This window comes from Sporichthyaceae bacterium, from assembly GCA_036269075.1.
GTDB lineage: Bacteria > Actinomycetota > Actinomycetes > Sporichthyales > Sporichthyaceae > DASQPJ01.
Genome location: DATASX010000103.1, coordinates 1 through 57,671, shown reverse-complemented (window position 1 = coordinate 57,671; position 57,671 = coordinate 1). Strand labels below are relative to the sequence as shown.

The following is a 57,671-nucleotide window of genomic DNA, read 5'->3' as shown; positions in this document are numbered from 1 at the left end:
CCTCCTGCCAGATCGACAGCAACCCGTTGCCGCCGCCGTGCGAGATCGCGTTCGTGACCAGTTCGTTCACGGCCATGACCAGGTCGTAGCAGCGCTCCGGCGGCAGCCCGGCCAGTCGGGCGCGGACCAGAACCTGACGGCGGGCCCAGGCCAGGCTGCGCGCCCCGGCGAACGGCTCGCGGTGCGCGCGCGGCGGGGGGGTGGGCAGTCCGGCGGTGAACAGGTCCGGGCCGACCCGCGCCTCGGCGTAGCCGTTGCGCAGTTCGCCGCCGATGACCGCGTGGGTGGCGCGGGCGTCGGCGAGTTCGCGGGGGCCGAAGGTGTCGACGTCGTACAGGCACCGCAACAACAGACCTTGGCCGGTGCCGGAGAAGGCGTCGCCGATCAGCCGCTCGTGGAACTGCGCCTCCGCGGTCTCGGCCGCCCGGGCACCGGCCCGCAGCGGTTCGTCGATGCCCCGGACCCACGGCTGCGGGTGCTCGGCCAGGAACGCCTGCCAGATCTGGATCAGACTGCCCGGCTGGTGGTGCGCGGTCTTGTCGAGGAAGGTGATGCGATCGGCGTCGGCACCCAAAGCGGCCCGGACGGCGGCGGCCCGCTCCGGGTGCAGCATGACCAGGGCGGGTTCGCCGCCGGCGACGGCCTCGTACAGGAACGGCACGGTTCGGGTCAGCATGTCGGCGGTGCCGTTGAAGAAGTCCGCCTCGTGAATCAGGGCCGGGCTGCTCGACCGCGGGCGTGGAATCCGGACGGTTGCGCCGGCCGGCGGAGGTCGGTGTGAGGTTCCGGGCATCGAGTACTCCTCCAGGCGGCGGCCCCAACTCGGTGACAGGCCGTCAGTTCGCATGTGGTGCGTCGTTTCCGTGACTGGAACGTCGGGTAAAGGGGACGCCAACTTGAGTCGCGCGGGGTAATTTCCACAGCCATCGGTCGACGTCGCGTCGATGGTGTGGAGCGCCGTAGGGTGGCCACGCGGCGAATCCTTCAGTTGCCCCGGGAGATCTCATGCCAGACCGGTCGTCGGCGGTGCGGCGGGTCGGGACCGTGCTGGCCCTGGTAGCCCTTTTCGTTCTCGGGCTGCCGGTCGGCGCGCAGTCGTCCACCTACTCCGTAGGGGTCACGCTCGGTTCACCGACGGCGCGGGTGCACCACGCGGTCTCGGTGTCGGGAACGGTCTCCGGCAAACCATCGGGGAAGACGGTTTATCTGCAGCGGAAATCGTCCGGGAAATGGCAGAACGTCGCTAACACCAAGCTCAGCAAGTCCGGCGGCTACACGACTCCCGTCGCAGTCACCGGCCTGACCTCCGGGGTGGTCTCGATCGGCGCGGGTCTGGGCTTCACCTGTGCGGTTACCTCCGACGGCGCGGTGCACTGCTGGGGCCGAAATGACTACGGCGGTCTCGGCAACGGGACCACGACTGCCTCGACGACCCCGGTAACCGTGTGCGGGCTGACGAAAATGGCGACCGTGAGCGTCGGCACGTCGACCGCGTGTGCGGTGAGCACAGCCGGTGCAGTCTCCTGCTGGGGCGACGACGGTTCCGGCGAAATCGGCGACGGTGGCAGCGAATCGCAGGCGCCTACACCGGTGGCGGTCTCCGGGCTGAGCTCCGGGGTCAAGAAGGTCAGCGTCGACAGCCTGGCCACGTGCGCACTGTTGAGCAGTGGGGGCCTGAAGTGCTCGGGCGACGGGTTCTACGGAGAGCTGGCCACGGGCCTGCAAGCCGCGTCGTCGAACGTGCCAGTCGACATCGCCGGCTTCACCTCCGGGGTGGCCGACGTGGTCGTGGGCTACGAACACGTGTGTGCCGTTCGCACGGTCGGGACCGTGGCCTGCTGGGGGCAGAACGACCAGGGCGAGGACAGCGGCCCCAACTCGATCAACTACAGCCCGGTCGACGTTCCGGGGTTGTCGAACGTCGCGGCGATCAGCGGCACTGGGCGGACCTCGTGCGCCTTGACGAGCGCGGGTGGAGTGTTCTGTTGGGGCGCGGAGCCGCTCGGCGACGATGGGCAAGGGGCGCAGAACGTACCGCAACCGGCGTACGACCTGAGCTCCGGCGCGACGAGCTTGGCCTCGGGTGGTAGCCAGCGTTGTGTGGTGATGAAGGACGGGAGTGTCAGCTATTGGGGCGCACTGGTGCCGTCGAGCCCGGGGCTGTCGGCCCAAGTGCCGCAGCCGCTGTGACAAGTGGCCTGCCGCGCCGAGCGGTGTTGGGGGGTTTGGCCCTGGGGCTGGCCTCCACGTCGGTCGGCTGCGGTACCAGGCCCGGCGGCGCACCGCCCACGCCGGCCGGCGCCGGTTCGCCAACCCCCACCCCGAGCCCGACACCGACGGCGCAACTACCGCAATTGACCGCGTGGGCCGCCCGGCCCGGCGAGGTGAACCCGGCGGTCAAGGCGCGGGCGACTGGGCTGTTGCAGGCGGTCGGGTCGTGGACCTCGGGTGGTGCCGCGGCAGCGCGCGACCGCGCCTCGGCGTCCGGCTACGACCCGGAGTTGGTCGACTCGCTCGCCTTCCTGACGCCGACCGCCGACGCCGCGGTGACCAACTTCGTCGACGTCCAGTACGGCGGGATCCTCGACGACAGCGCGAGTGTGATGGCGATGGCGGTGCAGTGGTACCGGGCCACCGACGGGCAGATTCAGCGCCACGGCAGCACTTTCGACGTCCGACTGGAGCAGGCCGATCCGCACTGGAAGGTCACCGCGATCCACCCGGCCGACCCAGGCGTGTCCGCGGCTAGCCTGTCGACGCTCGCCCAGGCCGCGCTGTCCGACAGCCGGATCCACTTCACCGACAGTGCGCGCGCGGATGTGACGGCTGCTCAGATCCATGACAGCGTGTTGCAGGCGCTGGACACGTTGTCGAAGCAGCACGTGCTTGACGTCAGCGTGCTGCGTTCCGGGCATCCGCTGCTGGTGTTCGGCACCGATCGGCAGAGCGACCACCCGCACGGGCGCGCCGCGGACGTCTGGGCGATCGACGGCAAGGCCGTCGTCGACCCGGCCAACCTGGATCTGGTAGAGGCGTTCATGCGCGAGGCCGCAGCCGTCGGGCCGTGGCAGGTGGGCGGACCGGTCGACCTGGACGGCCCGGACAAACACATGTTCTTCAGCGACAACACCCACCACGACCACGTGCACCTGGGGTTCCACACCTGATCGGTTCATCCGGTCGGCCCAGCGCCCTGCCGCCGCGCGCAGGAGCCGATAAATGCTCGATCAATGCAGGTGCGCCGGCCGAGTTGCGCGATCGGGTTGCTGACGATCGCGCTCGCGATGACCCCTACGGGCAGCACTGCGGCGTGGGCGGACACCCGCCTGTGCAGCGGTTACGACGAATGCCGTGCCGGCGGCTACTCCGACGCCGACTACGGCAGCAACTCGATGAATCCGTACTGGAACATGGTCGCCGGCCACAACTGCACCAATTACGTCGCTTACCGGCTCGTCCGCGCCGGTCTGCCCAACGTTCGCCCGCCGGCCGACCCGGGCCAACAGAACAACCACCTCGACGCCTGGCAGTGGGGCGAGGTCTACGCCAGCCGGACCGACACCACCCCGGAGCCGGGGTCGGTCGCCTGGTGGGCCACCGATGCCGGCAAGGGCGCGATCGGCCACGTCGCTTGGGTCGAGTCGGTGAACCCGGATGGCTCGGTGACGATCTCCGAGGACAGCTCGAGCGGCCACGACTTCGACTGGAAGACGATCCCGCCCGGTCGCGGCTGGCCCACCGGGTTCATCCACTTCGGCGCCGCCGCCCCGTCCGACGCCCCGGCCGCGGTCCCGCCGCCGGCCGTCGCGCCGATGCCGCGGGCCGAACCGATGCCGCGGGCCGAACCGGCCGCGCCTCCGGTCGCCGTGCCCCGTCGACCCGCTCGGCCGGCCCGATCCGCCGCGACGCGTCACCGAGCGCGGCGGCAGCATGCGGCGCGGCCGCTCGGGGAATGTTCCGGCGCCATGGCGGGTGCGGTGTGCCCAAGATCTGGTGCCGAGTTCGGGGAGCGTGGCAGCCTGCCCTCGTGAACGTCGCGCCGCCGAACAGGCCACTGCCCCGCCACCCAGGGGGGTGGTGGCGGGGCAGCAGCGCTGACGCGAGCGCGAGGACGGCCGCGTCAGTCACCGATCGGCGAGGCGGTGTGGGACGCCCCGCTTTCGGTCTGTCCTGTGGTGCCGATCGGTCGGTGGCAAGTCGACTGCTGATTCGACGCAGCCGGGCGCTTAGGGGTTATCCCGAACAGTTGATGGTTGAGTCAACCTTTCGGCTCAGATCCCGGAAAATGCTGACTGTCTGTCAGTTTCCTTTGCAGATAGGCGATCCGATGTCCTAAACCCGACTGCCCCTCCGCCGTACGGCGGAGGGGCAGTCATTGGGGGGTGTCGTCACTTGGTCGTTATGGATTGGTACCCGGTGTTGGCGACCCAGCCCTGGGCGGTGTGGAACCACACCCGGACGCGGTACTTGGTCTTCCGTTTCAAGGATCCCTTCGTTGCCGTGCGGATCGAGGTGTTGACGTCGCGCCACGACTCGTTCCACTGGCTGTCGTAGGCCTTCGTGCTCGGGTGGTACGCACCGACCTCGATGCGGACGTTGTCGGCGCCGGCCGGCAGCGACCCGGTCCAGGTCGCCTGCACGGCGTGCGGCATCGCGGTCAGGTGCAGCCCGGGCGCGCCGGGCAACGACGCCGCGGTGTAGCGCGGGAGGCAGTCGTTCGAGGACGCCGGCACGTCGGTCTTCTCCGGCATCGCCTCGATCGTCGTGATCCCGACCGAGAGGTTGAGCGGCCACAACTGCAACGACTCGGTCGAGCACCCCAGCAGGTCACCGTCCGGCGAGCCGGTGCCCTTGGTGCTGAACGGCACCGAGGGCCCGTGGTACCCGTTGCGCAGCACCTGGAAGTCCAGGTAGTTCTCGTCGCAGTAGAGCGTGCTGCTGTCGCCGGTGTTTCCGACGACGCCGAGTAGGGCACCGGCCGCGACATGCTGACCCTCGGCGATGTCGATCTTCGACAGGTGGCCGTAGCGGGAGACCACGCCGCCGCCGTGGTCGACCCAGACCCAGGTCCCGAAATCGGTGGCCGTGCCGGTACCGCAGGCCGCTCCCTTCGCATCGCCGATGTGGGCGATGCCCGCGCCCATCGAGTAGACGCCGGCCTGCGACAACGGGGCACCGCTGCGCTGGCCTGTCGGGATGACGTCCACGCCGTAGAAATCATGGTGGTTGGAGCAGCCGGGATTGGTCATCGTGCAGTCGACGTAGGACTGCACGTGCAGCGGCCAGTAGACCGGGTCGGAGTACAGGGCGGAAGTGGCGGCTTCCGCATAGTTTGGCGCCAAGGTCACGGATGCGCCGACGGCAAACATCGTCACCGCCGAGCGGACTAGGAATTTACGCACGATCTCCCCCAGATCGGGTCGGAAGCCCGGTCCCTTCGTCGCCGGGCAGTCAACCAAACGTAGGATCCAGTCGCGGCCGCGGCACCCGATAATCCGAGCAGTTGGCCCATGGTTGACCGCCGTGAACCGGTAAACCGGACGTCCCGGTCGGTTCTGCGCAAGCCGTCGCGGCGTGGACTTTCCCGGATTCCAATGGCTATCGAATCTGACGCTTCGTCAGTTCAAGGAGTGCGGTCCCGTTGCGGTCGCCGCCACCATCGGGTGACCCTGCGTCACTTCGTGGTGACGGAGGTGAATCCGGTGTTGGCGCGCCACCCGGCGGCCGTGTGGTACCAGATGCGGACCCGGTACTTGATCTTGTGCTTGAGTCCGCCGAACGAGGCACTCTTCGTCGCGGACGAGACGTCGCGCCAGGTCTCGTTCCACTGGCTGTCGTAGGCCCCGGTGGTCGGGTGGTACATGCCGACCTCGATCCGGACGGCGTTCGTACCGCTGGGCCCGGAGCCCCAGCTGACCGACACCGAGCCCTTGCCCGCGCTGACCTTCTCGGTCGGGGAGTTGGTCACCGACGCGGCCAGGAAGCCCGGCAGACAACTGTTGGAGGAGGCCGGGACAATCGTCTTCTCCCACATGTCGTTGATGCGGGTGAACCCGTCGGCCAGCGCGTTGGGCCAGGACTGGGTGGTCGACCCGCTGCACCCGAGCAGGTCGCCGTCCGGAGTCCCGAGGCCGGTGGTGCTGAACTCCACCGAGGGCCCGTGGTACCCGTCGTGCAGCACCTGGAAGTCGACGTAGTTCAGCCAGCAGTCCTTCAGCGCGGCATTTCCGGTGTTGCCGACGGTGCCCAGCAGGGCACCGGACGCGACGTGTTGGCCTTCCTTGATGGCGATCGAGCCCAGATGGCCGTAGCGGGAGACGACGCCGCCGCCGTGGTCCACCCAGACCCAGGTGCCGAAGTCGGTGGCCGTTCCGGTCCCGCACGCCGAGCCGTGGGCGTTGCCGATGTGCGCGATCCCCGCGCCCATCGAGTACACGCCCGCGGTGGAGCCCGCCGTGTTCGGTGCCTGGCCGCTCGGGATCACGTCCACACCCCAGAACGTGTGCGGCGTGGGGCACCCAGGGAGGACCTTGTCCGTGCAGTCGACGTAGGACTGCACGTGCAGCGGCCAGTAGACCGGGTCGGAGTACAGGGCCGAGGTTGCCGCGTCGGCCGAGGCCGGCTGCCACACCATCGTCAGACCCACTGCCAGGACGCCCGCAGCACCCCGGGCGAAGTACTTGAGCACGATCCCCCCAGACCGAGTTGCCTGCGCCCGACCCCCCAGCCGGACACTCAGCCAAACGTAGGATTGAGTTGCCTGCGCAGCGGCCGACAATCCGATGAGTTGAGCCGGCGTTGACCGCCGCTCGTCGGCAAACCGGACGGTGTGGGCTGATCTCCACTTCCGGGTAGACGCGAACTTGCCCGTGGCGCCGTAACCGCAGCTAGATCGAATGCGTCAGGGCCGGGCCGGATCAGTAATCTGAGAGGGCTTCGAAACCGCCGCACTCCGGGCGCCCGCGCCCGATCCACCCCGACGAGGTGCGAGTTGAGCCAGTCCGCCCCCGCTCTGCCGATCGCGGCCGAACCCACGGTGTCCTTCGAGGGCGACTTTGCGGTGCTCTCGCTGGGGGCCGGCGAGGGCCGGTTCAGCGGCGAGTCGATCGCCGCCCTGAACTCCTGCCTCGACGAGGTGGAGTCCTCCGCCGCGCTCGCCCTGATCACCACGGCCGACAGCAAGATCTGGAGCAACGGCTTCGACACCGGCTGGCTGGCCGCCCACCCGGACGCCGCGGCCGCCACGATGGTGGCGACCGAGAAGCTGTTCGCCCGCGTGCTGACCTTCCCGATGCCCACCGTCGCCGCGCTCGGCGGCCACGTGTTCGCCGGCGGCGTGATGCTCGCGCTGTCCCACGACCTGCGGCTCATGAGGTCCGACCGCGGGTTCCTGTGCCTGCCCGAGGTCGACCTGGGCGTGGTGTTCACGGTGGGGATGACGGCGCTGCTGACCGCCACGATGACCCCGGCCACCACGCACCGGGCGATGGTGCTCGGCGAGCGCTTCACCGCTGCCGACGCGCTGGCTGCCGGGCTGATCTCCGAGGCTGTCGCCGTCGACGACCTGCCGGCCCGGGCCCGCGAGGTCGCCAAGACCCTCGGCGGACGCGACCGGGCCACGGTCGCCGGCCTGAAGCGCCGGGTCTACGCCAACGCGGTCGCCGAGTTGGGCGCCAGCGCCCCGGACGCGGCGATGCTGGCCGCCCTGCACGCGGCCACTTCCTGAGTCGAGTCAGGTCTAAGGTCGGATCGTCCGTCCGAGCAGCACGGAGGTGCGCCATGGCCAACGAGTACACCGGGACGAAGATCGCCATCAGCTACTACGGGGATGTCTGCACGCATCGGATGAACTGAGCCGTGTGCGCGACGAAGGAGCACGCACGGCCAGGAATCCGAGCACCGGATACCGCGGGCAACTGTGTGAAGGGCCTGCCCTCGTGTTCGACGTCGAGAAGAATCCGTGGGTCGACCCGGACGCCGCCTCGATCGACGAGGTCAAGAACGCGATCCGCAACTGCCCGTCGGGCGCGTTGACCATGAAGCAGCTCTGAGGAGTCCGCGTCGGATCTGACCCGGCGTCAGACCTCAGCTGAGACAAGCCGAATCGACGTCGACGGCGTCGAGGGTGTCGCGCACGGCCAGGAATTTCGCCGCGGTCTCGGCCAGCTCCACGTCCGGGTCGGAGCCCGCGACGATGCCGCAGCCCGCGAACAAGCGGAGTTGGTCGCCCTCGACCTGGGCGCAGCGCAACGCGATGCCCCACTCACCGTCGCCGGTGGCGTCCATCCAGCCGACCGGCCCGGCGTAGCGGCCCCGGTCCATGCCCTCCAGCTCGGCGATCACGGCTGCCGCGGAGGCCGCCGGGGTGCCGCAGACGGCCGCGGTCGGGTGCAGCAGCCCCGCCAGTTCGAGCGCGGACGCGCCCGAACTCAAGGTGCCGGTGACCTCGGTGGCCAGGTGGACCACGTTCGGCAGGGCAAGAACCGCCGGGGCGTCCGGCACGGTCAGGTTGCTGCAGTGCGGGCGTAGCGCGTCGGCGGCCGAGTGCGCCGCGTAGGCGTGCTCCTCGCGCTCCTTGGTCGAGTCCCAGAGCCGGGCGGCAAGTTCGGCGTCCGCCTCACCGGCGTCGTCGGAGCGCCAGACCGTGCCGGCCAGCACCCGGGAGGCCACCGCGGCCCCGAACCGTCGGATCAGCAGCTCCGGGGTCGCGCCGACCAAGCCGTCGACCGTGAACGTGAAGCACTGGGGGTACGCGTCGGCCAGGGCGTGCAGCACGTGGCGGACGTCGACCGGGCCGTCGGCCCGCGCGAACAAGTCGCGGGCCAGCACGACCTTGGACAGTTCGCCGGCCCGGATCCGGTCGATGGCCTCGGCCACGGCCCGGCGCCACTGCTCGGCGGTCAGCGCCCCGTCGGAGATCTCCACCCGATACGGCGCCGATCGCACATGCCGCCGCAGCGGGGGCACCATCGTGGACCCGCCGCCGACGGTGGTCAGCCAGGTGCGCCCGGCGCGGCGGCCGAGGACGACGCGCGGCAACACCAGGGTCGAGGGGGTCGGGCCGTCGGCGAACGCGAAGCTGCCGAACACGACTGGGCCGCAGCCGGGCAGGCCGACCGCGTCGGAGACAACCGCGGTGCTGCGCAGGTGCCGCCACCAGCGCACCGCCCGAGCGAACCGGTCCGGCCCGCTGACCTGCAGGCGGGCGGCCTCGCCCCAGCCGACCAGGCCGTCGCCGTGTCGGATCCAGGCGAACGGTGCGGTGGCCGGGAGCATCTCGAGCAGGTCGGACACCGCTGTCGCGTCGGGGCCGGTCAGCTCGACCGTCTCGACGGTGAGCGGCTCCACGACCGCCGCGGTAGTCACTGCTGGCTGCTCCGATCCCACAGTCAGTTGCCCGGCGGTCGCCCGCCGATGCTGGGTTGTCCTGGGTAACGGCGGGCGCAGTACGCCCCGTCAGCAGGGTACGCGGACCGGACGAGTGCGGGCCGACGGGGATGAGCGCGACAGGATGAGCCCATGAGTCGAGCGACCCTGGACAAGAAGCCGGCCGAGGTGGCCGCGATGTTCGACGGCGTCGCCCGCCGCTACGACATCACCAACGACGTGCTGAGCCTGGGCCGGGCCCGGCGCTGGCGCGGGGACGTGGCCGCGGCCGTCGCCGCCCGCCCCGGCCACGTGGTCCTCGACCTGGCCGGCGGCACCGGCACCAGCGCGCTGCCGTTCGTCACGGCCGGGGCGCGGGCCGTCTGCTGCGATTTCTCGCTGGGCATGCTCCGGGTCGGCCGGGCCCGAGCACCGCAGGTCGAGTTCGTGGCCGGCGACGCCATGCGCCTGCCGTTCGCCGACGGGGCCTTCGACGCCGTGACGATCTCCTTCGGCCTGCGCAACGTGGCCGACCCGGCCGGGGCCGCCGCCGAGATGCTGCGCGTCACCCGGCCCGGCGGCCGGTTGGTCGTGTGCGAGTTCAGCAGGCCGACCTGGGCGCCGTTCCGCACCGTGTACACCGAGTACCTGATGCGGGCACTGCCCGCCGTCGCCCGCCGGGTGGCGACCAACCCCGACGCCTACGTCTACCTGGCCGAGTCGATCCGGGCCTGGCCCGACCAGCCGGAACTGGCCGCGGTGCTGGCCGAGGCGGGCTGGGGCGAGGTCGGCTGGCGCAACCTGTCCGGGGGGATTGTGGCCCTGCATCGGGCCCGTCGACCTGCCTGAACGTCGGTCGGCACGGCGCCTGGACGCGCCGTCCGGAGCACCCTTTGGCGGCGAGTAGACTCTGCGACGAAAGGTTCGTGAAGCGATTCACAAGGGAACCCGCCCCTGTCCCCCGGGCGAAAGCAGGTAGGCCGTGGTCGACTCAGCGACAGTCGAGCGGGCCGACGTCATCGTCGTCGGTGCCGGTCCCGCAGGGTCGACGGCGGCGTTCCATCTGGCCCGCGCCGGCCTGGACGTGGCGCTGCTGGAGAAGGCTGCGTTCCCCCGCGAGAAGGTCTGCGGCGACGGCCTGACCCCCCGGGCGGTCAAGCAGCTGATCGCGATGGGTGTGCCGACCGACGTCGAGGACGGCTGGATCCGGAACCAGGGCCTGCGGATCATCGGCGGCGGTACCCGGCTCGAGCTGCGTTGGCCGGACCTGGCCGCGTTCCCGGACTACGGCCTGGTGCGGCCCCGGCAGGACTTCGACGAGGTGCTGGCCCGCCACGCCCAGAAGGCCGGGGCCCGGCTGTACGAGCAGACCAACGTCAGCGCGCCGGTGCTCGACGAACGCACCAACCGGGTGATCGGGGTCAAGGCACGGCGCGAGGGCGGTGTAGTGGAGTACCACGCCCCGCTGACCTTGGCCTGCGACGGCAACTCCACCCGCTTGTCGCTGGCCCTGGGGTTGCACAAACGTGAGGACCGCCCGATGGGGGTGGCCGTCCGTACCTATTACGTCAGCCCGCGGCACGACGACGACTGGCTGGAGTCCTGGCTGGAGCTGTGGGACCGCACCGGCTCCACCCCTCGACTGCTGCCCGGCTACGGCTGGGTATTCGGCGTCGGGGACGGAACCTGCAATGTCGGCCTCGGGATTCTGAATACCTCGTCCGCCTTCGGCAAGACCGACTACCGAGCGATGTTGCGCACCTGGATGGACTCCACTCCCGAGGAGTGGGGTTTCCGGGAGGCGAACCGGCGCGGGGAGATCCAGGGCGCGGCGTTGCCGATGGGCTTCAACCGCACTCCCCACTACACCCGTGGGGTGCTGCTGGTGGGCGATGCCGGTGGAATGGTCAACCCGTTCAACGGCGAGGGCATCGCCTACGCGATGGAGTCGGCGGCGCTGGCGGCCGAGGTTGTCGCCCAGGCACTCGCGGCGAGCAGCGAGACCGCTCGTGAGCGGGTCCTGCACGGATACCCCCGCGCGCTGCAGGATGCGTACGGCGGCTACTACACGTTGGGTCGAATCTTCGTGAAAGCGATCGGCAATCCGAACGTAATGAAGATCGCCACCCGGCACGGACTGCCGCACCCGACGCTGATGCGGTTCACGTTGAAACTCCTGGCGAATCTCACGGATCCGAGCGGTGGCGACGCGATGGACAGAGTCATCAACGGGCTGCAGAAGATAGCGCCGGCCGCCTGACCCGGCGCCGGACAAAACGGACCCGACCCATAGCATGAGGCGCCCCGAGGGCAGCGAGACGAGAGGAGAGTCGCGGTGAACGGAAACGTCTACATCCCGATCGCGGTGCTCGCCGCACTCGCATTCGGCTTCGCCGCTTTCTCGGTCCTGGCGGGTCGACTGACCGGCCCGCGGCGCTACAACCGGGCCAAGCTCGACGCGTACGAATGCGGCATCGAGCCGACCCCGCAGCCGGTCGGCGGCGGCCGTTTCCCGGTCAAGTACTTCCTGACCGCGATGCTGTTCATCATCTTCGACGTCGAGATCATCTTCCTCTACCCGTGGGCCGTCACCTTCGACTCGTTCGGCATCTCGATCCTGATCGAGATGGTGCTGTTCATGGTCACCGTGTTCGTGCCGTTCGTGTACGTGTGGCGCCGGGGCGGTCTGGAGTGGGACTGACACTGCCCGAAGTGACGGAGCGTCATAATCCGTCCGTGACCCACGCGACGAAGGACTGACATGGGGATCGAGGAGAAACTCCCCAGCGGGTTCATGCTCAGCACGGTCGAGGGACTGGCCGGCTACATGCGCAAGAACTCGTTGTGGCCGGCGACGTTCGGACTGGCCTGCTGCGCCATCGAGATGATGGCCACCGGAACCGGACGCTACGACATCGCCCGCTTCGGGATGGAGGCCTTCCGGGCCTCGCCGCGCCAGGCCGACCTGATGATCGTGGCCGGCCGGGTGAGCCAGAAGATGGCCCCGGTCGTGCGCCAGATCTACGACCAGATGGCCAACCCGAAGTGGGTCCTGGCGATGGGCGTCTGCGCGTCCTCCGGCGGGATGTTCAACAACTACGCGGTCGTCCAGGGCGTCGACCACATCGTGCCGGTCGACATCTACCTGCCCGGCTGTCCGCCGCGTCCGGAGATGCTGCTGGACGCGATCCTCAAGCTGCACGACCAGATCCAGGCCACCAAGCTGGGCGCCCACGGTGTCAAGGCCCGTCGCGCCGCGGAGGAAGCTGCGCTGCTCGCGCAGCCGACCTCGGACATGAAAGGTCTGCTGCGGTGACTGACGCGGACAAGACCCACACGCACCAGCAGGTCACCACGCCCGGTGCGGCGGCTGGGGTGTCGAACGCGGTGGAACAGCCTGCGGCCAACCAACCGGAGAACCTGCCCACCCCGCCCGGCGCCGGGGGCACGACCGTCGACGTCCGGCACGGCATGTTCGGCGTCCGCGGCTCCGGGGACACCTCGGGCTACTCCGGGCTGGTCCGCAACGTCACGTTCCCGGCACCGACCGAGGCGCCCTACGGCGGCTGGTTCGACGGCGTCGCCGACGACCTGCGGCGCGCCCTGATCCCGACCGGCCTCGGCTGGAACGACGCGATCGAGGCCGTGGTCGTCGACCGCGGCGAGATCACCTTCCACGTCCGCCGCGAGCGGCTGGTCGAGGTTGCGCGGTCGCTGCGCGACGACCCGCAGCTGCGCTTCGAGTTGTGCTCCGGGGTCTCCGGCGTGCACTACCCGCACGAGACCGGCCGCGAGTTGCACGCCGTCTACCACCTGCTCTCGATCACGCACAACCGACGGATCCGGCTCGAGGTCTCGGCCCCGGACGCCGACCCGCACATCCCGTCGGTGTACTCGGTCTACCCGACCAACGACTGGCACGAGCGGGAGACCTACGACTTCTTCGGGATCGTCTTCGACGGCCACCCGGCGCTGACCCGCATCGAGATGCCCGACGACTGGCCGGGTCACCCGCAGCGCAAGGACTACCCCCTGGGCGGCATCCCCGTCGAGTACAAGGGCGCGACAATTCCGCCGCCCGACGAGCGGAGGTCGTACAACTGATGACCGAGTACTACCAGGAGTCGGCGACCGCCGACCCGTACGGTGCCACAGCTGACGCAGCATCAGGCAAGGTCTTCAACCTCTCCGGCGGTGACTGGGACCGGGTCGTGGCCGACCTCGGAGATGCTCCCGAGGAGCGCATCGTCGTCAACATGGGCCCGCAGCACCCGTCCACGCACGGCGTGCTCCGGCTCATCCTCGAGCTCGAGGGCGAGACGGTCACCGAGGCCCGCTGCGGCATCGGCTACCTGCACACCGGCATCGAGAAGAACTGCGAGTACCGCTCGTTCACGCAGGCGGTCACGTTCCTGACCCGGGCCGACTACCTCGCCTCGTTCTACTCCGAGACCGCCTACTGCCTGGCGGTCGAGAAGCTGCTCGGTATCACCGACGAGATCCCCGAGCGCGCCACGGTCAGCCGCGTCCTGCTGATGGAGCTCAACCGGGTGTCCTCCCACCTGGTCGCGCTGGCCACCGGCGCGATGGAGCTCGGCGCAGTCACGCCGATGATGTTCGGATTCCGTGAGCGCGAGCAGATCCTCGACATCTTCGAGGAGATCAGCGGCGCCCGGATGAACAACGCGTTCATCCGGCCCGGTGGCCTGGCGAACGACATCCCGGACTCGGCGATCGAGAAGATCAAGGACTTCATCAAGATCTGGCCCGGCCGCTCCGCCGACATCGTGAAGCTGCTCAACGGCCAGCCGATCTGGCAGGGCCGCACGGTCGGCGTCGGGTACCTCGACCTGACCGGTTGCATGGCGCTAGGTATCACCGGGCCGATCCTGCGGGCCACCGGCCTGCCCCACGACCTGCGCAAGTCCCAGCCCTACTGCGGCTACGAGAACTACGACTTCGACGTCATCACCGAGACCGGCTGCGACGCCTGGGGTCGCTACCTCATCCGGGTCAACGAGATGAACGAGTCGATGAAGATCGTGCAGCAGTGCCTGGACCGGCTCGAGCCGGGCCCGGTCATGGTTGCCGACAAGAAGATCGCCTGGCCCGCGCAGCTGTCGGTCGGCGGCGACGGCATAGGCAACTCGCTGGAGCACATCAAGAAGATCATGGGCGAGTCGATGGAGGCCCTGATCCACCACTTCAAGCTGGTGACCGAGGGATTCCGGGTCCCGGCCGGCCAGGTTTACGTGCCGGTGGAGCACCCTCGCGGCGAACTCGGTTGCCACCTCGTCTCCGACGGCGGGACCCGGCCCTACCGGGTGCACTTCCGCGATCCGTCGTTCACCAACCTCCAGGCGGTTGCCGCGATGAGCGAGGGCAGCCTGGTCGCCGACGTGATCGCCGCGGTCGCCTCGATCGACCCGGTCATGGGAGGCGTCGACCGATGAGCGGGCGAGGAACGAGTGAGGTCGACCGATGAGTGTTCTGGACGAGAACGTCCGCTACGACATGCGGAAGATCGTCGCCCGCTACCCGCAGTCGCGCTCGGCCCTGCTGCCGATGTTGCACCTGTGCCAGTCGATCGAGGGTTACGTCAGCCCCGAGGGCGTCGCGATCTGCGCCGAGGAACTCGGGATCACGGTCGCCGAGGTCGGCGCGGTCGCGACCTTCTACACGATGTACAAGCGTCGCCCGATCGGCGACTACCACGTCGGGGTCTGCACGAACACGCTCTGCGCGGTGCTGGGCGGCGACACGATCTTCGCCGAGCTCAAGGCGCACCTCGGCGTCGGCAACGACGAGACCACCCCGGACGGCAAGGTCACCCTCGAGCACATCGAGTGCAACGCCGCCTGCGACTACGCGCCGGTGATGACGGTCAACTGGGAGTTCTTCGACAACCAGACGCCGTCCTCGGCCAAGGAACTCGTCGACGGCCTCCGCGCGGGCAACCCGCCCGCGCCGACCCGCGGCGCCGGTCCGGTGTGCACGTGGAAGGAAGCCTCCCGAGTGCTCGCCGGGTTCTACGACGGCCGCGCCGACGAGGGGCCCGCGGCGGGTCCGGAGTCGTTGCTGGGGCTGAGGTACGCGAAGCAGCGGGGCGAGGCCGCGCCGGCCATGCCGGACGGGAGGATCTGATGCTGACTCCCGTTCTGTCGGCGCACTGGGACGAGCCGGGTTCCTGGAAGATCGACAACTACGAGAGCCACGGCGGCTACCGCGCCGCGCGCAGCGCGTTGAACCAGAACCCCGACGACCTGATCTCGCTGGTCAAGGACTCCGGGCTGCGTGGTCGTGGTGGCGCCGGCTTCCCGACCGGGATGAAGTGGAGCTTCATCCCGCAAGGGCCCGAAAAAGACGGCACTGTGAAGCCTCATTACTTAGTTGTCAACGCCGACGAGTCCGAGCCGGGCACGTGCAAGGACATCCCGTTGATGATGGCCAACCCGCACGTGCTGGTGGAGGGCGTGATCATCGCGGCCTACGCGATCCGCGCCAGCCACGCCTTCATCTACGTGCGCGGCGAGGTCCTGCACGTCATCCGCCGGATGCAGCAGGCGGTTGCGGAGGCCTACGCGCGCGGTTACGCCGGGCACAACATCTTCGGCACCAACTACGACCTCGAGATCGTGGTCCACGCGGGCGCCGGCGCCTACATCTGCGGCGAGGAGACAGCGTTGCTGGACTCCTTGGAGGGTCGGCGCGGTCAGCCCCGATTGCGGCCGCCGTTCCCGGCCGTGGCCGGCCTCTACGGCTGCCCGACGGTCATCAACAACGTCGAGTCGATCGCCTCGGTCCCCTCGATCGTGGCCGGCGGCGCCGAGTGGTTCTCCTCGATGGGCACGGAGAAGTCCAAGGGCTACACGCTCTACTCGCTGTCCGGGCACGTCGCCAACCCCGGTCAGTTCGAGGGCCCCCTCGGGTTGACGCTGCGTCAGTTGCTCGACCTGTCCGGCGGCATGCGCCCGGGCCACCAGCTGAAGTTCTGGACGCCGGGGGGCTCGTCGACCCCGATCCTCACCGACGCGCACCTGGACGTTCCGCTGGACTACGAGAGTGTCGGCGCGGCCGGTTCGATGCTGGGCACCAAGGCGCTGCAGTGCTTCGACGAGACCACCTGCGTGGTCCGTGCCGTGCTGCGGTGGACCGAGTTCTACGCCCACGAGTCCTGCGGCAAGTGCACCCCGTGCCGCGAGGGCACCTACTGGTTGGTCCAACTGCTGCGCAGGCTGGAGAAGGGCCAGGGCGAGCCGCACGAGATCGACACCTTGCTCGACCTGTCCGACAACATCCTGGGCCGCTCGTTCTGCGCGCTGGGCGACGGCGCGACGAGCCCGATCACCTCGTCGGTGGAGTACTTCCGCGAGGAGTATCTGGCCCATCTCACGCAGGGCGGCTGCCCGTTCGACCCGAAGGCCTCCGATCTGTTCGCTGGAGCACTCGTATGACGGCAGTAGAGCCACGGCAGGCGACCGACTTGGTCAACCTGACAATCGACGGGATCCCGGTGGCGGTGCCGAAGGGCACGCTGATCATCCGGGCCGCCGAGGAGGTCGGCGTCCAGATCCCCCGGTTCTGCGATCACCCTCTGCTGGACCCGGTCGGCGCCTGCCGCCAGTGCCTGGTCGAGGTCGAGGGCCAGCGCAAACCGTTCGCGTCGTGCACCTCGGCGGTCGCCGAGGGCATGGTCGTGAAGACGCAGAACTCCTCGCCGGTGGCCGACAAGGCCCAGCAGGGCGTGATGGAACTGCTGCTGATCAACCATCCGCTGGACTGCCCGGTCTGCGACAAGGGCGGCGAGTGCCCGCTGCAGAACCAGGCACTGTCCAACGGTCGCGCGGACTCGCGGTTCGAGGAGAAGAAGCGCACCTTCGACAAGCCGGTCGCGATCTCCGCGCAGGTGCTGCTGGACCGCGAGCGCTGCGTGCTGTGCGCCCGCTGCACCCGGTTCTCCCAGCAGATTGCGGGCGACCCGTTCATCGAGATGTTCGAACGCGGCGCGCTGCAGCAGGTCGCGATCTACGAGAGCCAGCCGTTCGAGTCCTACTTCTCCGGCAACACGATCCAGATCTGTCCGGTCGGCGCACTCACCTCGGCCGCCTACCGATTCCGCTCGCGGCCGTTCGACCTGATCTCCAGCCCGAGCGTCTGCGAGCACTGCTCCGGCGGGTGTTCGCTGCGCACCGACCACCGCCGCGGCAAGGTCATGCGGCGACTGGCCGGGGAGGACCACGAGGTCAACGAGGAGTGGAACTGCGACAAGGGGCGGTTCGCGTTCGCCTACGCGACCCGCGCCGACGTCATCACCACCCCGCTGATCCGCGACGAGTCCGGCAACCTGGTCTCGGCGTCCTGGCCCGAGGCCCTGGCCGTGGTGGCCGAGAAGCTCGAGGCCGAACGCGGCCGGGTCGGTGTGCTGGTCGGCGGGCGCACCACGCTCGAGGACAGCTACGCCTACGCGAAGTTCGCCCGGGTCGCGCTGGACACCAACGACATCGACTTCCGCGCGCGGCCGCACTCGGACGAGGAGCTGGAGTTCCTCTCCGCGCATGTGGTCAGCCGCGGCATCTTCGCCGGCACCCCGGGCACCGTGACCCACCAGGGGCTCGAGTCCGCAGCCGCGGTCCTGCTCGTCGGCCTGGAGGCCGAGGAGGAGGCCGCGGGTGTGTTCCTGCGGCTGCGCAAGGCTTTCCTCAAGCGGCGGCAGCCGGTCTGGTCGCTGGCGCCGTTCGTCACCGATGGGCTGCACAAGTGCGGCGGCACGCTGTTGCCGACCGTGCCCGGCGACGAGGCAGTGGTCCTGGACCGCATCGCCAACGGCGAGTGGGGTGTCGTCGAGGAGCTGCGCAAGCCGGGCGCGATCATCGCGGTCGGCGAGCGGCTGGCCTCGATCCCCGGTGCGTTGTCGGCGGTCTCCCGGCTGGTCCAGGCCACCGGTGCGGCCATCGCCTGGATCCCGCGGCGTGCCGGTGAGCGCGGCGCGTTGGAAGCCGGCGCGGCCCCGAACCTGCTGCCCGGTGGTCGTCCGGTGAGCGACCCGTCGGCCCGCAAGGAGATCAGCGACGCCTGGCACCTGCCCGACCTGCCGGCGGTTCCCGGCCGCGACACCTCGGCGATCCTCGCCGCCGCGGCCCGGGGCGAGCTCAAGGCGCTCGTGGTCGGCGGGATCGACACCGACGACCTGCCGGACCCGGCGGCCGCGCTGCGCGCGCTGGACGCAGCCGAGTTCGTCGTCAGCCTCGAACTGCGGGCCAGCGAGGTCACCGAGCGCGCCGACGTGGTGTTCCCGATCCCGCACGTGGCGCAGAAGGAAGGCACGTTCCTGAACTGGGAGGGCCGGCTGCGGCCCTTCGGTCGTGCGATGGCCGAGGCCCCGTTGATGACCGACCTGCGCGTGCTGCAGGCGATCGCCGACGAGATGGGCCGCTCGCTGGGCCTGCGCGGCGCGGACTCGGCCATTGCCGAACTGCACGCGCTCGGACTCTGGGACGGCCTGCACGCGGCGGCACCCGCCGTGCGCCCGGGGCCGGCGGCACGCCCCGGTCCCGGCGAGGCGGTACTGGCCACCTGGCGGATGCTGCTCGACCTGGGACGTATGCAGGACGGCGAGCCGCACCTGGCCCGTACCGCCCGCAAGCCGGTCGCCCGCGTCTCCGCGGCCACTGCCGACGAGATCGGCGTGACCGACCGCTCGCTGCTCGTCGTGGCCACCGATCGCGGAACCGTCCGGCTCCCGGTCGTGATCACCGAGATGCCCGACCGCGTCGTCTGGCTGCCGAGCAAGTCTCCGGGCAGTGCAGTGCTCCGCGACCTGGCCGCCGTGGCCGGCGACGTGGTGCAGATCTCCTCCGGAGGTGTTGCGTGATCGCGGCTGACCTGACGGTCCGTCAGCTGACGTTGTTGCCGACCGACCACGGCGGTGCGGATGGTTCGCACCTCGCGAAGTTCGGCCACGACGTGTGGTGGATCATGCTCATCAAGGTGGTCGCGGTCTTCGCGTTCCTCATGGTGATCACCCTGTTCAACATCGTGTTCGAGCGCCGCGCGGTGTCCTGGATGAACATGCGCGTCGGCCCGAACCGGGTCGGCTGGCAGGGATCGCTGCAGTCGCTGGCCGACGGCATCAAGCTGATGTTGAAGGAAGACATCGTCCCGAAGGCGGCCGACAAGGTCGTGTTCGTGGCGGCGCCGATAATCTCCGCGACCGGTGCTTTTCTTGCCTTCTCGGTGATCCCGCTGGGGCCCGAGGTCACCATGTTCGGCCACCGAACCGTGCTGCAGCTGACCGACTCACCGGTAGCGGTGCTGTTCGTGCTGGCCGCGGCGTCGTCCGCGATCTACGGGATCGTGCTCGCCGGTTGGTCGTCCGGCTCGACCTACCCGTTGCTCGGCGGCCTGCGCTCGACGGCCCAGATGATCTCCTACGAGCTCGCGATGTCGATGTCGTTCGTCGCGGTGTTCCTGTACTCCGGCTCGATGTCGACCTCGGAGATCGTCGCCGCGCAGAAGAACCTCTGGTTCGGCATCGCGCTGCTGCCCTCCTTCCTCGTCTACGTGATCTCGATGGTCGGGGAGACCAACCGTCCGCCGTTCGACCTTCCCGAGGCCGAGGGCGAGTTGGTCGGTGGCTTCCACACCGAGTACTCCTCGATCAAGTTCGCGCTGTTCTTCCTCGGCGAGTACATCTCGTTGACCACGGTCTCGGCGCTGGCGATCACGATGTTCCTGGGTGGCTGGATGGCGCCGTGGCCGCTGGGCGGCCCGATCTGGGCCGGGGCGAACACCGGCTACTGGCCGTTGCTGTGGTTCCTCGGCAAGCTGCTGTGCCTGGTCTTCTTCTTCATCTGGCTGCGCGGGACGCTGCCCCGGCTTCGTTACGACCAGTTCATGCACTTCGGCTGGAAGGTGCTGATCCCGGCATCGATCGGCTGGATCCTGCTGGTCGCCACCATCCAGGGCGTGCGCAACGAGGGCTACCAGGTCCGCAACGTGGTCTTCGTGGCCGCCGGCGTGATCGTGGTGGCGCTGGTCCTCACCTGGCTGTGGGAACTGACTCGCCGTCAGCCTGCGCTGCCGGAGGTGGAAACGGCGTTCGACCCGTTCGCGGGCGGTTACCCGGTGCCACCACTGCCCGGCCAGGTCGCGGCGCGCATCTCGTACGGCTCCACGCTGCTCGAAGGCACCGCGCTGACGCTCACCTCGGAGGCAGACGATGCCTAGGACCACCGATGCGCTGATGGGCTTCTGGGTCACTTTCTCGACCATGTTCAAGAAGCCCAACACCGAGTACTACCCGGAAGAGGTGAAGGGCAAGGAGGGCGGCCCGCCGATCGCGGAGCGCTTCCACGGCCGCCACCAGCTCAACCGACACCCGGACGGGTTGGAGAAGTGCATCGGCTGCGAGCTGTGCGCGTGGGCCTGCCCGGCTGACGCCATCTACGTCGAGGGCGCGAACAACGAGGACGCCGACAACGAGCGCTTCTCCCCGGGGGAGCGGTACGGCCGCGTGTACCAGATCAACTATCTGCGCTGCATCTTCTGCGGGTTGTGCATCGAGGCCTGCCCGACCCGGGCGTTGACGATGACCCACGAGTTCGAGCTGGCCGACAACAACCGGGCTGCGTTGATCTACACCAAGGAGGAGCTGCTGGCTCCGCTGATGCCCGGCATGGTTGAGGCTCCACACCCGATGTACCCGGGGATGAACGAGACCGACTACTACCTCGGCAAGGTCACCGAGGCCGACCCGATTCTGCTTCGTGGCACGGAGGAGGGTCGATGAGTCACACCCCGATCGGTGAGGCGGTCCTGTTCTGGATCCTCGCCCCGATCTCGGTCCTCGCGGCCCTGGGCATGGTCGGCGTCAAGAAGGCCGTGCACTCGGCGCTGCTGCTGGCGACGGTCATGCTCTGCCTGGCGATGTTCTTCGCAGTGCAGTCCGCGCCGTTCCTGGCTGTCGTGCAGGTGGTCGTCTACACCGGTGCGATCATGATGCTGTTCCTGTTCGTGCTCATGGTCGTCGGCGTCGACTCCGCCGACTCGCTGGTGGAGACCCTGCGCGGACAGCGGTTCGCGGCGGTGGCGGCCGGGGTCGGCTTCGGGATCCTGGTGCTGGCCGGCTTCGGGAACGCCGCGGTCAAGGGCTTCACCGGGCTCGGCGCGGCGAACGCGGGCGGGAACGTGCAGGGCATCGCGGCGCTGCTGTTCACCCGCTACGTCTTCGCGTTCGAGATGACCGGCGGTCTGCTGATCACCGCCGCGCTCGGCGCGATGGTGCTCACCCACCGGGAACGGATCGGCAAGCGGCGCACCCAGCAGGAGCTGTCGATCCTGCGCTTCAAGGCCGGAGGCATCGTCACCCCGATGCCGCCGCCCGGTGTCTACGCCCGGCACAACGCCGTCGACACCCCGGCGCTGCTACCGGACGGAACGCCGTCGGAGCTGTCGATCTCGGCCACGCTGCGGGCGCGCGGCAATATCCGGACCATCGAGTCCGCGGAGCTGGGCCTGCGTACCTCGCCGACGGAGATCCAGCCGGCGCCGGCTGCCGCGGGCAAGGGCGCGAACGGAGCCGACGCGTGAACCCCGCGAACTACCTGTACCTGTCAGCGCTGTTGTTCACCATCGGCGCGGCCGGGGTCCTGATCCGCCGCAACGCGATCATCGTGTTCATGTGCGTCGAGCTCATGCTCAACGCCACCAACCTCGCGTTCGTGACCTTCTCCCGGAAGTACGGGAACCTCGACGGCCAGATCATCGCGTTCTTCGTGATGGTCGTCGCCGCGGCGGAGGTCGTCGTCGGTCTGGCGATCATCGTCACGATCTTCCGGACCAGACGCTCGGCATCCATCGACGACGCCAACCTGCTCAAGTACTGAGGGCCCGCCAATGATGTCTGTTTCGATGGTGTCGGCGAGTGCCCAGCAGGGCCGACAGTCCGTGATCGAGGCGTCCGGGATCTTCTCGGCCACCTGGTTGATGATCGCGATCCCGTTGTTCAGCGCCGCGATCCTGCTGTGCTGCGGCAAGCGCACCGACAAGTGGGGTCACCTGCTCGGTTGCGCCGCCGTCATCGCCCCGTGCCTGATCGCGATCGGTGAGTTCCTCAAGATGCGCGACCGGGAGACCCACTCGCGCCTGATCCAGCAGCACCTCTACGACTGGCTGTCCACCGGCAAGATGCATGTGGAGGTCGGCTTCCAGGTCGACCAGTTGTCGATCTGCTTCGTCCTGCTGATCACCTTCGTGGGCTCGCTGATCCACATCTACTCCGTCGGGTACATGGCCCACGACCCGCGGCGCCGGCGGTTCTTCGGCTACCTGAACCTGTTCGTCGCGGCGATGCTGCTGCTGGTCCTGGCGAACTCGTACCTGCTGCTGTTCGTCGGCTGGGAGGGCGTGGGCCTGGCCTCGTACCTGCTCATCGGCTTCTGGCAGCACGTGCCGGAGTACGCGACCGCCGCCACGAAGGCGTTCATCATGAACCGGGTCGGTGACATCGGCCTGCTCGTGGCGATGTTCCTGATGTTCGACAACTACGGGTCGTTCGGCTTCACCGAGGTGTTCGGCCAGGTGTCGAACTCCGGCAAGGGCGTACTGGCCGCGCTCGGCCTGATGCTGTTGCTCGGCGCGGTCGGCAAATCGGCGCAGTTCCCGTTGCAGGCCTGGCTGCTGGACGCCATGGCCGGTCCCACCCCGGTGTCCGCGCTGATCCACGCGGCGACGATGGTCACCGCCGGCGTCTACCTCATCGTCCGCTCGGCGCCGATCTACAACTTGTCCTACGACGCCCGGTTGGTCGTCGCGATAGTCGGCGCGATCACGCTGCTGCTCGGCGCGCTGATCGGCACCGCGAAGGACGACATCAAGAAGGCGCTGGCCGCCTCGACGATGAGTCAGATCGGCTACATGATCCTGGCCGCGGGACTCGGCCCGGCCGGCTACGCCTTCGCGATCTTCCACCTGCTGACCCACGGCTTCTTCAAGGCCGGGCTGTTCCTCTCGGCCGGGTCGGTCATGCACGGCATGCACGACAACACCGACATGCGCCGCTACGGCGCACTGTCGAAGTACATGCCGATCACCTACGCCTGTTTCGGCATGGGTTATCTGGCGATCATCGGCGTCCCGCCGTTCGCGGGGTTCTGGTCCAAGGACAAGATCGTCGAGGCGGCGTTCAACCAGAACGTCGTCCTCGGCCTGTGCGCGCTGCTCGGCGCGGGCATCACGGCGTTCTACATGAGCCGGGTCATGTTCATGACGTTCTTCGGCCAGAAGCGCTGGGACGAGGACGTGCACCCGCACGAGTCGCCGTTGGTGATGACCGCCCCGATCACGGTCCTGGCCGCGGGAGCCGGCCTCGGCGGCGTGCTGCTGATCAACAACGGCATCGTGAAGTGGCTCGAGCCGGTGGTCGGGCACGAGGAGAAGAAGGAATTCATGCCGGTCGGCGTGAGCCTCGCGGTCACCCTCGCCGCCGTCGCCGTCGGTCTGGCCATCGCGTTCGTGATGTACCTGCAGCGGCCGGTGGCCCGCACGGCCCCGGCCGGTGGTCTGGTCGTTTCCGCGGTCCGCCGCGACATGTACCAGGACGCGATCAACGAGGTCCTGTTCATGCGCCCCGGTCAGTGGACCACGCGGTTCCTGGTGTGGGCCGAGAACCGCGGCCTCGACGGCATCGTCAACGGGCTCGCGGCGGTGCTCGGCGGCTCGGCCGGCCGGGTCCGCAGGCTGCAGGCCGGCTTCGTCCGCTCCTACGCGCTCACGATGTTCGGCGGCGCGGCCGCTCTCATAATCGCTGTTCTTCTGGTCAGGCTGTAGGGAGACCCGACGTGTCCGACTTCCCCATCCTGACCGTCACCGCGGCGCTGCCGTTGGTCGGCGCGATCGCGGCCGCGGTCACCCCGCGCCGCGATCGGGAGACCGCCAAGCGCATCGGTCTGGCGACCTCGCTGGTCACGCTGGCGTTCGCGATCCGCGCGGCGGTGATGTTCCACGAGAACGGCCCGCGCTACCAACTGATCGAGAACCACCAGTGGATCCGACAGTTCGGCGTGAGCTACGCACTCGGCGTCGACGGCATCGGCATGGTCATGGTGCTGCTCACCGCGGCGCTGATGCCGATCGTGCTGCTCGGCGCCTGGTCCGAACTCGACAGCGGTGAGAATGCCCAGCCCGAACGTGGCGGCGGCTCGACCGGCACGTTCGTCGCGATGCTCCTGGTCCTGGAGTCGATGGCGATCCTGCAGTTCGCCGCGCTGGACGTGTTCCTGTTCTACGTCCTGTTCGAGGCGATGCTGATCCCGATGTACTTCCTGATCGGGCGCTACGGCGGCCCGCAACGGCAGTACGCCGCGGTGAAGTTCCTGCTCTACAACCTGCTCGGCGGCCTGCTGATGCTGGTGGGCGTCATCTGGATCTACTTCGCCGGCCCCGGTGGCGACCAGGCCTACCTGTTGCCGAACCTGGTCGGCTTCCACTTCGGGGTCCACACCGCTCGATGGATGTTCCTGGCGCTGTTCGTCGCCTTCGCGATCAAGGCTCCGCTGTGGCCGTTCCACACCTGGCTGCCGGACGCCGCGGCCGAGGCGACGCCCAGCAACGCGGTACTGCTGTCCGGAATCCTCGACAAGGTCGGGGTGTTCGGGATGCTGCACCTGTGCCTGCCGCTGTTCCCGGAGGCCTCGCGCTGGTTCGCGCCGACGATCGTGGTGCTCTCGGTCATCAGCATCATCTACGGCGCGCTGCTGGCGATCGGCCAGGCCGACATGAAGCGGCTGATCGCCTACATGTCGGTGTCGCACTTCGGCTTCATCGTGCTGGGCATCTTCGTGATGACCTCGCAGGGCCACTCCGGCGCGACGCTGTACATGGTCAACCACGCGTTCGCGACCGCGGGCATCTTCTTCGCTGCCTCGTTCATGATGTCCCGTCGCGGTTCCCGGCTGATCTCGGCCTACGGTGGCGTGCAGAAGGTTGCCCCGGTGCTGGCCGGTTCGCTGATGTTCGCCGGCCTGGCCAACCTGTCGCTGCCGGGGATGTCGACGTTCATCAGCGAGTTCCTGGTGCTGGTCGGGACGTTCACCCAGTACAAGGTGGCAGGCCTGGTCGCCGTCGCCGGTGTTCTGCTCGCCGCGCTCTACGTGTTGATCTACTACCAACGCACGATGACCGGAGAGCTCACCCCGGAGACCGAGAACACCCCCGATCTGACGCTGCGTGAGATCCTGGTCGTCGCGCCGGTGATGGCCGTGATCATCGCCCTGGGCTTCTTCCCGAAGCCGCTGCTGGACTACATCAACCCCAGCGTCGAGGCGACCTTGAGCACATTGCAGAAGACCGATCCCACGCCGGTGCATCCGGCCGCCGCTGCTGCCGCAGGAGTGTCCCGTTGAGAACCTTGGCGGCGGTCTTCGCCCAGAATCCCGGCATCCGGATCCCGGCGCCGCACATCGAGTACTACGAGATCTCGCCGATCCTCGTGGTGTTCGGGGTCGCGACCGTGGGTGTGCTCGTCGAGGCGTTCGTCCCGCGGACCAGCCGACTGCTCATGCAGACAGTGCTCTCCCTCGGCGGTCTGCTCGCCGCGTTCGTGCTCGTCTGCATGCTGCACGACCGGACGATGACTGCGGCCGAGGGTGCGCTGGCCATCGACGGCATGACGTTGTTCCTGCAGGGCTCGATCCTGCTGCTCGGCGTCATGGCGGTCCTGCTGCTGGCCGAGCGCAAGCTCGAGCCCGGTGGCGCGTTCGCCACCCAGGCCGCCACCGTGCCCGGCTCGTCGGCCGAACGCACGGCTGACGCGACCGGCTGGACGCAGACCGAGATCTTCCCGCTGACGCTGTTCGCGATCGGCGGCATGCTGGTGTTCCCGGCGGCCAACGACCTGCTGCTGATGTTCGTCGCGCTGGAGGTCCTGTCGCTGCCGCTGTACGTGATGTGCGGCCTGGCCCGGCGGCGGCGCCTGCTGTCGCAGGAAGCCTCGATGAAGTACTTCCTGCTGGGCGCGTTCTCCTCGGCATTCTTCCTCTACGGCATCGCGATGCTCTACGGCTACGCGGGCAGCGTCGACCTGTCGAAGATCGCCGCGGCTGTCTCCGGCTCGTCGAACAATGACGCGCTGCTGCTGATCGGGATGGCGCTGGTCGGTGTCGGCCTGCTGTTCAAGGTCGGCGCGGTCCCGTTCCACGCCTGGACCCCGGACGTCTACCAGGGCGCCCCGACGCCGGTCACCGCGTTCATGGCCGCGGCCACCAAGGTCGCCGCGTTCGGCGCGCTGATCCGGGTCTACTACGTGGGCCTCGGCGGCGAGAAGTGGGACTGGCACCCGATGATCTGGGCCGTCGCGATCGCGACGATGCTGTTCGGGTCGCTGGTCGCGATCGTGCAGACCGACGTCAAGCGCATGCTGGCGTACTCGTCGATCGCCCACGCCGGGTTCATCCTGGTGGGCGTCGCGGCGACGAACCAGAGGGGCCTGTCGGCCACGATGTTCTACCTGGTCACGTACGGCTTCTCGACGCTGGCGGCCTTCGCGATCGTCTCACTCGTCCGCGACGGCGGGCAGGAGGCCACCCACCTGTCGCAGTGGGCCGGCCTGGGTCGGCGCTCGCCGGTGGTGGCCGGGGCGTTCGCGCTGCTGCTGCTCGCCTTCGCCGGGATCCCGCTCACCTCCGGGTTCGCCGGCAAGTTCGCGGTGTTCTCCGCGGCCATTTCGGCCGGGGCCACCCCGTTGGTCGTCGTCGGCGTCATCTCGAGCGCGATCGCGGCCTTCTTCTACGCCCGGGTGATCGTCCTCATGTTCTTCTCGGCGCCCGTGGCCGACGGGCCGCGCGTGGTCGTCCCCAGCGCCTTGACCACCATTTCGGTGGCCCTGGGCGTTGCGGTTACCGTTGTCCTTGGTCTCGCCCCGCAACCGGTGCTCGACCTGGCCAACAACGCCGCTTACCTGGTTCGCTGATCGCCCTGGGGGGCACTCATGAGCAGTCTGGGCTTCGACCCCGGGCCGGGCCTGCTCGATTCCCGGTTGACCGAGGAACTGCGGGCCGGTCTCGACGCCGTCGAGGTCCTGCTGCGCGACTCGTTGAAGTCGGAGTACCCGTTCGTCACCGAGACCTCGCGGCACCTGGTCGATGCCGGCGGAAAGCGCTTCCGACCGATGCTGGTGCTGCTGGCCGCGCAGTTCGGCCCGAACCCGCAGGCCGCCGGGGTGATCCCGGCGGCGGTGGTCTGCGAGATGACGCACCTCGGGACGCTGTACCACGACGACGTTATGGACGAGGCGACGATGCGCCGCGGCGCCGTCAGCGCCAACTCGCGGTGGGGCAACACGATCGCGATCCTCACCGGCGACTTCCTGTTCGCCCGCGCCTCGGACCTGCTGGCCGACCTCGGCCCGGAGTGCGTCCGCATCCAGGCCCGGACGTTCGAGCGACTGTGCACCGGCCAGATCAAGGAGACGGTCGGACCGGGTGAGCAGGACGACCCGCTGGCGCACTACCTGTCCGTGGTTGCCGACAAGACCGGCTCGCTGATCGCCACCTGCGCCCGCTTCGGCGGGATGCTCTCCGGCGCCGACGAGCAGGTGGTCGAGCAGCTCAGCCGCTTCGGTGAGCGCATCGGCATCGCCTTCCAGCTCTCCGACGACCTGTTGGATGTCGCCAGCACCTCCGAGGAGTCCGGCAAGACGCCGGGCACCGACCTGCGCGAAGGCGTCCCGACCCTGCCGGTGCTGCACGCGCTGGAGTCCAAGGACCCGGCCGACCAGCGGTTGCACGAGCTGCTGCGCGGCGACCTCGACGACGACACGAGGCACCCCGAGGCCCTGGAGCTGCTGCGCGCCCACCCGGCCATGGAGTCGGCCCGCGCCGACGTCCGCGCCGCGGCCGACGACGCCCGCCGAGTCCTGGTCGCCCTGCCTGACATGCCCGCCCGCGCCCTGCTCGAGTTCCTCTGCGACGTCGTCGTCGACCGCAGCAACTGAGCCGCGGCCGGGGCGTCAGTTCGGGAGGCTTGCGGCCATCCGCGCCACGGCCTCGGAGACCAGGGCCCGGGACGTCCCGAAGTTCAGGCGGACGAAGCCGGCGCCAGTGCGCCCGAAGCCGGCCCCGTCGTTGACCGCGACCCTCCCTCGGGTCAGGAAGACGTCGTGCGGCGACGGCTCCAGGCCCAGCGCCCGGCAGTCCAGCCAGGCCAGGTAGGTGCCCTCCGGGGGGAACCAGGACACCGCCGGCAGATGTGCGGCGAGTTCGGCGCCGAGATGGTCGCGGGTGAGCACCAGGTGCTCGAGCAGATCGTCGAGCCACCCGTCGCCGTCGTTGAATGCCGCGACCGAGGTCTCGATGCCGAGGATTCCCGCGGCACCGCGGTGCCGGTAGGACTGGCCGCGCAGCCACGCGTCGTCGGCGGAGTTTCCCGCCACCGCGACCGCGGCGTGCAACCCGGCCAGGTTCCAGGCCTTGGTCGCCGAGTGCAGGCTCAACGTGCGAGCCTCGATCTGCGGCCCGAGCGAGGCGAACGGGATGTGCCGGGCCGGGGGCAGCACCAGCGGGGCGTGGATCTCGTCGGCGACCACTCGCACGTCGTGACGCTCCGTCAGTTCCGCCAGGGCACGCAGTTCCGACTCGGTGTAGACCCGGCCGACGGGGTTGTGCGGGTTGCACAGCAGCAGCAGCCGGTTGCCCGCCGCGAAGGCCGCGTCGAGGCCGTCGAGGTCGAGCTCCCAGCGGGCGGTGCCCCGCAGCATGGGCACCTCGACCAGGCGTCGGTCGCGGCTCCGCACCGCGTCGAGGAACGGGTAGTACACCGGCGAGGTCACCACCACGCCGTCGCCCGGCGCGGTGAAGCCCTCGATCCACAGCTCGACCCCGCGCATCACGTCGCGCAGCATCAGCACCCGGTCGGGGTCGAGGACCCAACCCCAGCGCCGGGCGGCGAACCCGCTGAAGGCGGCTGCCAACTCCGGGACCACCAGGTCGACGGCGTACCCGAAGTCGCCGCCGCGGGCCAACGAGTCGTGCACTGCCGCGGCGACGGCGGGCGCGGCCGGGAAGTCCATCTCGGCGACCCAGGCGGGCAGCACATCCGGCGGGTAGGCCCGCCATTTCATGCTGCGGCGTTTCCGCAGTTCCTCGAGGTCGAGTCGGTCGAACGCGGAATCACCCACACCTCGACGTTATCCGGCCCCGCCCTTGCCGGTCGGGACCAGGCCGAGCAGTGGGTCGGCCGGCGACGGGTCCTGCGGCGGGGTCGAGTTCGGCGGCAGCTCGGTCGAGGGCCCGCTGGGCGCCGGCGTGGACGGCGTGACCGGGGTCGCCGACTTCGGCTCGTAGCTGCCGAAGCCCGGTGTCGGCTCGGCGACCCGGTTGCAGACCACGTCCGGGCCGTCGCCGCTCTTGCGGGCCGGCAGTTCGCCGTTGGCCAGGTACTTGGCGACCCGGTCCTCGATGCAGGGGTTGCCGCCCAGGGAGTTGGCGTGGCTGGTCGCGTCCTTCTCGGCCACCAGCCGGGAGGACGGGAACAGCTTGCGCACGTCGAGCGCGTCCGCGAACGGGGTGGCCCCGTCGAGGGTCGCGTTGATCAGCAGCATCGGCGGAGCCTTGGCACCGTCGACCTTGATCGGGGTACCTGCCTTGGCCGGCCAGAAAAGGCAGGCGGTGTTGTACCAGACGTTCGCCCAGGTCTCGAACGGCGCTTCCGTGGCGGTCTTGAAACCGTCGGGGCGCCAGACCTTGTCGTAGGAGGACGGCCAGGCAGTGTCGGTGCACTGGACCGCGTTGTAGACCGCGAAGCCGTTGTCGTCCGGGTCCTGCGCGGACTGGTAGGCGACCTGCGCCTCGCTCATGTCGTGGCGGTTCACCCAGGAGGCGAAGGCCCCGGCGGCGTCCGGCCAGAGGAACTCCGCGTACATGGTGTGGGAGAACGTGTCGACCCACTCACTCGGCCCGATCCCGCTGACCGGCTTGCCCGCCAACTGCTTGAGCACCGCGTAGTACTTCCCGCGGACCGCGGCCTCGGTGCTGCCCAGGTAGTAGGTGTTGTTGTGCGCGGCGACCCAGCTGAAGAACTTCCGCGAGACGCCCTCGAACGCCTTGTCCTGGGACAACTGCGCGTCGTACCAGACGCCCTTCGGGTCGACGTTGCCGTCGAGCACCATGCGGTCGACGTGGGTGGGGAACAGCGTCGCGTAGACCTGGCCGAGGTAGGTGCCGTAGGAGAAGCCGTAGTAGCTGATCTTCTTCTCGCCGAGTGCCGAGCGGATCGCGTCCATGTCGCGGACCGTGTCCTCGGTCTTCATGTGGGACAGCAGGTCGCCGTACTTCTGTCCGCACTCACCGGCGTACTTCTTCGACAGCGCCAGCCAGGCGTCCTCGTCGTGGCTGAGCGTCGAGCCGTGCGACTCCGGGGTGTAGTCCGGGCGCGGGCCCTTCTCGTAGTTCGGGTCGCAGGAGATGGCCGGCTTGCTCTGCCCGACCCCCCGCGGGTCGAAGCCGATCCAGTCGTAGCCCTTACCGGCGCCGTTGGAGATCGTGTCGCGCAGTGACGACAGCGCCAGACCGGAGCCGCCCGGGCCACCGGGATTGGCCAGGATGACGCCGCGCCGCTTGGCGGTCGCCTTCTCCCGCGACACCGCGATCTGGATCTGCTTACCCGCCGGGTTGCTCCAATCCATCGGGACGGACAGGAAGCCGCACTGCGAGTCGGCCCCCGCCGGGCCGCCGGTTGTGCAGGGCCCCCAGTCGATCTTCGACGTCGATGCGGTGTCGGTGACGCTCGCGTGCGCCCCGGGAGCCACCGCGGCGAAACTCGCCGCCGCGAGGACAAGTGCTCCGGCCGTGGATGCCGCCAGCGTTCTCAAGATCTGTTACCTCCGGTCGGCGGGACTGTGCGGTTCAGGTTGCGGCGGACGAGGGGCGCTGCGGTCCGGCGACGGTTGCGGCTGTGGCCATGGTCGCCGCGCGCATTCGACGTCGGCCCGGTCCCCGGATTGGCGCGGTGGCAACTGGCCGGTCGCGAGGTAGGCGGAGATGCGGTCGTCGACGCAGGAATTGCCCTGCAACGAACCGGCGTGGGTGGTGCCGTCGACCTCGGCGACCAACGCCGACGTCGGGAACTCCTTGCGGACCGCCAGCGCGCCGGCGAACGGGGTCGCCCCGTCGTGGGTGGCGTTGATCAGCAGGATCGGCGTGGCCAGCAGGGCCAGTTTGTGCCCGTCGATGTGTAACGGCGTGGCCGCGGACACCGGCCACCAGGTGCACGGCGCGGAGAACCAGAACCCGCCCCACGCTGCCAGCGGGGCCTTCGCGGCGATCGCGTAGCCGTCGGAGCGGACCTTCTCGTAGTCGGTCGGGAACGGGCCGTCGGTGCAGTAGGTGGCGTTGAAGGCCGCGAACGAGTTGTCGTTCCCGGGATGGTCGGCGCCCTGGTACTGCGACCGGATCGTCGCGGTCTTCCCGGCGACCCAGTCGGCCCACGCGGCCGCGATTCCGGGCCAGCGCGATTCGGCGTACCCGGCGACCAGGAACACGTCGTCGAACTCGGCCGGGCCGATCCCGTCGACGGGCTTGGCGGTCAGGGAGTTCTCCAACTCGGCGTAGGCCGCGGTCACCTCGTCCGCGGTCGAGCCGAGGTGGTAGACGGAGTCGTTGTCGGCGATCCAGCCGAAGAACTTGGAGATCACGTACTGGAACGCGGTCATCTGCGCCATGCCGCCGTCGCCGTAGCCGGGGTAGGTCGGCGGCACGTTGCCGTCGAGGACCATCCGGCCGAGGTGCTCGGGGAACATCGTGGCGTAGCCCTGGCCGAGGAACGTGCCGTAGGAGAAGCCGTAGTAGTTCAACCGCGCCTCACCCAGCGCGTCGCGGATCGCGTCCATGTCGCGGATGGTGTCGGTCGAGTGCATGTGGGCCAGCAGCGCGCCGTTGTGGGTCGTGCAGTCCTTCGTGTACTTCTCGGTGCGCTCGATCCAGGCCTTCTCGTTCGGCGCCTGCGAGTTCCGATCGGCTGGCTTGTAGGCCGGCCGCGGCCCCTTCAGGTAATCGGCCTCGCAGGTCAGCGCGGGTCGGCTGGACCCGACGCCGCGCGGGTCGAAGCCGATCCAGTCGTAGGTGCGGCCCACGTCGTTCGGGACCGCTCCGGGCAGGTACGCGGGCATGTCCAACCCGGAGGCGCCAGGGCCACCTGGGTCGACGAGCATCACGCCCTGGCGGTCGTGGGTCGCTTTCACCCGGGACAGCGCCAGCTGGATCTTCTGGCCGCTCGGGTCGGTCCAGTCCAGCGGCACGGTCAGGAACGTGCACTCGGCCCCGACCTGGACCAGCGCCAGGTCCTGGCACGGGGCCCACACCAGGTCGGAATTGCGGCCGAGCAAGGGATTCACCGCAGCTCCGGCGGCGGCCGTGCCCCCGATCGCCGTCAGGCACGCCAGACCGAGCGCCACGGCCCCCACGGCCGCCGCGGTTCGGCTTCCGGCACGTCTCATCGGTCCCCAACCCCCGGCTGAACCCGACGGTTTCGTCGGCGCGTGCAGCTGCACGGTTCATTCAGCGTATAGGCGGAGTTGGCAAGTACGTCCCGATACGACCGAGTTGTGGACAGCCATCCGGCTGTGGATTACCTGGACCTGGTCCGCACTTGCCGCAGTGGCCCGAACGCGAGGAGGAGGCAGGAAATCCTGCCTCCTCCTCGGGTTCACCGCACCCCACCGTCCGCGTGCCGACGAACGTTGCCCGCCCGTCGGCACGGGATCCGGCAAGAGCTACGGCACGAGCGAAATGACGCCGTTGGCCCCGTTGCTGCTGGCGTTGCCGTTGACCGAGGCGCTGCCACCGGTCAGGCCGCCGAGGAGGCCGTTCACCAGGCCGCCGACGCCGTTGGTCGGGTTGGTCAGCGGGAGACCGTTGGCGCCCAGGCCGGCCTTGCCGGCCAAGCCGTTCACCACGCCACCGACGGTGCCGGTGACGTCGCCGACCACGCCACCGACGTTGCCACTGGTTGCGTCGCCCGCGATCTTGCTCACGCCGTTCAGCGTGCTGCTGACCGCGCTGCCGCCCGGCAGGGTGCCTGCCACGCCGCCGACGGTCCCGGTCACGCCACCGAGCTGGCCGGTCACGCCACCGACGGTGCCGGTGATGCCACCGGAGGTGCCGAGCTTGGCAACCCCGGAGACCGTGTTCAACGCGCCGCTCGCCTGGCTGAACGCGCTGTTCGCGGCGCCGCCGGCGGTGGCGAACGCGGAGTCGAACAGGCCCTCGGCGGTGTTCAGGGCCGCGGAGTACTGGGCCAGCGCGGTGTCAGCGACACCGCCGGTCTTGCCCTTGGCCAGCGAGACGGCGTTCTGCGCGAGGGCGAACGCGCTGTCGACCTTCGACTTGGCGTCGGCCAGCTTGGCCGTCACGGTGTTGGCCGGGTTGGTGAGCAGCGCGGTCGCGTTGGTCGCGGTTCCGAGCACGGTGCCGACGGTGCCCTGCGCCAGGCTCAGCGCGGCGTTGGCCTCGGACAGCGCGCTGTTCAGCGAGGCCGACAGCGACTGGTTCGGGTTCGACAACGTCCCCGCGGCCGGACCCGAGACCGACTTGAGCTTGCCCTGCGCGGTCTTGATGGTGCTCAGCGCGCCGGCGCCCGCGGCGTCGAGGTTGGTGCGGGTTGTGCCCAGGCTGCCGTTCAGCGCGTTCAGTGCGCCGGAGTTGTCGTAGGAGACGTTGGCCTGACCCGAGGAGACCGTGCCACGAGCCGATCCGGCCGACGGCTTCGAGTGGTTGACGCTCACGGCCGCGGTCGTGATCCCACCGATGACCAGGGCGCCCGTGATGACGCCGGCTGCCCAGCCGATACCGGTCTTGTTCATCTATGCCACGCTCCGTGTCTCGTCGTCCGAAGTTGCGTCCGCGACGCACGTACAACGGCTTCGATGAGAGCGCTGGCAGCCAGGTTCCGGAGCGCTGTGAGAACGGTCCCTTCGACGCGCGCCGATCGTCCGGACGTATGAGCGTTTTGCCGGCTCTTTAGAGCTGTTTGCCAACGAGCGGACGATGCGGCGCAGGCCCGTTCCGGCCCTGCAGAACGCCGAGGCGGGCCGCAGCAAACGCTGCGGCCCGCCGTTGATCCGGGTTGTGGTGGTTCTCAGCCGGTGATGGTCCAGGTGTCCGTGCCGCGCAGCATTCGCTGCAGATCGCCGGGCTTTGCCGCGGCGGTGCGCAACTGGGCGCTCATCATGGCGTCGTACGTGGGCCGCTCGACGTCGCGGAAGACTCCGATAGGCGTGCGGTCCAGGGCCAGGTCCGGCAGTCGGGACAGCGCGAAGGCCAAACCCGGGTCCGTGGCGTGGGCGTCGTGGGTGAGCACGTCGGCCTCGTTCTCCGGCGTGATGTCGACGACCTCGATCGTGCCGTTCGCGCCGCGCACGACCCCGCGCTCGTTGTCCGCGCCGAAGCGGATCGGCTGCCCGTGCTCGAGGCGGATCAGGTGCTTCTGGGCCGACTCGGAATCCTTCAACGGCTCGAATGCGCCGTCGTTGAAGATGTTGCAGTTCTGGTAGATCTCGATCAGCGCGGTGCCCTGGTGCTCCGCCGCCGCCCGCAGCACCGCGGTCAGGTGCTTACGGTCGGAGTCGATCGTGCGAGCCACGAACGTGGCCTCGGCGCCCAGGGCCAGCGAGACCGGGTTGAACGGGTAGTCCAGCGAGCCGACCGGGGTCGACTTGGTGATCTTGCCGACCTCGGAGGTCGGCGAGTACTGACCCTTCGTCAGACCGTAGATCCGGTTGTTGAACAGCAGGATCTTCAGGTTGATGTTGCGGCGGAGCGCGTGGATCAGGTGGTTGCCGCCGATGCTCAGCGCGTCGCCGTCGCCGGTGACAACCCAGACCGACAGGTCCGGGCGGGTGGTGCACAGGCCGGTCGCGATCGCCGGCGCCCGGCCGTGGATCGAGTGCAGGCCGTACGTGTTCAGGTAGTACGGGAACCGGGACGAGCACCCGATGCCCGAGATGAAGACGATGTTCTCCTTGCGCAGCCCGAGCTCGGGCAGGAAGCCCTGAACCGCGGCGAGGATCGCGTAGTCCCCGCAGCCGGGGCACCAGCGCACCTCCTGGTCGGACTTGAAGTCCTTCGCCGACTGGGTGACGTCGGTCTTCGGCACCAGGGACAGGCTCTGGTAGGCCAGCCCGGGCGGGGGAGAGGCGTCGCGAGGCATCTTCTACTGCGCTCCTTGCTGGGGCTTCCGACGCTTGGCTCGATCGGTGCGCTCGGTCTCGGCGATCATGTCGATCAACTCGGTGACCGCGTCGGACAACTCGCCGACGGTGAACGGCAGGCCGCGGACCTTGTTGAAACCGACGATGTCGACGAGGTATTTCGCGCGCAGCAGCATCGACAACTGGCCGAGGTTCATCTCCGGCACGATGACCCGCTCGTAGGAGCGCAGCACCTCGCCGGTGTTCGCCGGGAACGGGTTCAGGTGGCGCAGGTGCGCGCAGGCCACCTCGCCGCCGTTCTGCCGCACGCGGCGGCAGGCCGCCGCGATCGGGCCGTACGTCGAACCCCAGCCCAGGATCAGCACCTTGGCCTTGCCGGACGGGTCGTCGACGGCCAGCGGTGGGATGTCGGCGGCGATGCCGTCGATCTTGGCCTGCCGCGTGCGGACCATCAGGTCGTGGTTGGCCGGGTCGTAGGAGATGTTCCCGTGGCCGTCGGCCTTCTCGATGCCGCCGATGCGGTGCTCCAGCCCCGGCGTGCCCGGGATGGCCCACGGCCGGGCGAGGGTCTTCGGGTCGCGCTTGTACGGCCAGAAGGTCCGGTCGCCGGACTCGGTCTCGTGGTTGGTCTCAGTGGCATACGGCTGGTAGAGGTCGGGCAGGTCGTCCACGTTCGGGATCCGCCACGGCTCGGCGCCGTTGGCCAGGTACCCGTCGGACAGCAGCATCGTCGGGGTCCGGTACTTGATGGAGATCCGGACCGCCTCCACCGCCGCGTCGAAGCAGTCGGCGGGCGACTGGGGAGCCACGATCGCGACCGGGCACTCGCCGTTGCGGCCGAACATCGCCATCAGCAGGTCGGACTGCTCGGTCTTGGTGGGCAGACCTGTCGCCGGACCGGCCCGCTGCACGTCGACGATGACCAACGGCAGTTCGAGGCTGACGGCCAGGCCGATCGTCTCGGACTTGAGCACCACGCCGGGGCCGGAGGTCGAGGTGACGCCCAACGAGCCGCCGAACGAGGCACCGAGTGCCGCGCCGACGCCGGCGATCTCGTCCTCGGCCTGGAACGTCCGCACGCCCATGCCCTTGTGCCGGGACAGCTCGTGGAGGATGTCGCTGGCCGGGGTGATCGGGTACGCGCCGAGGAACAGTGGCAGCCGGGCCTGTTGGGCGCCGGCGATCAGGCCGTAGGCCAGAGCCGTGTTGCCGGTGATGTTGCGGTACTCACCGGCCTGCAGCGGGGCGGGCTTGATCTCGTAGGAGACAGCGAAGTCCTCGGTGGTCTCGCCGTAGTTCCAGCCCGCGCGGAACGCCGCGATGTTGGCGTCGCGGATGATCGGCTTGGCGGCGAACTTGTCCTTCAGGAACTTCTCGGTGCCCTCCGTGCCGCGGCCGTACAGCCACGACAGCAGGCCCAGGGCGAACATGTTCTTCGACCGCTCGGCCTCCTTGCGGGTCATGTCGAAGTCCTTCAGGGCCTCGACGGTCAGCGCGGTCAGCGCCAGGCCGTGCACGTGGTACGCCTGCAACGAGTGGTCGTCGAGCGGGCTGGTCTTGTAGCCGACCTTGGTCAGGTTCCGGTTGGTGAACTCGTCGGTGTCGGCGACGATCATGGCCCCGCGCGGCAGGTCGGCCAGGTTGGCCTTCAGTGCGGCGGGGTTCATCGCGACCAGCACGTCCGGGGCGTCGCCCGGGGTCAGGATGTCGTGGTCGGCGAAGTGCAGCTGGAAGCTGGAGACCCCGGGCAGGGTGCCCGTTGGTGCCCGGATCTCGGCCGGGAAGTTGGGCAGCGTCGACAGGTCGTTGCCGAACGAGGCCGTTTCGGCGGTGAACCGGTCGCCGGTGAGTTGCATACCGTCGCCGGAGTCGCCGGCGAACCGAATGATCACCCGATCGAGTTGTTGAACCTGCTTCGACACCTGGCGCGTCTCCCCAGCTGGGCCGACCCGGGCGCCCCGGCGGCCGAAAAATTTACGTCCTGGTCGGGTGATGGATCTGCCCGCCGACTGTTTCTCAGGTTACGCCCCCTGGGCGGGCGGTGACGGTCGGGGATGCCCTCGGCGGGCGCCGGAGTGTCGTCGGCGGCTCCGTGGTCGTTCAAACCGAGGTGCCTTGGCCGGCCAGGAAGTTGTCGACGGCGGGTCGGCAGTCGTTCAAAGGGCTTGGCCAGGGATCACAGGAACGGCCCAGCGCAGGTCCGCCGTTCGGCTGATTGCCGGGCACTTTCCGGCGCATCGGACACCGTCGAACGCCCGATTCTGGGCCTGCCTCGGAACGCCCACCCGACTTGTCGGCATCCAAGCCGCATGACTGTGAACCGGCGAGTAGGTCTGGCCGCCGCATACCTGGCCGTGCTGACGGTGGCGGTGGGCGTGCCCGAGGCGCTGCACCTGCACCGCGGGTCCGCCACGCCCGCGGGCGTCGCCTCGCAGTCCCCGGCGGCCCCGGCAGCCCCGGCGAGCCTCTACGACTCGGCCGGCCGCCAGGTCCTCTCCGTCTGATCCGCCCGCAACCCACCAGCACGCCAGGAGCCAACGATGTCGCGCGCCGAGTCGCGGGAGGTCCATCCCTACGAGTTGTTGCCGCAGCCGCCGACCGACGCCGAGAAGTACGCCTACCTCGGTCGTCGGCACCGCTGGTTCGCCTTTTACACCCTCGGGGCGCTGGGCCTGACCGTCGCGGCGATCATCCGCCTGACGTTCATGGGCGGGGTGACCCGGCTGCTGTGGCCATTGGCCGCGCTGATGTTCACCTGGGCGCTGGTCAGCTTCGTGTCCACCTGCCGCGGCCGCCGGATGAACCTGCCCGATCACCTGGCCAAGGTGACCGGTTGGCGGCCGGCCGGGGCCTACCCGTCGGTCGACGTGTACCTGCCCTCCTGCGGCGAGCCGATGTCGGTGCTGCGCAACACCTACCGCGCCGTCGGGCAGTTGGAGTGGGCCGGCGAGCTGAACGTCTGGGTGCTCGACGACTCGGCCCGGCCCGAGGTGGCCCGGATGGCGAACGAGTTCGGCTTCCACTACCGGACCCGGCCGAACCGGGGCTACATGAAGAAGGCCGGGAACCTGATCTTCGGTTACGGCCAGTCCGCCGGCGACCTGATCCTCGTCCTCGACGCGGACTTCGCCCCGCGGCCGGACATGCTGAACGAGATGGTCCCCTATTTCGACGACGAGACCATCGGGATCCTGCAGTCGCCGCAGCACTTCGACGCGCACCCGGCGATGCCGTGGATCCAGCGGGCCTCCGGCGTCGAGCAGCGGATGTTCTACCGGCTGATCCAGACCTCCCGCGACACCGTCGACGGCGCGATCTGCGTCGGCACCTGCGCGATCTACCGGCGCGCGGCGCTGGAGAACTCCGAGGGGTTCGCGCAGATCGGCCACAGCGAGGACGTGCACACCGGCGTCAACCTGATCCGAGCCGGGTACAAGGTGCGCTACCTGCCGGTGATCCTGGCCAAGGGCCTGTGCCCGGAGACCTTCAGCGGCTACGTGAACATGATGTACCGCTGGTGCACCGGGTCGCTGAGCCTGCTGGCCGACCCCCGGTTCCACGCCACGCCGATGCGGCGCGCGCAGCGGGCCTGCTACTGGTCGGGCTTCCTCTTCTACGTGATGACCGCGGTGACGGTGGCCTTCGGCAGCGTGCCGGCGATCATCGTGCTCTGGTTCTACCCCTCGCACGTGCACCCGTTGAACTCGCTGTCGCTGATCCCGTCGTTCTTCGGGGCGCTGTTCGTGCTGCCCGCGCTGCTGGGGACGCGGCGGGTGATGGATCTGCTTCGGCTGCGGATCGTCTACGCCTACTGCTTCGCCCAAGCCGTGGTCGACTTCGCCCGCGGCCGCTCCGCCGGCTGGGTGCCCAGCGGGGTCAAGACCCGCACGCCGCTGGGCGACAAGGTCCGGCGCAAGATCGTCTGGTGGGGCGGCACCATGCAGGCGATCACCTGGGTCGGCATCTACCGCGGCGTGCTCGTGCACGGCCTGGGCCAGTACTCGCTGATGGTCACGGTCAACGCCCTGTCGCTGCTGGTGTGGCTGGCGGTCGCGCAGCCCGGCTCGGGCCTGCCGGAGTCGCCCGCCGAGGCGCTGGTGGCCCAGATCCCGGCGCAGCGGACCGATTCGCTCCCGGCTCCGGTCGACGCGCTGGCTTCCCGGGACTGATTCAGACCGGTCGCGCCAAATCTGGCCCAAGGTCGGGTTCGTCCAAGACTCGCCCCGTACCGTGCGGGCGTGCGACGGAAATGGCTGGGCGGGCTGGTCGGCGTGGCTGTCGTGGGCGGCGCCGCGCTGGCGGCCGTGCCCGGCCCGGCGCCGGAGCTCCGGCTGACCACCGCGGCCGCGTCGCACCCGGCCGCCGCGACGGCGTGGCGGACCGTCTGGCAGGAGGACTTCACCGGCCCGGCCGGGACCCTGCCGAGCGCGAGCGACTGGAAGTTCGACCTCGGCCGCGGCTACCCGGACGGGCCGTCCGGTTGGGGCAACCACGAACTCGAGCAGTACACCGCCGACCCGTCGAACGTCTCCCTGGACGGCGCCGGCGACCTGCGCATCACCCCGACGCTGGTCGACGGCGTCTGGCACTCCGGCCGCATCGAGACCCAGCGCTCCGACTTCGCTCCGCCGCCGGGCGGCAGCCTGAAGATCGAGGCCCGCATCCAGCTGCCGGGCGGCGGCAAGGGTTACTGGCCCGCGTTCTGGGCGTTGGGCAACACGTTCCGGACGCACGAGCAGGTCTGGCCGCACACCGGCGAGCTGGACCTGATGGAGAACGTCAACAACTCACCGGTCGTGCACGGGACCCTGCACTGTGGCCAGGCCCCGGGCGGCGCCTGCGACGAGCCGCACGGGATGAGCGCCGAGGCGGACCTGGGGCAGCCGGCCGGTTCCGCCGGGTGGCACACCTACACGCTGATCTGGAACGCCGCGCCGCAACAGCTGATCTGGCAGGTCGACGGCCGCACCTACGCGAGCGCCACCTCGGACCAGGTCAGCGCGCAGGCCCTGCGCGGGGCGCTGAGCCACGGGTACTTCCTGCTGTTCAACGTCGCGGTCGGCGGGACGTGGCCGGGATCGCCCGACGCGACCACCAAGCCCGGTGCCTCGATGCTCGTCGACTGGGTGCGGGTGTCCCAGACGTCCCGAACGTCGGACTGAAGCTTTGATCGTCTGACGTTCCGTCAGCCTTTACCGGGACCGACTCAGACGCGGTCCGGATGCGCCCGGTTCCGCGGCCTTTGAAGATCGTCCGATTGGTCAGTTCACAGCGTCTGCACGGCCGGCTCTCGCGGAACCTTTACCCGATGTAAACATTCGCGCGCCCGGGCAATCTTGTGCCTGACGGGCCGATCGAGCGCCCGGAAAGCGCGCCGACGGCGGGAACCGCCGCTACCGCCGCTTCGGACCAGCCAGACCACCTACGACTTTCCCTGGGGGGAAATCAATCATGCGCTTCACCAAGACCAAGATCGCCGTCGCCGTCGCCACCACCGCCGTCGTGGCCCTGGGCTCGACCGCCGCCTACGCCTACTTCACCACCGGCGGCTCGGGCACCGGCTCGGCCACGGCCGGTGTCGCGGTCCCGCTGACCGCCACCATCACGGTCGCCGGTCCGGCCCTGGTTCCGGACGGCAGCGCCCACGAGCTCAGCTTCTCCATCCACAACCCGGCCTCCTTCGCGCAGCACGCGTCCAGCGCTGTCATCTCGGTCGGCACGATCGTCGCCGCCGACGGCACCGCCACGCTGCTCAACACGCTGTGCGACTTCTCGGTCGTCCAGCCGACCATCCCCTCGGGTGGCTTCACCTTCACCGCAGGGCAGACCATCGCCGTCCCCGCCAGCGCTGCCACCGGCGCGCTCGTGATGACCGACAACAACACCAACCAGTCGGCCTGTGAAGGCGCGACCGTCAGCCTGACCGCCGTCATCTCCTAGCTCCCGCTCCTGGTGGGCGGCCCGGCAAGGGCCGCCCGCCACTTGTGGTCGTAGCCACCGAAGCCGCCGCTTCGCCGATCCGCAAGAACCACTCGACTTCCACGGGGGAAACATCGTGCGCATCACCAAGTCCAAGGTCGCCGTAGCCGTCGCCGCAACCGCCGTCGTCGCGCTGGGCAGCACCGCCGCGTACGCCTACTTCGTCAGCACCGGCTCGGGCACCGGCACCGTCAGCACCGGTGCGGCCGGCTCCTGGGGCGTTGTGGTCGGCTCGATCGCCGGCCCGCTGTACCCGGGTTCCGGTTCGCAGAGCATCTCGGTGACCGTCACCAACAGCGGCAGCGGCCACCAGCAGCTCAGCGCCGTCGCGCTCAGCATTCCGAGCTCAGGTCTGCCGACCGGTTGTGTCGCGGCCGACTTCACCGTCACCTCGCCGACCTTCACCGCGATCGACCTCGCGGCCGGCGCCAACACCGTGGTCACCGGAACCGTCGCGATGAACGACACCAACGCGAACCAGAACGGGTGCGCCACCAAGACCCCGACCGTCGAGGCCGACGCGTCCTGATTGTCCAGTGGTGGCAGGGGTTTCGCCTCTGCCACCGCTGAATTCGAAGATTTGCAGCAGCACCATTTCGGGGGGAACGCAATGAAGGAGACGTCAGGCTGGAGACACCCCAGCCTGAAGGCCGGGACGGCGATGCTGGGTGCCGCCGCCCTGGTCCTTGGGGTCGGCGGAATTGCGGCCGCCCGATCGACCAACCCACTGAACCTCGAGGTGGCGCCCGGGGAGCAGCTCATCAACTTGGGCCAGACCGCCACCTTCACACTCTCGCTGGACCAGAGCCGGCACTTCACCGGAACCGCGCAGCTGTCGATCCTCTCCGGACTGCCCAAGCACTCGAGCGCCAGCTTCTCCTCCTCGACGATCAGCGGCACCCAGCAGGTCACGCTGACCGTTCGGACCAACTCCCAGACCTACACCGGACCGGACAACATCCGGATCAAGGCCAAGGCGTCGAATCACTCGGACACGATCACCGCGAAGCTCTGGGTGGTGCGGATCCCGCTGACGATCTCGGCCTCGCCGGGCAGCGACTCGATCAACGCCGGCCAGAGTGCCGTCTACAACGTCGCGATCCGGCACGGCCGCTGGAATCCCAACCCCAAGCTGTCGGTGCTGGGTCTGCCCGCAGGTGCCACCGCGAGCTTCAGCCCGAGCCAGACCACGGGGAAGTCCTCGGTACTGACGATCCGTACCAGCGCCACCAACACGCCGGCCGGTGACTACACGCTGACGATCGTGGCTGCGACCAACCTGCGTCGGGCGCAGACCCAGGTCGTGCTTCACGTCGCGGCTGTCCCGGTCTCCCAGCCCTTCACGATCAACGGCTCGCTCGGCCCGGCGCTCGGGCCGGGTAGCGGCGGTCCGATCGACGTCACGCTGCACAACCCGAACTCGGTGCCGATCACCGTCTCCGGGGTGACCGCCGCAGTCAGCTCGATCAGCGGACCCAACATCTCGGCCGCAAACCCGTGCACCGCCGCGGATTTCACCTCGGTCCCGATGCAGGGCACCGTCGTCGTCCCGGCCGGCGCGACCGAGACGCTGAGCCAACTCGGGGTCAGCCAGGCCAACTTCCCGTCGCTTTCGATGACGAACACCACGACCAGCCAGGACGGCTGTCAGGCCGCAACTCTCGGACTGACCTGGTCCGGCACCGCAACCGGGGGCAACCGATGACGCCGCGTCAGATCAATCACCGTAGGGGAGCACACCGGCGTCCGGTGCGCCGGTCGCTGAGCCGCGGCGTCGTAGTACTGACCGTCGGTGCTTCGGTACTCGGTGTGGCCGGAACGGCGCAGGCCTACTACCGGACGACCGGCACCGGCACCCACACCGTCTCCGTCGGTTCAGTGCTGGCGTTGAGCGGGACCGCCTCCACCACCACCGCGCTCTACCCCGGCGGCGCCGCCGATCTCAAGCTCACCGTGACGAATCCTTATTCGCAGAACATCACGGTCACGGCAATAACCCTGTCCTCCGTCTCGGCCACCGGCTGCACCACGCCGGACGTGACGTTGTCATCGGCCGCGATCAACCTCCTGCTGCCGTACACGCTGGCGCCGGGTCCGCATTCCGGGACTGCCAACAACGGCTTGCTCATGGGCTCGAACTCGAGCTCCGACTGCCAGGGCAAGACTCTGAACCTCTCGTTGACCATCTCCGGGACGCTGTGATGAACCGTCGTCGTGTTGTTGTCCTCGCGCTCGCAACCCCGCTGATCGCTCTCGCGCCGGTTCAGGCCTGGGCCTACTACGCCTTCGGGTCGTCCTCGGTGACTGGAACCGTGGCAGCCGCCTCCCTCGGCGCGCCTTCGGTGTCCGGGAGCCAGGCCATCCTCGGTGGGGCGACCATCAAGGTGACGGCCGCCCCGAGCGGTGGGCCCACTCCGTCGAGCTACCGCGTGGACCGGGTCAGCCCGAGCCCCGCGCAGGGTGTCTGCACGATCTCGGCCGTCAACAACTCGTGCACCGACAGCGGCGCCTCAGCTCTGTCTTCGAACACGTACGCGGTGTACTCGTTGCTCGGCACCAACTGGGTCTCGAGCAGCCACGGATCGGTCACGACCACCGTCCTGCCGGACACGTACTCGATCACCTCGAGTGCCTCGGCCACGGCGGGCACCTCGTTCCAGCTGACGATCATCGCCAACCTCGGCGGAATCACCCCGCTGGTTCCCGACCTGACCCTCAACGGACCTCAGGCGATCACCATCACCGGGGAGTCGAACAGCCCCGGCGGTAGCGCGCCAACCATTCCGACCACGGCGAACTTCGTCGCCGGTGTGGCGACGATCAACGTGACTCTCACCAGCGCGGGTCCGACGACGCTCAGCACGAAGGTCGGGACGGACTCGGCCGGCTCCACCTCGGTCACGGTCGGGGCGGGCGCTGCGGCGAAGCTGGCCTGGACCACCTCGTCGGCCGCCGGCGGCACGCTCAGCTCGACGTGCTTCTACACCTGCTCGTTGCCGAGCCTGGGCGGTAACGACGGGACCTTCACCTCGAAGGTCAGCGTCACCGACGCCTTCGGCAACATCGTCGACAACGCCGGTGGCACGGTCACCCTGACGTCCAACCCAGCCACGGGGCCGACGCTGACGCCCACGAGCCTGACCATCCCGAGCACCGGGGCCGCCACCTCGAGCGCGACCTTCAGCTACAAGTCGGAGACCGGCAACTGGTCGTCGGACACGGTTACGGCCAGCCTCGGTAGCTACTCGACCGCAGCTGCCACGCTGAGCAAGTAGCACTGCTGGAAGTTCAAGTCTGAGGGGCCGTCACTTCGGTGGCGGTCCCTCAGACGTTGGCGGCCGCGACCAGCGCCCGGCAGATCGCGGCGATGTCGTCGGGCTCGCAGATGTAGGGCGGCATCGTGTAGATCAGGTTCCGGAAGGGCCGGATCCACACTCCCTGCTCAAGCGCCGCCGCGGTGGCGGCCGGAAGGTCGACGGGTTCTCGGGTCTCGATGACGCCAATCGCACCGAGCACCCGGACGTCCAGGACGCCGGGCAGATCCCGGGCCGGTTCCAGGCCGGTGCGCAGGGCCGCCGAGATCCCGTCGACGCGCGCCTTCCAGTCCGAGTCGCGCAGCAGATCAATGCTGGCGCAGGCGACGGCGGCGGCCAGCGGGTTGGCCATGAACGTCGGGCCGTGCATCAGCGCGCGGGCCTCACCGCCGCAGACCCCTTCGGCGACCCGGGGCGTGCACAGGGTCGCGGCCATCGTCAGGTAGCCGCCGGTCATCGCCTTGCCCAGGCAGAGGATGTCCGGGGCGACGCCGGCATGGTCGCAGGCGAACATGGCCCCGGTGCGACCGAAGCCGGTGGCGATCTCGTCGAGGATCAGCAGCACCCCGAACTCGTCGCACAAAGCGCGCAGGGCGCGTACGCACTCGGGGGAGTGGAACCGCATCCCGCCCGCGCCCTGCACCACTGGCTCGACGATGATCGCCGCGATGTCCGGGCCGTGCCGGTGCATCAGTCGCCAGACCTCGAACAGCCACTCCTTGTCCAGCGGGGCGTCGAAGCCGTCCGGCGGCCGCGGCGCGAAGTACTGCTTGGGCAGGAACCGGCTGAACAGATGGTGCATCCCGCCGACCGGATCGCAAACTGACATCGCCGCGAATGTGTCGCCGTGGTAGCCGCCGCAGACGGTCAGCAGGCGGTGGCGCGGGTCGCCGGCGGCCTGCCAGTACTGCAGCGCCATCTTGATGGCGACCTCGACGGCGATCGAGCCGGAGTCGGTGAGGAACACGTGCCGCAACTGATTCGGCGTCAGATCCACCAGCCGCTCGGCCAATCCGACCGCGGCGGGGTGGGTCAGGCCGCCGAACATCACGTGGGCCATCGAGTCCAGCTGGGTGCGCACGGCCGCGTCCAGCGCCGGGTGCCGGTAGCCGTGGATTGCCGCCCACCACGACGACATCGCGTCGACGATCCGGCGTCCGTCGGCCAGCTCCAGGCGCACGCCGGAGGCGCCGACCACCGGGAGCACCGGGCCCGGCTCGACGACCGAGTCGTAGGGGTGCCACAGCAGCGCCCGGTCGGTCTCGACCAGGCGGGCGGCCCGCGCAGGATCCGTGATCAAGCCTTCTTGTATGCGACGACGGCCTCGGTCGACGTCAGGGTGGTGACTGTCGCGGTCAGGCCGGCCTGGGTCGTGCTCTTGCCCTGCTCGATGTTGGTGGCCGGGCTACTGCCGATCTGCATCAGGGCAGCGCCTTGCCCGATCTCGACCAGTTTGGTGTCGACACCCAGCACGCTGATCCCCGGGCCGCCGGCGGAGGCCTGGTTGTTCCGGGCCTTGGCCGGATAGGTCACCGTGCACGCGGTGGCCGAGCAGTTCGAGGTGGTGGGTTTGGCGCTCTCACCTGCGTTCGACTGACCACAGGCGGCGAGAGCCACGAGAGCGGGCATGAGCACGGCGACCGTGGTGCGACGCGAACCCCGTGCCCGTGGGGAGCGCGTCGCGAAGTTAAGCGACATGGCGCGAAGTCTAGGTGTCGTGATCACACCCAGGTAAGGAGGCCGGCCGGACAATTTGCCGCCACTCGGGCCGGGCGATCAATTGCGGCAGCGCAATCGTTGCGTCGCCCGATCCGGGCCCCGCCCTCAGACCTGCGGGTGGCCCTCGCCGACCCGGGTGACCCATACGGCCGCCCACAGCAGCAGGCCGGTGATCGCGCCGAACATGACGCCCAGGCTGAGGAAGGTGGCGTCGGAGTCGCCGGCGCCCTGCACGAGGTACATGAAGGTCATCAGGGCGAACACGCACGCGGACAACGTCAGGCAGTAGGAGGCCAACCGGAGCCGGCCCATCCGGACCTCGGCGCGCAAGTACGCCTCCCGCGCCAGCCGCCGGGCCTCGAACTCGGCCTCCGGGTCGCCGACCGGCACAGCGATGGCCGTGTCCGCCCGCGGGTCGCCGCGCAGCCCCAGGCCCGGGACGAACCCGAGCCCGAGATGGTCGGCCGCGACGGTGTCGGTCCCGCGTGGGTCAGCGGTCACTGAACGCTCCGCTTCTGCTTTGTCGACGGCCGTGGCTGGACGGATACGGCCCGCCGCCGTGTCGCCGGATGCGCCCGTTTCCTACCGGAACCGGACGTACTGCCAGCAAAGCCGAACAACGGACACGGTGTCCACATTGTTCCGGCCCGAGATCGGGAGCAATCCCGCCAACTTCATCAATTGGTCACGGGCCCGGCCTTGGCTACCCCGGAGCGTCAAGACCATGCCTGGACGCGGCGCGGCTCGCCGCCCGGCCCCTACACTCGCCGACCCCTCGCCACCGGCCTCGTAGAGTGACCACGGGAACGTCGGAGCGTCACCGAACGTTCTTGCCGTGGAACGAGTCTGTGCGGAGGTGGCCCGGCATGCACCGGCATTGGAACGGCTTGAAGACGGCGATCCTGCTCGGCGTCTTCTCGGCAATCATCATCGGCGTCGGTTCGATCTTCGGTCGGGGCGGCTTGATCATCGCCCTGGTGATCGCCGTCGGCATGAACGGCTACTCCTACTTCAACAGCGAGAAGCTCGCGTTGCGGTCGATGCAGGCGCGCCCGGTCAGTGAGGCCGAGGCCCCCGGCATCTACCGGATCGTGCGGGAGCTGTCGACGGCGGCCAAGCAGCCGATGCCGGCCCTCTACCTATCCCCGACGGCGGCTCCGAACGCGTTCGCGACCGGACGCGACCCGCGCCACGCCGCGGTCTGCTGCACCGAGGGCATCCTCGGCATCCTCGACGAGCGGGAGCTGCGCGGCGTGCTCGGCCACGAGCTGTCCCACGTCTACAACCGCGACATCCTGATCGCGTCGGTGGCGGCCACCTTCGCCTCGGCGATCATGTTCCTGGCCAATTTCGCCATGTTCTTCGGTGGCGGGGACGATCGGGACGAGGGCCGCAACTTCGTCGTCGAGCTGCTGATCATGCTGCTCGGTCCGATCGCGGCGAGCATCGTCCAGCTGGCGATCAGCCGGTCGAGGGAGTACCAGGCCGACGAGTCCGGCGCGAAGCTGACCGGCGACCCGCTGGCGCTGGCCTCCGCTCTGCGCAAGCTCGAGCTGGGCACCGCGGCCCGGCCGCTGGCGCCGGCGCCGCAGTTGCAGACCACCAGTTCGCTGATGATCGCCAACCCGTTCGCCGGGGGCGCGGGCAGGCTGTTCTCCACCCACCCGCCGATGGCTCAGCGAATCGCGCGCCTGGAGGAGATGGCCGGCCGGAAATTGCCGTGACGCCCCACGTATGAGAGAACAACGCTGCGATCATCGATGATCGGGCTGCGATCATCGATGAGCGCAGCGCACATGCTCCTCGACCACCCGATTCATGCGCGCCCGGGCGACTTCGTCGAACCCGGGCGCGGTCGTGTCCGGCCACCGCCCGACCTCCTCGGCCAGTTGGGCGCAGCGGTCGGCTACGAGCGCGAAGACGTCGGCCACGAACTCCCCGACGATCGCGTTCAGGTGCGCGCGGGACTCGAAGGCGCCCTGCCCGGCCAGGGAGACGGAGAAGACCTCCACGACCCGGTCGACCGAGGCCCGGGCGTCGGTCGCGGTCTTCTCCAACGCGGCCACCAGTTGGGCCGTCGTCCCGGAGTCGGCGAACCAGGCCCGCAGCATGCCCTCGCTCTCCAGGCTGGTCGGGGCGGGCTCGGTGTCGAGCCACTCGCGTAGCGCCCGGCGCCCGGCGCGGGTGATGGTGTACCGGTTCCGGGTCCGCTCCGGCCCGGCGGCCTCGGCCGTCACGGTCGCCCAGCCCAGCCGCACCAGGCGCTGCTGCTCCCGGTAGACGTGCGCGGCTGACGCCGGCCAGACGTGCGACAGCGACCGGGAGACCTGCTGGCTCAATTCGTAGCCGGTCCAGGAGCGCACCGCGAGCAGCCCGAGCAGGACGTAGGCGGGGGTCGGTGGCACCGCAGCAGACTACTCCCATTGAGAGCAGTATGCGACGATGTCGCGATGACGACCCAGCCTGCCGAGTTCACCGTCACGGACGCCGGCGTCCTGACCGACCTGCCGATGCTCGACGAGCTGCTGGCGCCGCACCGGAGGGGGCTGGGCACCGGCTACTGGGGCTACCGGGCCCACTGCTACCGGATGGTGAACTGGGCGCGCTTCTTCACGCAGCCGGAGCCGTACCGCGAGGACAAGCTCGCAATCATGACGGTGCTGCACGACCTGCCGTTCTTCCTGACCGGCAACCTCGACTACCTCGGCCTGGCCTGTGATCTGACGACCAATCACCTCAAGGAGATCGGTCGCGAGGAGTGGACGGAGGAACTGCACCTGATGATCAACAACCACCACAAGGTGCGCGCCTACACGGGCCCGCACGCGCCACTGGTCGAGGCCTGTCGGCGGGCCGACTGGATCGACGTCTCGTTCACGAAGATCCGTTACGGGCTGCCGCGGAAGCTGGTCGTCGAGGTCCGGGCGACCTTCCCGATGAACGAGGCCTACAAAGCGGTCGCGATGCCGAGGATCGCCACGTACGCCGCCGGCCACCTCAACCGGCCGCTGCCGATGATGCGCTGGTGACCGGCCCGCGGTCATCCGTTCGGATCGCGGAAACCGGACGAACGATGCGGAACCGCCCTCCCGTCCCGCTGGTCTCAGAGGGCAGACAGGTCGCGACGAACGCGACCGTGACCCGGGGGGACGGGAAATGCGCAACGGCAAGGGGTTCGGCATCGGGCGGGCGGCGACTGTTCTGGTGCTGGGTGCGGTGGCCGTACCGGCGCTGACCGGCACGGCTTCGGCCGCAACGATCTCGCTGTCGAGCGCCGGCAAGCTGGCGAAGGCAGGCGTGCAGGTGACCGGTGACCTGTCCGGTTGGACCGTGCAGCCGGGCAGCCTGGAGAAGGGCGCCGGCTCGGGTTCCGATGCCACCCCGTTCTCCTGCGGCGGCGACCGCCAGGTCGCCTACCTGGCCGGCGACTCGGCGATGGGGAACAAGGGCGGCACCCTGATCCTCACCGGATCGGCCGTGACCAAGTCGATCGGCGCCGCCGAGTCCGACCTCGCCGTGTCGCGGTCGGCCAAGGGCACTAAGTGCGTCGCGAAGGCGCTCGGCGCCGACGCGCTGGGATCCAGCGGCTCGATGACCGTGAAGCGACTGTCGTCCGAGGTCTCCGGCGCCGACGAGGGCGCGGTGTTCCGCATCGTGATGAAGGAGGCCGTCGGCGGCCAGACGTACGAGGTGAACGGCTACCTCGTCGAGGCCCGCGTCGGTCGGACGGAACTGTCCGTGTACTCGGAGAACGCGAGCACCAAGGCGCCGAGCCCGAGCCAGGCGACCAAGCTCATGCGCAGGATGGCCTCGCGCGTTCGCCACGCCTGACGGTCGACCGATCGCCTCCGGCACCGTGTCGGTGCCGGAGGCGATTTTCTTCGGCAGGAAAGGTCAGCCCGCGGCCGGCACCGGTCCGACGGTCATCTCGCCGGCCCGGCCGTCGGCCCCGACGGTGTTCAGCCGCAGCATGTCCCCGTCCCAGGCGGCGGAAACCACGAAGCGGCCGGCGGTGACGGCGAGGCCGGGTGCCCAGACCCTGGCCAGCCACCCGGGCGGCAGCGCGGCCCGCCACCCGTCGTCGGCTCGCACTAGGTGCGCCGCATCCTGACGGTCAGTCAGTTCCACGGTTGCCGTTGCCCGATCGGCCCCGACCCACCCGGCCAGCGTTGTCGAGACACGCGAGGCCAGGGCCTTGCCCAACGCGATCCGCACGTCGGCCTCGAGCTCCTCGACCTCGGCGCGCAGTGCCCAGACGGACAAGGTCTGCACAGCCAGCCGGTCGACCAGGCCGGCGCCTGCCGAGAGCAGCAGCAGCAGGTCGTCGCGGATGGCGCGGTCGTCCGAGACGGCTCCGGAGTTGCGGCGAGGGAGTCGGCCCTGGCGGATCGTCGAACTCAGTGTGGCCGCGAGCCCGCCGACGAGTTGGACGCCGGGCCGCGCCGCGCTGCCGCCCATGGACGCCCGGACCCGGTCGGACAGGGTGGTGAGCGCCGGCAGCAACGTGACGTCGGAACTGCACCGGTACCAGGCCTCGAGCAGCGCGATGCAGCCGGCTCGTTGCCCGCCCAGCGCCGCGAGAATCCGTTCGCCCTCGGGGTCGTCGTGGTCCGGGAGGACCAGTTCGCCGTCGGCCCAGCGCACGTTGTGCTGCCCGCCGTCGCAGGCCAGGGAACCCGATACGGGCGGCAACAACCCGAGGAATCCGGTCATGCCGCGATCCGCACCACCCGCGCCCAGCGCGGCGGGGCAGCGGGGTGATTGCCGAGCAGGCCGACGATCACCTTCGTCCCGCGCGGGGGCGAGTGCGGCCACGGGGTCAGACCGTCGGTCAGGACGACGATCACCGACGGTCGCGGGCGAAGGGCCGCGGCGGCCGCGATCCCCGCGCCCACGTCGGTGCCGCCGCCGCCGGCTAGGTCCAACTGCGCGGCGCGGGTCACCCGACGCACGGTGTAGACCTGAGCGTCCACCACCACCACGGGCAGGCCCGACCGCAGCCCCGCCCGCGTGGCGATGCCGTCGATCTCGCCGACCACCGTCGCGAGCATTCGGTCGTCGATCGAGCCGGAGGTGTCCGCGACCACGGCGACCTCGGGGATCGGACGGACCAGGCGCGGCAGCACCACCGGATGCATCACCGACGCCCGCCGCGACGGCCGCGAGTACGAGTGGTCGACCTGACCGCTCGCCCAGGCGCAGGCCCGGCGCAGTTCGGCCGCAAGTACACGTCGCCAGTCGACCGAAGGTTCCGTCACGCCGTGCGCCCAGCGCAGCAGACCACCCGGGACCGAGCCCGGCGCGCTCTTGTGTGCGTCCTGGACGTTGACCGCCGTCCGGGCCCGGATCAGCTGAGCCTGCAGACCTGACACACCGTCAGAATCGCCGGGCTGCGAGGCGCCGTCGGCGCCGCTGCCGCAATCCCACGGCCGCGGGCCCTGCGGGTCGCCGGCGAAGTACTCCTCGGCCAGGCGGTGCGGTGCCACGCCGAGATCGACGGGCAGGTCCTTGGCGCTCGTCGGGACCGCGTCGACGACAGCCAGGTCGTCGTTGATCTCGGCGTCGGTGCAACGGTTCCACCACGACCCGTCGGCGTGCAGCGCCCGGGCGCGGTCTGCGTGCTCGCGCAGGGCGTGGCAGGTCAGGTGCAGCAGCAGTTTCCCGAGGTTCTCCACCGCCATCGACGCGACGACGGCCGGGTCCGCGTGCACGGTCCACCCCTCGTCGATGCGGATGGTCCCGATGCCGGGCTCCGGCTTGACGGCGCACGCGAACACCGCCGAGGCCAGGTAAGGCATCCGCACGCTCGCCCACAGCCGCGCGGCGCTGACATCGCTCACCGGCGCACCGCTGCGCGCCGCTGCGGCCTGGGTGGTGGCGGACACTGTGCCATTGGTTCGCTCGCAGGCTCGCTCACCCGAGCAGGCCCGCCGCCTGGAGCATGGGCGCGAACTGGGCCACCTCGGGCGGTACCGGCGCCCCGTCCGGCCGGGAGCGGACCAACGTGCGCGCGGCCACGGCTGCGGCGTCCGGGGCGGTGTCTCCGGCTCGGCCGAACACCTTCCAGGCCGCATTCCAGCGCTGGACGGTCGGTTGCGCCGCGACGGCGGCCGCGATCGCGGTGAGCGCGGCGAACGCGCGGTCGCCGCGCTCGGGGAGTTCGAAGGAGTCTGGGTCGGCGAGGACTACCTCGGGGTCGGGCAGGTCGCCCTCGGCCAGCCAGGCCAGGAACTCCACGCCCATGCCGTCGCCGACGCAGCCCTTCATCAGCAGCGCCACGACGTCCTCGGAGCTGTCCGCGACGCGACCGGCGGCCAGCAGGCGCGCGGCCATGTCCCAACTACGCGGGCTCGGCCACGCCCGGCCGGCGGAGACCGCCTCGGTCGGGACGGACAGGACCGCACCCGGCCGCACGCCGACGAAACCGGCGACCCACGCCCGGGTCTGCGGCACCAGCCATTCCCAGTCCGCCGCGAGCTTCACCGGCGTGGGCGGCGGCCAACCGCCCGCGAAGCCCTCAGCCATCGTGCGGGCGTCGACGGGCCAGTCCAGGTGCACGAAGCGGTTGGCCAACGGGGCCGAGAGGTCCCACCCGTCGGCGGCCTGCTCCGGCGGGTTCGCGGCGGCCACGGTGCGGATGCCGGCTGGCAGCGTGAGGTCGCCCACCGTGCGTTCCAGGACAACCCGCAGCAGCGCCGCCTGCACGGCGGGGGGCGCGGTGGAGATCTCGTCGAGGAACAGCAGGCCGTGCTCGACGTCGGCGAGCCGGCGGGCCCACGACGGCGGGGCGAAGGACACCTGGCCCGCGTCGACGATCGGCAGTCCGGCGAAGTCGGCGGGCTCCCGGATCGAGGCGATGACCACCTCGCACGGCAGGTCGAGTGCGTCCGCCAGAGCGCGCACCACCGAGGTCTTGCCGGTGCCGGGCGCACCCCACAACAGCGCGGGGACGCCGGCGGCGACGGCGAGACCGAGGGCATCGGCGACGGTGTGCTGGTCGATCACAGGGACGGTCCTCCTGGACGCCGCAGTCGGTCGGCAGGCGGTCGTCGAAGAAGCCTAGTTGCGCACTCGCCCGTTTGACGTGGGCGAAAATCACACTTACCGCAACCCGCGCGGGCGCCGGGGTCAGCGGTAGTTGATGTACTGCAGCGGGAAGTCCAGGTCGCTCTCCTTGAGCACCGCGATCACGGCCTGCAGGTCGTCGCGCTTCTTCGAGGTCACCCGCAATTGCTCGCCCTGGATCTGGACCTGGACGCCCTTCGGGCCCTCGTCGCGGATGATCTTGGAGACCTTCTTGGCGTTGTCCGTCGAGATGCCCTCCTTGATCGTCGCGAAGATCTTGTACTCCTTGCCGGACAGCTGCGGCTCCCCGGCATCGAGCGCCTTCAGCGAGACCTGACGCTTGATCAGCTTCTCCTTGAAGACGTCGAGGACGGCCTTGACGCGATCCTCCGACTCGGCCTTCATCTCGATCTTCTCGGCGGACTTGCCGATGTGCGCGCCCGTGCCCTTGAAGTCGAAGCGCTGGGAGAGTTCGCGCTCGGTCTGGTTCAGTGCGTTGTCGACCTCCTGCTGGTCGACCTTGCTCACGACGTCGAACGACGAGTCGGCCACAGTGCGTGCTCCTGTCCAGACGAGAACCGGATTGCTGGGCGCGGGGACCCCTGCGCTATCCTTCCAGCGCGCCCGAGGCACCGCCCCCGGGCCCTGGCAGGTTGCCCGAGCGGCCAATGGGAGCGGACTGTAAATCCGTCGCGAAAGCTTCCCAGGTTCTAATCCTGGACCTGCCACCACCTGCGGAAACAGCCCCTGACCTGCGCATATGGGTCAGGGGCGCGATCTTGTGGAGTCCAGCCGTCGACAGCCCGAGACGGGCGTCAGCGAGTGTCTGCGGCATATACGCGGAAAATTTTGCGAGACCGGCGGCCGCGGAACGGGTGCGACCTCAGCGCTTGAGGGCCTCCGCGATGCGTTGCTTGGCCAGCTCGTCGCGGCCGGCCACGCAGCGGATATATACACGCAGTAGCACGTTGACGCTGTGTCCGGCCCAAGCGGCGACCTGAGCCGCGTCGCCGGTCGCGTTGAGCCAGCCAGTGACGCAGGCGTGGCGCAGGTCGTACGGGCGGGCCGCCATGGACGAGGCGGCCTCGGCTTCGGTCAGGGCAGCCTGGCGAGCCAGTGCCCAGGCGCGTCCGTACACACCCTCGGACAACGGTCCGCCTCGGGCGCCGCGGAAGAGCCGACCGTCGAAGGTCGTCCCGAACTCGTTCAGATGGGCTCGCAGCAACTCGACCAGGCGAGGGTGGCAGGGCACGCGCCGGACGTCGCCCATGGCTCGGTGTTTGAGCTGACGGGACTCGCGTCGTTGACCGGAGTCGGTCCAGGCCCGTCCGGAAGCGGGAGCGGACCCGGAGAGGTGGAGCTCGCCCCAGTCGCCGTCGCGGTCGGGCAATAGCAGGGCGGTCTGCCTGAGAGCGACGGCTTCGCTGGGCCTCAGAGCGGCGTAGTAGATGCAGCCGAAGAAGGCGACCAGTCGCCGGCCGGATGCGTCTTGGGATGCCAGTGCGTCGAGCAGGGCTTCGGCGCGGTGGTGGTCGATGAGGACGGTGGGGTCGATTGCAGCGGGCGTCCGCCGGCTGGTCTTGCTCAGCTTGGTCAATGGGTTGACCGGCAGCAGGTCGATCTCGACGGCGTACTCGAGGAGGTTGTGGAAAACCGCGCGCTTGCGACGGTAGGTGCTTGCTGCCGCCGCCGTCCCATCGAGCTTCCTCCCGAAAGTTTCAAGGACCGCCCGCAGCACGGTGGCGTCCGCCAATCGCGACACCGGAAGAGCGTTCTTCTCCAGCCACCGAGCGGCGTCGGCGAACTGGGCCGGCGGGTCGCGTCTGCGGCGGGCGGGGTTCGTCGCCCAGTGGTACATGGTGCCGCGTAGAACGGCGGTGTCTGGTCGGTTAGTACTTGCTGGGACAAGCGCGACCGTCGCGGCCGCCAAGGTCTCAGCGATCCCCGCCCTCGACTTGGGCGCTGCGTCCGCCCACTTCATTTCGGCATAGGTACAGGCGAGTTGGAACCAGCTCCATTCGGGCTCCGGCGGGGGAGCCATTGAATCCGGCCGACCGGTTGACACGTCGAAGGCTTCGCCACGACGGATGGCGGACGTCAGGTCCGCGCGGAAACCGTTGGCCAAGGCGCGGGTCTTGAACGTTGCCGAGAACTGCCCTCCGGCTACCCTCCAGCGGGCGTTGAAGGTGGTCCGCTTCTTGCCCTCGACTGCCCGTAGCTCCCAGATGCTCACGTCCAGCGACTTCCCGTCGACGACGAAGTTCCGCTTCGTCGTCACGCGATCTCCTCGTGCGAAGCCAGCCACTGATCCAGGTCAGAGCGCCGGATTCGCACCTCGCCGTTGGGCAGCTTGATGCATCGTGGCGCCTTGTTTCTCTGGCGCCAGAAGTAGAACGTCGATCGGGACACGGACAACTCGGCACACACCTGAGGGATGGTCAGCTTGTCGGCACTTGTGGGTTCTGGCATTGGCTGCAGACTCCTTCCGCGGTGGCGGATGTCGATGACTGTCTGCAGCCGATTGCAGTCTGCGTCGACCGCTGAGGGAACTTGACTCCGGTTATCCAGATCTGTGGATAACCACGGCTGTGGACGCCGCACATCGGCGGGATCGCAGCAATGGCGGTGTGGACCGGGCGACCTGGGCCTGCGGATCCAACGCTGGGTGTTGGCCAGTGGACGCATAGCGCATCCGGCGAGAGCGGGGTCCAGTTCACGGAGCTAGACGGCTCCGGGAGAGGTAGAGCGAGGAGGGGCCTGGTTCGCTCTAGCGGAGGAGGCCCAAGTGGGGCCCGGCCAACTCAGTCAAGGATTCGAGGACAGCCTTGCCCTTGTCCGCGCTGGCTGCCGACGGCCGTCCAATCACGCCGTTGCCCGTATAACCGGACATGCCGAGCGTCAAGAGGTGCGGACGAGACGAGGCGTCGTGGTCCTGCTCAGCGACGCCATCGCGGACGAGGCCGGGATACGAGTGCAGCAGGATGGATACCTCGAGTTCCCCGCCGTGCATGTCGTCGTGGTGACTGGTCTCCATGCCAGCCGACACGCGGGCTGTGGTCCAGTCGTCGCGGGCCGGGAACAGCGCCATCCGCGGGCCGCCGACGTTCGCCTCCTGGACCACGTTGGACAGCACGTAGTTGCCACCGTGTCCGTTGACGATTAGCAGGCGGTCGGCACCGTTGACGGCGGCAGACGCCGCGATGTCGGTGAGCACCGAGTACAGCGTGCGAGCGCTGATGCTCACCGTGCCGGGCCAGGCCGAGTGCTCGTGAGAACAAGAGATGGTGATCGGCGGGAGCAGCATCAGGTTGTGTGCGGCGGCGATCTCTCGGGCGATCACGCAGGCTATGACGGTGTCGGTGATCAGCGGCAGGTGGTCGCCGTGTTGCTCGAAGCTGCCGACGGGCAGAACGGCGATGCGCGACGCCCGCTCGCGTTCATCCTTGCTGGTCGACTGCGGCAGCAGGTGTTCCACCCAAGGGTCCTTTCACCGGCCGGTCTCGCACAGCAGGTCGGACAGAGCGGCCTCGAACTCATTGGCTGATCCGACGTTACGCGACCCGGCCAACAGAACCCTCAGGCGGCACAGTTGGTCAAGCGATCTGGCCGAGGTTGAGGACTGGACGACCGTGAGCGCGTCGATCCCGGCCGATGCGGCTGCGTCGAGGTCGCCGCTCTGGGCATGCGCCAAGGCGAGGCGGGCCAGACACAAACCGCGGTCGCGTTCCTGACCGGCTGGCCAGGCGGCCAAGGCACGCTGAAGTACGGCCACGGCGCGTCCCGGCTCACCGAGTTGGGTCCAGCAATGACCGGTCTCCATCTCGACGTAGGCTGGGGAGCAGTACCCGGCGATCTCGTCGTCCGGGTCGGTGACCGGCGCCGCGGCCGCGGCCCGCGCGAGGTCCAGAGAGCGCAGGCAGCCTTCGCGATCGCCGCTCAGTGCGCTCGCGTTCGCGTGCTGCCGTAGTGCCACGGCTTGCAGTCGCGGCGACAGCCGGTTGCGATCACGCAGCGCGGCCTCGGCGAGGCCG

55 protein-coding genes and 1 tRNA gene (1 of these 56 running past the window's edge) are annotated in these 57,671 nt (G+C 69.4%); 34 read left to right on the top strand and 22 right to left on the bottom strand.

What is annotated here, in order from left to right:
• Positions 1-793 carry the 5' portion of an anti-sigma factor RsbA family regulatory protein gene (locus tag VHU88_19265; protein HEX3613836.1) on the bottom strand. Its footprint begins 185 nt before the window's first position, so only the first 793 of its 978 coding nucleotides appear in the window; its start codon is at positions 791-793; its stop codon lies beyond the left edge, outside the window.
• 212 nt (positions 794-1,005) lie between these two features.
• Here VHU88_19265 and VHU88_19260 point away from each other — a divergent pair, with 212 nt between their 5' ends.
• The 3 genes from VHU88_19260 to VHU88_19250 all read left to right on the top strand — a co-directional run bounded on the left by VHU88_19260 (position 1,006) and on the right by VHU88_19250 (position 4,031).
• Positions 1,006-2,190 carry a hypothetical protein gene (locus VHU88_19260; GenBank protein HEX3613835.1) on the top strand — a complete coding sequence of 395 codons (1,185 nt, stop codon included), beginning with the start codon at positions 1,006-1,008 and terminating at the stop codon, positions 2,188-2,190.
• 164 nt (positions 2,191-2,354) lie between these two features.
• On the top strand, positions 2,355-3,167 hold the full coding sequence (locus VHU88_19255; protein ID HEX3613834.1) for a hypothetical protein: 813 nt from the start codon (positions 2,355-2,357) through the stop codon (positions 3,165-3,167).
• Between the two features lie 63 nt (positions 3,168-3,230).
• Positions 3,231-4,031, top strand: coding sequence for a CHAP domain-containing protein (locus VHU88_19250; GenBank protein ID HEX3613833.1), 801 nt, complete (start codon positions 3,231-3,233; stop codon positions 4,029-4,031).
• Between the two features lie 357 nt (positions 4,032-4,388).
• Here VHU88_19250 and VHU88_19245 read toward each other — a convergent pair whose 3' ends face one another.
• Positions 4,389-5,348 (bottom strand): M23 family metallopeptidase, encoded by a 960-nt coding sequence (locus VHU88_19245; protein ID HEX3613832.1) that lies wholly within the window; start codon positions 5,346-5,348, stop codon positions 4,389-4,391.
• Positions 5,349-5,674: 326 nt separating this feature from the next.
• Positions 5,675-6,688 carry a peptidoglycan DD-metalloendopeptidase family protein gene (locus VHU88_19240; GenBank protein ID HEX3613831.1) on the bottom strand — a complete coding sequence of 338 codons (1,014 nt, stop codon included), beginning with the start codon at positions 6,686-6,688 and terminating at the stop codon, positions 5,675-5,677.
• A 303-nt stretch (positions 6,689-6,991) separates the two neighbouring features.
• Here VHU88_19240 and VHU88_19235 point away from each other — a divergent pair, with 303 nt between their 5' ends.
• Both VHU88_19235 and VHU88_19230 read left to right on the top strand, forming a co-directional pair.
• Positions 6,992-7,726, top strand: a complete 735-nt coding sequence (locus VHU88_19235) for an enoyl-CoA hydratase/isomerase family protein (protein HEX3613830.1) — start codon at positions 6,992-6,994, stop codon at positions 7,724-7,726.
• A gap of 211 nt (positions 7,727-7,937) precedes the next feature.
• Positions 7,938-8,051, top strand: coding sequence for a (4Fe-4S)-binding protein (locus VHU88_19230; protein HEX3613829.1), 114 nt, complete (start codon positions 7,938-7,940; stop codon positions 8,049-8,051).
• A gap of 34 nt (positions 8,052-8,085) precedes the next feature.
• On the opposite strand, the gene VHU88_19225 is transcribed toward VHU88_19230, so the two are convergent.
• Positions 8,086-9,366, bottom strand: coding sequence for an isochorismate synthase (locus VHU88_19225; GenBank protein ID HEX3613828.1), 1,281 nt, complete (start codon positions 9,364-9,366; stop codon positions 8,086-8,088).
• 153 nt (positions 9,367-9,519) lie between these two features.
• Between VHU88_19225 and VHU88_19220 the strand changes: the two genes are divergently transcribed.
• The 17 genes from VHU88_19220 to VHU88_19140 all read left to right on the top strand — a co-directional run bounded on the left by VHU88_19220 (position 9,520) and on the right by VHU88_19140 (position 28,354).
• Positions 9,520-10,215 (top strand): demethylmenaquinone methyltransferase, encoded by a 696-nt coding sequence (locus tag VHU88_19220; protein HEX3613827.1) that lies wholly within the window; start codon positions 9,520-9,522, stop codon positions 10,213-10,215.
• Positions 10,216-10,348: 133 nt separating this feature from the next.
• Positions 10,349-11,626, top strand: a complete 1,278-nt coding sequence (locus tag VHU88_19215; GenBank protein ID HEX3613826.1) for a geranylgeranyl reductase family protein — start codon at positions 10,349-10,351, stop codon at positions 11,624-11,626.
• A 75-nt stretch (positions 11,627-11,701) separates the two neighbouring features.
• Positions 11,702-12,067, top strand: a complete 366-nt coding sequence (locus VHU88_19210) for an NADH-quinone oxidoreductase subunit A (GenBank protein ID HEX3613825.1) — start codon at positions 11,702-11,704, stop codon at positions 12,065-12,067.
• Positions 12,068-12,127: 60 nt separating this feature from the next.
• Positions 12,128-12,682, top strand: a complete 555-nt coding sequence (locus tag VHU88_19205) for an NADH-quinone oxidoreductase subunit B family protein (protein HEX3613824.1) — start codon at positions 12,128-12,130, stop codon at positions 12,680-12,682.
• Positions 12,679-13,470 carry an NADH-quinone oxidoreductase subunit C gene (locus VHU88_19200; GenBank protein HEX3613823.1) on the top strand — a complete coding sequence of 264 codons (792 nt, stop codon included), beginning with the start codon at positions 12,679-12,681 and terminating at the stop codon, positions 13,468-13,470. Before VHU88_19205 ends, VHU88_19200 begins: the two co-directional genes overlap by 4 nt.
• Positions 13,470-14,819, top strand: coding sequence for an NADH dehydrogenase (quinone) subunit D (gene nuoD, locus VHU88_19195; protein ID HEX3613822.1), 1,350 nt, complete (start codon positions 13,470-13,472; stop codon positions 14,817-14,819). Before VHU88_19200 ends, nuoD begins: the two co-directional genes overlap by 1 nt.
• Positions 14,820-14,847: 28 nt before the next feature.
• Positions 14,848-15,510: an NADH-quinone oxidoreductase subunit NuoE gene (gene nuoE, locus VHU88_19190; GenBank protein ID HEX3613821.1), complete on the top strand. Its 663-nt coding sequence runs from the start codon at positions 14,848-14,850 to the stop codon at positions 15,508-15,510.
• Positions 15,510-16,820: an NADH-quinone oxidoreductase subunit NuoF gene (gene nuoF / locus VHU88_19185; protein HEX3613820.1), complete on the top strand. Its 1,311-nt coding sequence runs from the start codon at positions 15,510-15,512 to the stop codon at positions 16,818-16,820. The genes nuoE and nuoF overlap by 1 nt, the downstream gene beginning before the upstream one ends.
• A complete protein-coding gene (locus VHU88_19180; GenBank protein HEX3613819.1) occupies positions 16,817-19,237 on the top strand; it encodes an NADH-quinone oxidoreductase subunit G in 2,421 nt (806 codons plus the stop codon). The genes nuoF and VHU88_19180 overlap by 4 nt, the downstream gene beginning before the upstream one ends.
• Positions 19,234-20,592, top strand: coding sequence for an NADH-quinone oxidoreductase subunit NuoH (nuoH, locus tag VHU88_19175; protein ID HEX3613818.1), 1,359 nt, complete (start codon positions 19,234-19,236; stop codon positions 20,590-20,592). The genes VHU88_19180 and nuoH overlap by 4 nt, the downstream gene beginning before the upstream one ends.
• The gene (nuoI, locus tag VHU88_19170; protein ID HEX3613817.1) at positions 20,585-21,154 is read left to right on the top strand and encodes an NADH-quinone oxidoreductase subunit NuoI; all 570 of its coding nucleotides are present in this window, start codon (positions 20,585-20,587) and stop codon (positions 21,152-21,154) included. Before nuoH ends, nuoI begins: the two co-directional genes overlap by 8 nt.
• Positions 21,151-21,954 carry an NADH-quinone oxidoreductase subunit J gene (locus VHU88_19165; GenBank protein HEX3613816.1) on the top strand — a complete coding sequence of 268 codons (804 nt, stop codon included), beginning with the start codon at positions 21,151-21,153 and terminating at the stop codon, positions 21,952-21,954. Before nuoI ends, VHU88_19165 begins: the two co-directional genes overlap by 4 nt.
• The gene (gene nuoK / locus VHU88_19160) at positions 21,951-22,250 is read left to right on the top strand and encodes an NADH-quinone oxidoreductase subunit NuoK (protein ID HEX3613815.1); all 300 of its coding nucleotides are present in this window, start codon (positions 21,951-21,953) and stop codon (positions 22,248-22,250) included. The genes VHU88_19165 and nuoK overlap by 4 nt, the downstream gene beginning before the upstream one ends.
• Before the next feature lie 25 nt (positions 22,251-22,275).
• Positions 22,276-24,192, top strand: coding sequence for an NADH-quinone oxidoreductase subunit L (gene nuoL / locus VHU88_19155; protein HEX3613814.1), 1,917 nt, complete (start codon positions 22,276-22,278; stop codon positions 24,190-24,192).
• A gap of 11 nt (positions 24,193-24,203) precedes the next feature.
• The gene (locus VHU88_19150; protein ID HEX3613813.1) at positions 24,204-25,766 is read left to right on the top strand and encodes an NADH-quinone oxidoreductase subunit M; all 1,563 of its coding nucleotides are present in this window, start codon (positions 24,204-24,206) and stop codon (positions 25,764-25,766) included.
• Complete coding sequence (gene nuoN, locus VHU88_19145; protein HEX3613812.1) at positions 25,763-27,331, top strand: NADH-quinone oxidoreductase subunit NuoN; 1,569 nt, start codon at positions 25,763-25,765, stop codon at positions 27,329-27,331. Before VHU88_19150 ends, nuoN begins: the two co-directional genes overlap by 4 nt.
• Positions 27,332-27,349: 18 nt before the next feature.
• Positions 27,350-28,354 (top strand): polyprenyl synthetase family protein, encoded by a 1,005-nt coding sequence (locus VHU88_19140; protein HEX3613811.1) that lies wholly within the window; start codon positions 27,350-27,352, stop codon positions 28,352-28,354.
• 15 nt (positions 28,355-28,369) lie between these two features.
• Here VHU88_19140 and VHU88_19135 read toward each other — a convergent pair whose 3' ends face one another.
• The 6 genes from VHU88_19135 to VHU88_19110 form a co-directional block, all read right to left on the bottom strand.
• Positions 28,370-29,536 carry a PatB family C-S lyase gene (locus VHU88_19135; protein HEX3613810.1) on the bottom strand — a complete coding sequence of 389 codons (1,167 nt, stop codon included), beginning with the start codon at positions 29,534-29,536 and terminating at the stop codon, positions 28,370-28,372.
• Positions 29,537-29,545: 9 nt separating this feature from the next.
• A complete protein-coding gene (locus VHU88_19130) occupies positions 29,546-31,228 on the bottom strand; it encodes an alpha/beta hydrolase (GenBank protein ID HEX3613809.1) in 1,683 nt (560 codons plus the stop codon).
• Between the two features lie 6 nt (positions 31,229-31,234).
• Positions 31,235-32,851, bottom strand: coding sequence for an alpha/beta hydrolase (locus VHU88_19125; protein ID HEX3613808.1), 1,617 nt, complete (start codon positions 32,849-32,851; stop codon positions 31,235-31,237).
• A 276-nt stretch (positions 32,852-33,127) separates the two neighbouring features.
• Positions 33,128-34,216 carry a hypothetical protein gene (locus VHU88_19120; protein ID HEX3613807.1) on the bottom strand — a complete coding sequence of 363 codons (1,089 nt, stop codon included), beginning with the start codon at positions 34,214-34,216 and terminating at the stop codon, positions 33,128-33,130.
• Positions 34,217-34,491: 275 nt separating this feature from the next.
• Positions 34,492-35,562 carry a 2-oxoacid:ferredoxin oxidoreductase subunit beta gene (locus VHU88_19115; GenBank protein HEX3613806.1) on the bottom strand — a complete coding sequence of 357 codons (1,071 nt, stop codon included), beginning with the start codon at positions 35,560-35,562 and terminating at the stop codon, positions 34,492-34,494.
• Between the two features lie 3 nt (positions 35,563-35,565).
• Entirely contained in the window at positions 35,566-37,485 is a 1,920-nt protein-coding gene (locus VHU88_19110; protein HEX3613805.1) for a 2-oxoacid:acceptor oxidoreductase subunit alpha, read from the bottom strand.
• Between the two features lie 387 nt (positions 37,486-37,872).
• Here VHU88_19110 and VHU88_19105 point away from each other — a divergent pair, with 387 nt between their 5' ends.
• The 8 genes from VHU88_19105 to VHU88_19070 all read left to right on the top strand — a co-directional run bounded on the left by VHU88_19105 (position 37,873) and on the right by VHU88_19070 (position 44,817).
• The gene (locus VHU88_19105) at positions 37,873-38,067 is read left to right on the top strand and encodes a hypothetical protein (protein ID HEX3613804.1); all 195 of its coding nucleotides are present in this window, start codon (positions 37,873-37,875) and stop codon (positions 38,065-38,067) included.
• A 36-nt stretch (positions 38,068-38,103) separates the two neighbouring features.
• The gene (locus VHU88_19100) at positions 38,104-39,732 is read left to right on the top strand and encodes a glycosyltransferase (protein HEX3613803.1); all 1,629 of its coding nucleotides are present in this window, start codon (positions 38,104-38,106) and stop codon (positions 39,730-39,732) included.
• 69 nt (positions 39,733-39,801) lie between these two features.
• Entirely contained in the window at positions 39,802-40,725 is a 924-nt protein-coding gene (locus tag VHU88_19095; GenBank protein HEX3613802.1) for a family 16 glycosylhydrolase, read from the top strand.
• Between the two features lie 289 nt (positions 40,726-41,014).
• A complete protein-coding gene (locus tag VHU88_19090; protein HEX3613801.1) occupies positions 41,015-41,503 on the top strand; it encodes a hypothetical protein in 489 nt (162 codons plus the stop codon).
• A 115-nt stretch (positions 41,504-41,618) separates the two neighbouring features.
• On the top strand, positions 41,619-42,071 hold the full coding sequence (locus VHU88_19085) for a hypothetical protein (protein HEX3613800.1): 453 nt from the start codon (positions 41,619-41,621) through the stop codon (positions 42,069-42,071).
• Between the two features lie 81 nt (positions 42,072-42,152).
• A complete protein-coding gene (locus VHU88_19080; protein HEX3613799.1) occupies positions 42,153-43,247 on the top strand; it encodes a hypothetical protein in 1,095 nt (364 codons plus the stop codon).
• 44 nt (positions 43,248-43,291) lie between these two features.
• Positions 43,292-43,744, top strand: a complete 453-nt coding sequence (locus VHU88_19075) for a hypothetical protein (GenBank protein HEX3613798.1) — start codon at positions 43,292-43,294, stop codon at positions 43,742-43,744.
• Complete coding sequence (locus VHU88_19070) at positions 43,744-44,817, top strand: hypothetical protein (protein ID HEX3613797.1); 1,074 nt, start codon at positions 43,744-43,746, stop codon at positions 44,815-44,817. Before VHU88_19075 ends, VHU88_19070 begins: the two co-directional genes overlap by 1 nt.
• A 49-nt stretch (positions 44,818-44,866) precedes the next feature.
• Here VHU88_19070 and VHU88_19065 read toward each other — a convergent pair whose 3' ends face one another.
• The 3 genes from VHU88_19065 to VHU88_19055 form a co-directional block, all read right to left on the bottom strand.
• Positions 44,867-46,156 (bottom strand): adenosylmethionine--8-amino-7-oxononanoate transaminase, encoded by a 1,290-nt coding sequence (locus VHU88_19065; GenBank protein HEX3613796.1) that lies wholly within the window; start codon positions 46,154-46,156, stop codon positions 44,867-44,869.
• Entirely contained in the window at positions 46,153-46,554 is a 402-nt protein-coding gene (locus tag VHU88_19060) for a hypothetical protein (protein ID HEX3613795.1), read from the bottom strand. Before VHU88_19060 ends, VHU88_19065 begins: the two co-directional genes overlap by 4 nt.
• A gap of 126 nt (positions 46,555-46,680) precedes the next feature.
• Positions 46,681-47,076, bottom strand: coding sequence for a hypothetical protein (locus tag VHU88_19055; protein ID HEX3613794.1), 396 nt, complete (start codon positions 47,074-47,076; stop codon positions 46,681-46,683).
• Positions 47,077-47,441: 365 nt separating this feature from the next.
• Here VHU88_19055 and htpX point away from each other — a divergent pair, with 365 nt between their 5' ends.
• The gene (htpX, locus tag VHU88_19050) at positions 47,442-48,299 is read left to right on the top strand and encodes a zinc metalloprotease HtpX (protein ID HEX3613793.1); all 858 of its coding nucleotides are present in this window, start codon (positions 47,442-47,444) and stop codon (positions 48,297-48,299) included.
• 51 nt (positions 48,300-48,350) lie between these two features.
• Here htpX and VHU88_19045 read toward each other — a convergent pair whose 3' ends face one another.
• Positions 48,351-48,980 (bottom strand): PadR family transcriptional regulator, encoded by a 630-nt coding sequence (locus VHU88_19045; protein HEX3613792.1) that lies wholly within the window; start codon positions 48,978-48,980, stop codon positions 48,351-48,353.
• 45 nt (positions 48,981-49,025) lie between these two features.
• Here VHU88_19045 and VHU88_19040 point away from each other — a divergent pair, with 45 nt between their 5' ends.
• Both VHU88_19040 and VHU88_19035 read left to right on the top strand, forming a co-directional pair.
• Positions 49,026-49,604: a hypothetical protein gene (locus tag VHU88_19040; protein ID HEX3613791.1), complete on the top strand. Its 579-nt coding sequence runs from the start codon at positions 49,026-49,028 to the stop codon at positions 49,602-49,604.
• A gap of 127 nt (positions 49,605-49,731) precedes the next feature.
• Positions 49,732-50,406, top strand: coding sequence for a hypothetical protein (locus VHU88_19035; protein HEX3613790.1), 675 nt, complete (start codon positions 49,732-49,734; stop codon positions 50,404-50,406).
• A gap of 63 nt (positions 50,407-50,469) precedes the next feature.
• On the opposite strand, the gene VHU88_19030 is transcribed toward VHU88_19035, so the two are convergent.
• The 4 genes from VHU88_19030 to VHU88_19015 form a co-directional block, all read right to left on the bottom strand.
• Positions 50,470-51,288 (bottom strand): hypothetical protein, encoded by an 819-nt coding sequence (locus VHU88_19030; GenBank protein ID HEX3613789.1) that lies wholly within the window; start codon positions 51,286-51,288, stop codon positions 50,470-50,472.
• Positions 51,285-52,415, bottom strand: a complete 1,131-nt coding sequence (locus VHU88_19025) for a VWA-like domain-containing protein (protein HEX3613788.1) — start codon at positions 52,413-52,415, stop codon at positions 51,285-51,287. The genes VHU88_19030 and VHU88_19025 overlap by 4 nt, the downstream gene beginning before the upstream one ends.
• Before the next feature lie 73 nt (positions 52,416-52,488).
• Positions 52,489-53,580 (bottom strand): MoxR family ATPase, encoded by a 1,092-nt coding sequence (locus tag VHU88_19020; protein HEX3613787.1) that lies wholly within the window; start codon positions 53,578-53,580, stop codon positions 52,489-52,491.
• A 123-nt stretch (positions 53,581-53,703) separates the two neighbouring features.
• Positions 53,704-54,192 (bottom strand): YajQ family cyclic di-GMP-binding protein, encoded by a 489-nt coding sequence (locus VHU88_19015; GenBank protein ID HEX3613786.1) that lies wholly within the window; start codon positions 54,190-54,192, stop codon positions 53,704-53,706.
• Positions 54,193-54,287: 95 nt separating this feature from the next.
• On the opposite strand from VHU88_19015, the gene VHU88_19010 reads away from it, so the two are divergent.
• Positions 54,288-54,371, top strand: a tRNA-Tyr gene (locus VHU88_19010).
• Positions 54,372-54,523: 152 nt separating this feature from the next.
• On the opposite strand, the gene VHU88_19005 is transcribed toward VHU88_19010, so the two are convergent.
• The 4 genes from VHU88_19005 to VHU88_18990 all read right to left on the bottom strand — a co-directional run.
• Positions 54,524-55,918 carry a hypothetical protein gene (locus tag VHU88_19005; protein ID HEX3613785.1) on the bottom strand — a complete coding sequence of 465 codons (1,395 nt, stop codon included), beginning with the start codon at positions 55,916-55,918 and terminating at the stop codon, positions 54,524-54,526.
• Positions 55,915-56,109 carry a helix-turn-helix domain-containing protein gene (locus VHU88_19000; GenBank protein HEX3613784.1) on the bottom strand — a complete coding sequence of 65 codons (195 nt, stop codon included), beginning with the start codon at positions 56,107-56,109 and terminating at the stop codon, positions 55,915-55,917. Before VHU88_19000 ends, VHU88_19005 begins: the two co-directional genes overlap by 4 nt.
• A gap of 298 nt (positions 56,110-56,407) precedes the next feature.
• A complete protein-coding gene (locus VHU88_18995; GenBank protein ID HEX3613783.1) occupies positions 56,408-57,115 on the bottom strand; it encodes a creatininase family protein in 708 nt (235 codons plus the stop codon).
• A gap of 12 nt (positions 57,116-57,127) precedes the next feature.
• On the bottom strand, positions 57,128-57,671 hold a 544-nt coding region (locus tag VHU88_18990), incomplete at its 5' end, for a hypothetical protein (GenBank protein HEX3613782.1).

What these genes read in the sequence shown, in the direction of transcription:
- VHU88_19260 (HEX3613835.1), top strand. Translation starts at nt 1,006, where the DNA reads ATGCCAGACCGGTCGTCGGCGGTGCGGCGGGTCGGGACCGTGCTGGCC.
- VHU88_19250 (HEX3613833.1), top strand. Translation starts at nt 3,231, where the DNA reads ATGCAGGTGCGCCGGCCGAGTTGCGCGATCGGGTTGCTGACGATCGCG.
- VHU88_19220 (HEX3613827.1), top strand. Translation starts at nt 9,520, where the DNA reads ATGAGTCGAGCGACCCTGGACAAGAAGCCGGCCGAGGTGGCCGCGATG.
- VHU88_19205 (HEX3613824.1), top strand. Translation starts at nt 12,128, where the DNA reads ATGGGGATCGAGGAGAAACTCCCCAGCGGGTTCATGCTCAGCACGGTC.
- nuoD (HEX3613822.1), top strand. Translation starts at nt 13,470, where the DNA reads ATGACCGAGTACTACCAGGAGTCGGCGACCGCCGACCCGTACGGTGCC.
- nuoE (HEX3613821.1), top strand. Translation starts at nt 14,848, where the DNA reads ATGAGTGTTCTGGACGAGAACGTCCGCTACGACATGCGGAAGATCGTC.
- nuoF (HEX3613820.1), top strand. Translation starts at nt 15,510, where the DNA reads ATGCTGACTCCCGTTCTGTCGGCGCACTGGGACGAGCCGGGTTCCTGG.
- VHU88_19180 (HEX3613819.1), top strand. Translation starts at nt 16,817, where the DNA reads ATGACGGCAGTAGAGCCACGGCAGGCGACCGACTTGGTCAACCTGACA.
- nuoI (HEX3613817.1), top strand. Translation starts at nt 20,585, where the DNA reads ATGCCTAGGACCACCGATGCGCTGATGGGCTTCTGGGTCACTTTCTCG.
- VHU88_19165 (HEX3613816.1), top strand. Translation starts at nt 21,151, where the DNA reads ATGAGTCACACCCCGATCGGTGAGGCGGTCCTGTTCTGGATCCTCGCC.
- nuoL (HEX3613814.1), top strand. Translation starts at nt 22,276, where the DNA reads ATGGTGTCGGCGAGTGCCCAGCAGGGCCGACAGTCCGTGATCGAGGCG.
- VHU88_19140 (HEX3613811.1), top strand. Translation starts at nt 27,350, where the DNA reads ATGAGCAGTCTGGGCTTCGACCCCGGGCCGGGCCTGCTCGATTCCCGG.
- VHU88_19125 (HEX3613808.1), bottom strand. Translation starts at nt 32,851, where the DNA reads ATGAGACGTGCCGGAAGCCGAACCGCGGCGGCCGTGGGGGCCGTGGCG.
- VHU88_19120 (HEX3613807.1), bottom strand. Translation starts at nt 34,216, where the DNA reads ATGAACAAGACCGGTATCGGCTGGGCAGCCGGCGTCATCACGGGCGCC.
- VHU88_19115 (HEX3613806.1), bottom strand. Translation starts at nt 35,562, where the DNA reads ATGCCTCGCGACGCCTCTCCCCCGCCCGGGCTGGCCTACCAGAGCCTG.
- VHU88_19105 (HEX3613804.1), top strand. Translation starts at nt 37,873, where the DNA reads ATGACTGTGAACCGGCGAGTAGGTCTGGCCGCCGCATACCTGGCCGTG.
- VHU88_19100 (HEX3613803.1), top strand. Translation starts at nt 38,104, where the DNA reads ATGTCGCGCGCCGAGTCGCGGGAGGTCCATCCCTACGAGTTGTTGCCG.
- VHU88_19090 (HEX3613801.1), top strand. Translation starts at nt 41,015, where the DNA reads ATGCGCTTCACCAAGACCAAGATCGCCGTCGCCGTCGCCACCACCGCC.
- VHU88_19080 (HEX3613799.1), top strand. Translation starts at nt 42,153, where the DNA reads ATGAAGGAGACGTCAGGCTGGAGACACCCCAGCCTGAAGGCCGGGACG.
- VHU88_19070 (HEX3613797.1), top strand. Translation starts at nt 43,744, where the DNA reads ATGAACCGTCGTCGTGTTGTTGTCCTCGCGCTCGCAACCCCGCTGATC.
- VHU88_19060 (HEX3613795.1), bottom strand. Translation starts at nt 46,554, where the DNA reads ATGTCGCTTAACTTCGCGACGCGCTCCCCACGGGCACGGGGTTCGCGT.
- htpX (HEX3613793.1), top strand. Translation starts at nt 47,442, where the DNA reads ATGCACCGGCATTGGAACGGCTTGAAGACGGCGATCCTGCTCGGCGTC.
- VHU88_19040 (HEX3613791.1), top strand. Translation starts at nt 49,026, where the DNA reads ATGACGACCCAGCCTGCCGAGTTCACCGTCACGGACGCCGGCGTCCTG.
- VHU88_19035 (HEX3613790.1), top strand. Translation starts at nt 49,732, where the DNA reads ATGCGCAACGGCAAGGGGTTCGGCATCGGGCGGGCGGCGACTGTTCTG.
- VHU88_19030 (HEX3613789.1), bottom strand. Translation starts at nt 51,288, where the DNA reads ATGACCGGATTCCTCGGGTTGTTGCCGCCCGTATCGGGTTCCCTGGCC.
- VHU88_19000 (HEX3613784.1), bottom strand. Translation starts at nt 56,109, where the DNA reads ATGCCAGAACCCACAAGTGCCGACAAGCTGACCATCCCTCAGGTGTGT.